Annotated in this window: 49 protein-coding genes (2 of these 49 running past the window's edge); 31 read left to right on the forward strand and 18 right to left on the reverse strand. The window is 70.3% G+C overall.

Features of this window, described 5'->3' with window-relative positions:
• The 5 genes from AB0878_RS06385 to AB0878_RS06405 all read left to right on the forward strand — a co-directional run.
• Positions 1–1,193, forward strand: partial view of a cytochrome ubiquinol oxidase subunit I gene (locus AB0878_RS06385; protein ID WP_366577098.1) — the 3' portion only. The gene continues 304 nt to the left of window position 1, outside the view; the window shows 1,193 of its 1,497 coding nt (coding positions 305–1,497); its start codon lies off the left edge, out of view; it ends in the stop codon at positions 1,191–1,193.
• A 141-nt stretch (positions 1,194–1,334) separates the two neighbouring features.
• Positions 1,335–2,345, forward strand: a complete 1,011-nt coding sequence (cydB, locus tag AB0878_RS06390) for a cytochrome d ubiquinol oxidase subunit II (RefSeq protein ID WP_366577100.1) — start codon at positions 1,335–1,337, stop codon at positions 2,343–2,345.
• Positions 2,346–2,389: 44 nt separating this feature from the next.
• Entirely contained in the window at positions 2,390–6,166 is a 3,777-nt protein-coding gene (cydC, locus tag AB0878_RS06395; protein ID WP_366577887.1) for a thiol reductant ABC exporter subunit CydC, read from the forward strand.
• A gap of 53 nt (positions 6,167–6,219) precedes the next feature.
• Positions 6,220–7,362, forward strand: a complete 1,143-nt coding sequence (locus AB0878_RS06400) for a GAF domain-containing protein (protein ID WP_366577102.1) — start codon at positions 6,220–6,222, stop codon at positions 7,360–7,362.
• Positions 7,363–7,770: 408 nt separating this feature from the next.
• Positions 7,771–9,969, forward strand: coding sequence for a hypothetical protein (locus AB0878_RS06405; protein WP_366577104.1), 2,199 nt, complete (start codon positions 7,771–7,773; stop codon positions 9,967–9,969).
• On the opposite strand, the gene AB0878_RS06410 is transcribed toward AB0878_RS06405, so the two are convergent.
• Complete coding sequence (locus tag AB0878_RS06410) at positions 9,932–11,431, reverse strand: hypothetical protein (protein ID WP_366577106.1); 1,500 nt, start codon at positions 11,429–11,431, stop codon at positions 9,932–9,934. The genes AB0878_RS06405 and AB0878_RS06410 overlap by 38 nt on opposite strands.
• 102 nt (positions 11,432–11,533) lie before the next feature.
• Positions 11,534–12,160 (reverse strand): response regulator transcription factor, encoded by a 627-nt coding sequence (locus AB0878_RS06415; protein ID WP_285971182.1) that lies wholly within the window; start codon positions 12,158–12,160, stop codon positions 11,534–11,536.
• Positions 12,161–12,377: 217 nt separating this feature from the next.
• On the opposite strand from AB0878_RS06415, the gene AB0878_RS06420 reads away from it, so the two are divergent.
• From AB0878_RS06420 to AB0878_RS06435, 4 genes are all read left to right on the forward strand, one after another.
• A complete protein-coding gene (locus tag AB0878_RS06420; RefSeq protein ID WP_366577108.1) occupies positions 12,378–12,599 on the forward strand; it encodes a hypothetical protein in 222 nt (73 codons plus the stop codon).
• A complete protein-coding gene (locus AB0878_RS06425) occupies positions 12,599–12,739 on the forward strand; it encodes a hypothetical protein (RefSeq protein ID WP_366577110.1) in 141 nt (46 codons plus the stop codon). The genes AB0878_RS06420 and AB0878_RS06425 overlap by 1 nt, the downstream gene beginning before the upstream one ends.
• A 246-nt stretch (positions 12,740–12,985) precedes the next feature.
• Positions 12,986–17,020 carry an AAA domain-containing protein gene (locus AB0878_RS06430; RefSeq protein WP_366577112.1) on the forward strand — a complete coding sequence of 1,345 codons (4,035 nt, stop codon included), beginning with the start codon at positions 12,986–12,988 and terminating at the stop codon, positions 17,018–17,020.
• Positions 17,020–17,874 (forward strand): hypothetical protein, encoded by an 855-nt coding sequence (locus AB0878_RS06435; protein WP_366577114.1) that lies wholly within the window; start codon positions 17,020–17,022, stop codon positions 17,872–17,874. The genes AB0878_RS06430 and AB0878_RS06435 overlap by 1 nt, the downstream gene beginning before the upstream one ends.
• 51 nt (positions 17,875–17,925) lie before the next feature.
• Here the strand turns inward: AB0878_RS06435 and AB0878_RS06440 are convergent, their stop codons facing one another.
• Positions 17,926–18,735 (reverse strand): excalibur calcium-binding domain-containing protein, encoded by an 810-nt coding sequence (locus AB0878_RS06440; RefSeq protein ID WP_366577116.1) that lies wholly within the window; start codon positions 18,733–18,735, stop codon positions 17,926–17,928.
• Between the two features lie 220 nt (positions 18,736–18,955).
• On the opposite strand from AB0878_RS06440, the gene AB0878_RS06445 reads away from it, so the two are divergent.
• The gene (locus tag AB0878_RS06445) at positions 18,956–20,521 is read left to right on the forward strand and encodes an exonuclease domain-containing protein (protein ID WP_366577117.1); all 1,566 of its coding nucleotides are present in this window, start codon (positions 18,956–18,958) and stop codon (positions 20,519–20,521) included.
• Here the strand turns inward: AB0878_RS06445 and AB0878_RS06450 are convergent, their stop codons facing one another.
• Positions 20,522–20,842, reverse strand: a complete 321-nt coding sequence (locus tag AB0878_RS06450) for a nucleotide pyrophosphohydrolase (protein WP_366577118.1) — start codon at positions 20,840–20,842, stop codon at positions 20,522–20,524. It abuts the gene before it with no gap.
• Between the two features lie 123 nt (positions 20,843–20,965).
• Between AB0878_RS06450 and AB0878_RS06455 the strand changes: the two genes are divergently transcribed.
• The 3 genes from AB0878_RS06455 (at position 20,966) to AB0878_RS06465 (ending at position 25,080) form a co-directional block, all read left to right on the forward strand.
• Positions 20,966–21,877 (forward strand): nitrate- and nitrite sensing domain-containing protein, encoded by a 912-nt coding sequence (locus AB0878_RS06455; RefSeq protein ID WP_366577120.1) that lies wholly within the window; start codon positions 20,966–20,968, stop codon positions 21,875–21,877.
• 140 nt (positions 21,878–22,017) lie between these two features.
• A complete protein-coding gene (locus AB0878_RS06460; protein ID WP_366577122.1) occupies positions 22,018–23,358 on the forward strand; it encodes a hypothetical protein in 1,341 nt (446 codons plus the stop codon).
• Between the two features lie 150 nt (positions 23,359–23,508).
• Complete coding sequence (locus AB0878_RS06465; protein WP_366577124.1) at positions 23,509–25,080, forward strand: hypothetical protein; 1,572 nt, start codon at positions 23,509–23,511, stop codon at positions 25,078–25,080.
• 265 nt (positions 25,081–25,345) lie between these two features.
• Here AB0878_RS06465 and AB0878_RS06470 read toward each other — a convergent pair whose 3' ends face one another.
• The 3 genes from AB0878_RS06470 to AB0878_RS06480 form a co-directional block, all read right to left on the reverse strand.
• Positions 25,346–25,528: a hypothetical protein gene (locus tag AB0878_RS06470; RefSeq protein ID WP_366577126.1), complete on the reverse strand. Its 183-nt coding sequence runs from the start codon at positions 25,526–25,528 to the stop codon at positions 25,346–25,348.
• Positions 25,529–25,722: 194 nt separating this feature from the next.
• Entirely contained in the window at positions 25,723–26,655 is a 933-nt protein-coding gene (gene coaA / locus AB0878_RS06475) for a type I pantothenate kinase (protein ID WP_366577128.1), read from the reverse strand.
• 139 nt (positions 26,656–26,794) lie between these two features.
• The gene (locus tag AB0878_RS06480) at positions 26,795–27,427 is read right to left on the reverse strand and encodes a macro domain-containing protein (protein WP_366577130.1); all 633 of its coding nucleotides are present in this window, start codon (positions 27,425–27,427) and stop codon (positions 26,795–26,797) included.
• A 98-nt stretch (positions 27,428–27,525) separates the two neighbouring features.
• Between AB0878_RS06480 and pheA the strand changes: the two genes are divergently transcribed.
• Both pheA and AB0878_RS06490 read left to right on the forward strand, forming a co-directional pair.
• Positions 27,526–28,431, forward strand: coding sequence for a prephenate dehydratase (gene pheA / locus AB0878_RS06485; RefSeq protein WP_366577131.1), 906 nt, complete (start codon positions 27,526–27,528; stop codon positions 28,429–28,431).
• Complete coding sequence (locus AB0878_RS06490; protein WP_366577133.1) at positions 28,428–29,042, forward strand: histidine phosphatase family protein; 615 nt, start codon at positions 28,428–28,430, stop codon at positions 29,040–29,042. The genes pheA and AB0878_RS06490 overlap by 4 nt, the downstream gene beginning before the upstream one ends.
• A 117-nt stretch (positions 29,043–29,159) precedes the next feature.
• Here the strand turns inward: AB0878_RS06490 and tenA are convergent, their stop codons facing one another.
• Entirely contained in the window at positions 29,160–30,110 is a 951-nt protein-coding gene (tenA, locus tag AB0878_RS06495; RefSeq protein ID WP_366577135.1) for a thiaminase II, read from the reverse strand.
• 52 nt (positions 30,111–30,162) lie between these two features.
• Here tenA and AB0878_RS06500 point away from each other — a divergent pair, with 52 nt between their 5' ends.
• A complete protein-coding gene (locus AB0878_RS06500; RefSeq protein WP_366577137.1) occupies positions 30,163–30,594 on the forward strand; it encodes a DUF4232 domain-containing protein in 432 nt (143 codons plus the stop codon).
• A gap of 4 nt (positions 30,595–30,598) precedes the next feature.
• Here AB0878_RS06500 and AB0878_RS06505 read toward each other — a convergent pair whose 3' ends face one another.
• From AB0878_RS06505 to AB0878_RS06515, 3 genes are all read right to left on the reverse strand, one after another.
• Positions 30,599–31,093 carry a hypothetical protein gene (locus AB0878_RS06505; RefSeq protein WP_366577139.1) on the reverse strand — a complete coding sequence of 165 codons (495 nt, stop codon included), beginning with the start codon at positions 31,091–31,093 and terminating at the stop codon, positions 30,599–30,601.
• Between the two features lie 694 nt (positions 31,094–31,787).
• On the reverse strand, positions 31,788–32,138 hold the full coding sequence (locus tag AB0878_RS06510; protein WP_366577141.1) for a metallopeptidase family protein: 351 nt from the start codon (positions 32,136–32,138) through the stop codon (positions 31,788–31,790).
• A gap of 1 nt (position 32,139) precedes the next feature.
• The gene (locus AB0878_RS06515) at positions 32,140–33,144 is read right to left on the reverse strand and encodes a septum formation family protein (protein ID WP_366577143.1); all 1,005 of its coding nucleotides are present in this window, start codon (positions 33,142–33,144) and stop codon (positions 32,140–32,142) included.
• A gap of 167 nt (positions 33,145–33,311) precedes the next feature.
• Here AB0878_RS06515 and AB0878_RS06520 point away from each other — a divergent pair, with 167 nt between their 5' ends.
• Genes AB0878_RS06520 through AB0878_RS06535 form a run of 4 tightly spaced genes read left to right on the forward strand, consistent with a single transcriptional unit; the run spans position 33,312 to position 36,491 of the window.
• Positions 33,312–33,872 carry a hypothetical protein gene (locus AB0878_RS06520; RefSeq protein WP_366577145.1) on the forward strand — a complete coding sequence of 187 codons (561 nt, stop codon included), beginning with the start codon at positions 33,312–33,314 and terminating at the stop codon, positions 33,870–33,872.
• Entirely contained in the window at positions 33,873–35,039 is a 1,167-nt protein-coding gene (locus tag AB0878_RS06525) for a glutathionylspermidine synthase family protein (RefSeq protein WP_364043852.1), read from the forward strand.
• Between the two features lie 55 nt (positions 35,040–35,094).
• Positions 35,095–35,547, forward strand: coding sequence for a DUF350 domain-containing protein (locus AB0878_RS06530; RefSeq protein WP_364043855.1), 453 nt, complete (start codon positions 35,095–35,097; stop codon positions 35,545–35,547).
• A gap of 38 nt (positions 35,548–35,585) precedes the next feature.
• Positions 35,586–36,491: a haloalkane dehalogenase gene (locus tag AB0878_RS06535; protein WP_366577148.1), complete on the forward strand. Its 906-nt coding sequence runs from the start codon at positions 35,586–35,588 to the stop codon at positions 36,489–36,491.
• Between the two features lie 96 nt (positions 36,492–36,587).
• On the opposite strand, the gene AB0878_RS06540 is transcribed toward AB0878_RS06535, so the two are convergent.
• Positions 36,588–37,880: an aminotransferase class III-fold pyridoxal phosphate-dependent enzyme gene (locus tag AB0878_RS06540; RefSeq protein ID WP_366577149.1), complete on the reverse strand. Its 1,293-nt coding sequence runs from the start codon at positions 37,878–37,880 to the stop codon at positions 36,588–36,590.
• Positions 37,881–38,046: 166 nt separating this feature from the next.
• Between AB0878_RS06540 and serS the strand changes: the two genes are divergently transcribed.
• Both serS and AB0878_RS06550 read left to right on the forward strand, forming a co-directional pair.
• Positions 38,047–39,318 (forward strand): serine--tRNA ligase, encoded by a 1,272-nt coding sequence (gene serS / locus AB0878_RS06545; protein WP_366577151.1) that lies wholly within the window; start codon positions 38,047–38,049, stop codon positions 39,316–39,318.
• A gap of 115 nt (positions 39,319–39,433) precedes the next feature.
• Entirely contained in the window at positions 39,434–40,441 is a 1,008-nt protein-coding gene (locus AB0878_RS06550; protein ID WP_366577153.1) for a DUF3558 family protein, read from the forward strand.
• 22 nt (positions 40,442–40,463) lie between these two features.
• Here AB0878_RS06550 and AB0878_RS06555 read toward each other — a convergent pair whose 3' ends face one another.
• The 4 genes from AB0878_RS06555 to AB0878_RS06570 all read right to left on the reverse strand — a co-directional run bounded on the left by AB0878_RS06555 (position 40,464) and on the right by AB0878_RS06570 (position 48,364).
• Positions 40,464–42,188: a hypothetical protein gene (locus AB0878_RS06555; protein WP_366577154.1), complete on the reverse strand. Its 1,725-nt coding sequence runs from the start codon at positions 42,186–42,188 to the stop codon at positions 40,464–40,466.
• Between the two features lie 110 nt (positions 42,189–42,298).
• A complete protein-coding gene (gene lhgO / locus AB0878_RS06560) occupies positions 42,299–43,528 on the reverse strand; it encodes an L-2-hydroxyglutarate oxidase (protein ID WP_366577156.1) in 1,230 nt (409 codons plus the stop codon).
• Positions 43,529–43,692: 164 nt separating this feature from the next.
• Positions 43,693–45,147, reverse strand: coding sequence for an MFS transporter (locus tag AB0878_RS06565; RefSeq protein WP_366577158.1), 1,455 nt, complete (start codon positions 45,145–45,147; stop codon positions 43,693–43,695).
• Positions 45,148–45,250: 103 nt separating this feature from the next.
• Positions 45,251–48,364 (reverse strand): BTAD domain-containing putative transcriptional regulator, encoded by a 3,114-nt coding sequence (locus AB0878_RS06570; RefSeq protein ID WP_366577160.1) that lies wholly within the window; start codon positions 48,362–48,364, stop codon positions 45,251–45,253.
• A 134-nt stretch (positions 48,365–48,498) separates the two neighbouring features.
• Here AB0878_RS06570 and AB0878_RS06575 point away from each other — a divergent pair, with 134 nt between their 5' ends.
• The 6 genes from AB0878_RS06575 (at position 48,499) to AB0878_RS06600 (ending at position 53,973) form a co-directional block, all read left to right on the forward strand.
• A complete protein-coding gene (locus AB0878_RS06575) occupies positions 48,499–49,644 on the forward strand; it encodes a DegT/DnrJ/EryC1/StrS family aminotransferase (RefSeq protein ID WP_366577161.1) in 1,146 nt (381 codons plus the stop codon).
• Between the two features lie 54 nt (positions 49,645–49,698).
• A complete protein-coding gene (locus AB0878_RS06580) occupies positions 49,699–50,628 on the forward strand; it encodes an NAD-dependent epimerase/dehydratase family protein (protein ID WP_366577163.1) in 930 nt (309 codons plus the stop codon).
• Positions 50,629–50,660: 32 nt separating this feature from the next.
• A complete protein-coding gene (locus AB0878_RS06585; RefSeq protein ID WP_366577165.1) occupies positions 50,661–51,857 on the forward strand; it encodes a glycosyltransferase family 4 protein in 1,197 nt (398 codons plus the stop codon).
• Positions 51,844–52,458, forward strand: coding sequence for an acyltransferase (locus AB0878_RS06590; protein WP_366577166.1), 615 nt, complete (start codon positions 51,844–51,846; stop codon positions 52,456–52,458). The genes AB0878_RS06585 and AB0878_RS06590 overlap by 14 nt, the downstream gene beginning before the upstream one ends.
• Positions 52,459–52,693: 235 nt before the next feature.
• A complete protein-coding gene (locus AB0878_RS06595; protein ID WP_366577168.1) occupies positions 52,694–53,203 on the forward strand; it encodes a SigE family RNA polymerase sigma factor in 510 nt (169 codons plus the stop codon).
• On the forward strand, positions 53,200–53,973 hold the full coding sequence (locus AB0878_RS06600) for a hypothetical protein (RefSeq protein WP_366577170.1): 774 nt from the start codon (positions 53,200–53,202) through the stop codon (positions 53,971–53,973). Before AB0878_RS06595 ends, AB0878_RS06600 begins: the two co-directional genes overlap by 4 nt.
• A 3-nt stretch (positions 53,974–53,976) precedes the next feature.
• Here the strand turns inward: AB0878_RS06600 and AB0878_RS06605 are convergent, their stop codons facing one another.
• Both AB0878_RS06605 and AB0878_RS06610 read right to left on the reverse strand, forming a co-directional pair.
• A complete protein-coding gene (locus AB0878_RS06605) occupies positions 53,977–54,933 on the reverse strand; it encodes a Gfo/Idh/MocA family oxidoreductase (RefSeq protein WP_366577172.1) in 957 nt (318 codons plus the stop codon).
• Positions 54,930–56,036 (reverse strand): DegT/DnrJ/EryC1/StrS family aminotransferase, encoded by a 1,107-nt coding sequence (locus AB0878_RS06610; protein WP_366577174.1) that lies wholly within the window; start codon positions 56,034–56,036, stop codon positions 54,930–54,932. Before AB0878_RS06610 ends, AB0878_RS06605 begins: the two co-directional genes overlap by 4 nt.
• A gap of 197 nt (positions 56,037–56,233) precedes the next feature.
• Here AB0878_RS06610 and AB0878_RS06615 point away from each other — a divergent pair, with 197 nt between their 5' ends.
• The 3 genes in view from AB0878_RS06615 to AB0878_RS06625 are tightly spaced (at most 11 nt apart) and all read left to right on the forward strand, a layout consistent with a single transcriptional unit that may run on beyond the window.
• Positions 56,234–56,953, forward strand: coding sequence for a UDP-N-acetylglucosamine acyltransferase (locus AB0878_RS06615; RefSeq protein WP_366577176.1), 720 nt, complete (start codon positions 56,234–56,236; stop codon positions 56,951–56,953).
• A gap of 11 nt (positions 56,954–56,964) precedes the next feature.
• Entirely contained in the window at positions 56,965–57,219 is a 255-nt protein-coding gene (locus tag AB0878_RS06620) for an acyl carrier protein (protein WP_366577178.1), read from the forward strand.
• A protein-coding gene (locus AB0878_RS06625) for an SDR family NAD(P)-dependent oxidoreductase (RefSeq protein ID WP_366577180.1) crosses the window boundary here: on the forward strand, positions 57,212–57,671 show its 5' portion. 272 nt of this gene lie beyond the right edge of the window; only the first 460 of its 732 coding nucleotides appear in the window; the start codon lies at positions 57,212–57,214; its stop codon lies beyond the right edge, outside the window. The genes AB0878_RS06620 and AB0878_RS06625 overlap by 8 nt, the downstream gene beginning before the upstream one ends.

Consider the following 57,671-nt stretch of genomic DNA (forward strand, 5'->3'; position numbering starts at 1 on the left):
CGTTCTTCGTGGAGTCGACCTTCCTCGGCCTGTGGATCTTCGGCTGGGACCGGCTGCCGAAACGCGTGCACCTGGCGTGCGCGTGGGCGTTCGCGCTGGCGACGATGGCCTCGGCCTACTTCATCCTGGCCGCGAACTCGTGGATGCAGCACCCGGTGGGTGTGGAGTTCGTGAACGGCAAGCCGACGATGAACTCGATCTTCGCGGTGCTGGCCAACAACACGGCGCTGGCGGCCATCCCGCACACGCTGGCCGGGTCGTTCTCGGTGGCGGCGGCCTTCCTCGTCGGGGTGGCGGGCTGGCACCTTTGGCGGCGGCGTTCGACTTCGGACTCGGACGCCGGCGTGCACCGCGACGTCTGGCGCGCGTCGCTGCGGCTCGGTGCCTGGGTCGGGATCGCCGCGTTCGCGGTGCTGGCCATCACGGGTGACACGCAGGGCAAGCTGATGTTCCAGCAGCAGCCGATGAAGATGGCGTCGGCGGAAGCGTTGTGCCACACGGAGAAGCCGGCGAGCTTCTCGATCCTGGCGATCGGCGACGTCGCGGGGGCCAACTGCGAGGACGTGAAGACGTTCACCGTGCCGGCGCTGCTGTCGTTCCTCGCGCACAACGACTTTTCCACCGAGGTGCCGGGTGTGGAAAACCTGATCGGCCAGTACCAGGCGAAGTACGGCACCAACTACCCGAACGACCCCGACCTGGGGCCGCTGGCGGGCAAGCCGATCGACTACGTGCCCAACCTGCCGGTGACCTACTGGGGATTCCGGGCCATGATCGGCTTCGGCGCGATCGGGGCGGGGATCGGCCTGCTGGCCCTGTGGCTCACGCGCCGCGGCCGGATCCCGGGCGGGCGCTGGTTCCCGTTGCTGCTGGTCGCGGGCATCGCGACGCCGTTCATCGGCAACAGCGCCGGCTGGATCTTCACGGAGATGGGGCGTCAGCCGTTCGTGGTCGCGCCGAACCCGACGGGCGTCGAGGGCATGTGGATGTTCACGGCGCAGGCGGTGTCGCAGCTGACGGTCGGTGAGGTGTGGACGTCGCTGATCTCGCTCACGGTGCTCTACCTGGGGCTGGGCGTGGTGGAGCTGTTCCTGATGCGCAAGTACGTGCGGGGTGGGATCGAAGGGGTTCTGCCGCCGCCGGCGCACGGTGGGGAGGCGGGTTCGGATGACACGTTGTCGTTCGCTTACTGAGCCTCCGGTGGGTGCTTCGTCGGGTTCTTCGGTGGGTTCGACCCAGCGTGGTGGGCCGGTCACCCACGAGAGTTACCCACAGCTGATCTGTGGACAACTCGATGGGTTGTGGATAACTCAGGGCGATCTTGGGGATGAGTCATGACGACACTGCAGCTGGTGTGGTTCGGGATCATCGCGCTGTTCTGGCTCGGGTACCTGTTCCTCGAGGGCTTCGACTTCGGCGTCGGGATGCTGCTGCCCGTGCTCGGGCGCGACAACACCGAGCGGCGCGTCATGGTCAACACCATCGGGCCGGTGTGGGACGGCAACGAGGTGTGGCTGATCGTCGCGGCCGGCGCCACGTTCGCGGCGTTCCCCGACTGGTACGCGACGCTGTTCTCGGGCGCCTACCTGCCGTTGCTGCTCGTGCTCCTGGCGCTGATCGGGCGCGGGGTCGCGTTCGAGTACCGCGGCAAGGTCGACTCCGAGCGCTGGCGGCGCACGTGGGACCGCGCGATCATGGTCGGCTCGTGGATCCCGCCGCTGGGCGTCGGGCTGCTGCTCGCGACGACCGTGCTCGGCCTGCCGCTCGACGCCGCCGGCAACCGCGTCGGCTCGCCGTTCGAGGCGGTGCGGTGGGACACGCTGCTGGGCGCGCTCGCCGTGGTCGGGTTCTCGCTGGTGCACGGGGCGGCGTTCCTGGCGCTGAAGACGTCGGGCTCGCTGCGCGAGCGGGCGCGGGTGCTGGCGTTGCGGCTGCTGCCGGTGGCGTTGCTGCCGATGGTCGCGTTCCTCATCGTCGTGCAGGTGCGCGCGGGGCAGGCGTGGACGTTGGTCGCGCTTGTGGTCAGCGTGGTTGCCGCAATCGTCGCGTGGCTGCGGCTGCGCGCGGACCGCGACGGGCAGGCGTTCGCCGCGCTGGGCGTGGTGATCGCGGCCGCCGCGGTGACGATGTTCGGGGCGCTGTACCCGAACGTGCTGCCGTCGACGGGTGATCCGGCCAATTCGCTGACGATCGCGCAGGCCGCCGCGAGCCCCTACGCGTTGAAGGTGATCACCTGGGTCGCCGCGTTCGGTGCGCCGGCCGTGCTCATCTACCAAGGTTGGACCTACTGGGTTTTCCGCAAGCGCATCGGCGTTCAGCACATCCCGGCGGTGCACGCACCGTGATCACGCTTCCCGGCCGCACCACCCTTTCCGCCCCGAGGTCCACAGTGGACCAGGTGCGGCCGGGCAAGGGGCCGCTCGGCGCGCTCTCGGCTCTCGGGCCGGCCGCGCGCCGGGCGCTGCTCCTCGTGGCGGCGCTCTCGTTCGTCAACGCGGTTTTCCTTGTGGTGCAGGCGTTTCTTCTGGCCGACGTGCTGGCTTCCATCGTCTCCACTGGGATCGGGGGCCGCAACGCCCAGCTGGCCGCTCTGTTCGCGCTCGTCGCGGGCCGGGCGCTCACCGGCTGGGCGGTGCGGGTGGTCTCCGCGCGCGCCGCTGCGACGGCGCAGGGGGACCTGCGCGCTCGCGTCGTCTCCCACAGCCTGCGGCTCGGCCCGGAGTGGCTGGCCCGCCGCGGCGACGGCTCGTTGACGGAGCTGGTCACCCGCGGCTTGGACGCGCTCGACGCGTACTTCCGCGAATACCTGCCCGCCCTGGTGACGGCCGCGGTGGTCCCCCTTGCGGCGGGCGCGGCGATCCTGTGGATGGATTGGCCGTCGGCGGTGATCGTGCTGGTGACGGTGCCGTTGCTGCCGCTTTTCGCGGTGCTGGTCGGCAAGTTCACGGCCGACCGCGTGGCCGGCGCGACGGACGCCGTGCACCGCATGTCGGGGTTGTTGCTGGAACTGGTGCGCGCTCTACCGGTGCTCACGGCGTTCCGCCGCGCGGACGCGCAGGGGACCACCGTGGCGCGCGTCTCGGACCGCCACCGCCGCGCGACGTTGAAGACTTTGCGGGTCGCGTTCTCTTCGGCTTTCGTGCTCGAACTGGTCGCCACTTTGTCCGTGGCCCTGGTCGCCGTCGTGATCGGCGTGCGGCTGGTGTCGGGCTCGCTGCCCCTGGCCATCGGGCTCGGCGTGCTGATCCTGGTCCCCGAGTGCTACCAACCGCTGCGCGCGGTGGGCGCGGCCTTCCACGCCAGCGAAGACGGCGTCGAGGCGGTCCGCCGCGTCACCGACGTCCTCGCCGAACCGGCCCCGCACTTCGGCACCCGCGTCCCGCCCCGTGGACAACTCACTGTGTCCAACCTAAGCATCGCCCGCCGCGGCGGCTTCGCCCCCGACGGCGCCTCGTTCTCCGCCCGCCGCGGCCAAACGACCTGGCTGCGCGCCCCCAGCGGCGGCGGCAAATCCACCACCCTCTCCGCCCTCCTCGGCTTCCTCCCCACCCCCGACGGCACCATCACCCTCGGCGACGTCCCCCTGGCCTCGGTGGACATCAACCTCTGGCGCGCGGACGTGGCGTGGGTGCCGCAGTCACCGGTGTTCAGCGGCGGGACCGTCCGCGAGGAGGTGACGGGCACGGTTGCCGCCGGCTCCGTCGCGGGCTCGGCTCTCGGCTCGGCGCCGGTCGCCGCCGAAGGCGCCGACGTGGACGACGTGGTCGGTCCTCACTCGATTCATTCCGACTCGCCCGAGAGTGGGTCGGCCGCAGTCGGCGCTGGTGGCTCGGACGCGGCTGGCTCTGCGGCCGGTGTTTCCGACCTGGCCTCGGCCGGCTCCGATGGTGTCGATGCGACCGACGTGATCGGGCCCGACTCGGCTGTCTTCGACCTGCCTGCGGGTGACTCCGTTTTGGGCTCGGGAGCAGTCGGCGCGGTGCTTCGCCCGATCCTGGCTTTCGACGTCTCCGACTCGTCCGCGGGCGTCTCGTCGGACGCCGAGGGCGTCGGCTCGGCTGGCGACGGCTCCGCGCTCGGCTCGGGCTCGGTCGTCGCGGATTCGCCGGCGGGTGGCTGCGTTGTCGGCTCGGGGGCGGTTGGCTCGGCGCTGCGTGTGGCGGGTGGTTTCGGAGCGGCCGCGGTTGGCTCTGGCGCCGTTGGCGGGGGCGATGCCGGCGAGGGTGATGTGGTCGAGGAGGTGCTGGCGGAGCTGGGGTTGTCGGGGTTGGGGGAGCGGCCCGTCGGGCAGTTGTCGCTGGGGCAGCGGCAGCGGGTGGCGGTCGCGCGGGCGTTGGTGAGGGTGCGGGCGGGGGCGTGGCTGCTGTTGCTCGACGAGCCGACGGCCCACCTCGACGAGGTCAACGCCCGGCGGGTGATGGGTGCCGTCGAGCGGGCCGTGGCGGGTGGGGCGGCGGCGGTCATCGCGGCGCACGAGCGGTCGGCGGCGGTGGTGGTGGCCGACGAGAAGCCGTTGTCCGGCAATGCTTCTGCCGACACCGTGGGGGCCGGGCGGGCATTGCCGTGGCGGTTTTTGCTTGACCGGCGGCTGTTTTCCGGAGCCGTGCTGGGTGCGGTGGCGTTGTTGGCGGGCGTTGCGCTGACGGCGACGTCGGGGTGGCTGATCGCGAAGGCGTCGTTGCAGCCGCCGATCCTGACGTTGACCGTCGCGGTGGTGGGTGTGCGCGCGTTCGGGCTCGGGCGTGCGGGGCTGCGTTACGCCGAACGTCTCGTCACGCACGACGCCGCGTTCCGCATCGCTGGGCGGCTGCGGGTTCGGCTGTGGGATTCGCTGGTCCGCCTCGGTCCGGCGCGGGCGTTTGCGGCCGGCGAGGGGCAGCGTCGGCTGGTCACCGATGTCGACACCGTCCGCGACCTGCTGCCGCGGGTGGTCTCGCCGCCGGTTGTCGTCGGGCTTGTTGCGGCGGGCGCGATTGCGGTGCAGACGGTTGTGCTTCCGTCGGCCGGCCTGCTTCTTGCCGCCGCCGTGGTGGTCAGTCTCGCGGCGCCCCGGCTTGCCCTTCTGACCGAGCGGCACGCGACGGCTGCCCTTGCCGCCGGGCGCCGTGACGTCGCTGCGCGGGTTCTCGTGCTCTTCGCGTCGGCGGCGGAGTTGATTGCTTACGGAACTGCGGCGTCGCGTCGTCGGTCGCTGCTCGCGACCGATGCTCAGCTGACCGCCGCCACCCGTCGTCAAGCGTTCGGTGCCGGTGCGGCGGATGCCCTGATCGTCCTGGCCACCGGGGCCGCCGCCGTGGGGAGCACGCTTCTCGCTGCACCGGCTGTCGCGTCCGGCCAGTTGGCAGGGGTCATGGCGCCGTTGCTGGCGCTGGTTCCGTTGGCTCTTGCCGAGGTTCTCTCGTTGCTGCCACCAGCGGCTATGCACTGGGACACGCTGCGCGCGGCCCGGGTTCGCCTGGGTGACCTCGACGCCGCGGAGCCTACGTCGACGCCGAGGGCGGACCTCAACGATCCGGCCGAACCGGCACCGAGCGCCGTGCGGCTTCGGGGCGCCGACCTCGGCTGGCCCGGCGGCGAAACCGTGCTCACCGACGTCACGCTCGACATCGAGCCCGGAACCTACGTCGCCGTCGTGGGCCCGAGCGGAGCGGGGAAGTCGACGCTGGTGGCGGCGTTGCTGGGGTTCCTGGAGCCGCGCGCGGGGGAGGTCGCGGTGCCCGAGCGGGTGGCGTGGGCACCGCAGGAGGCGATGCTGGTGTCGACGAGCGTGGCGGAGAACCTGCGCCTCGCGGATCCCCGGGCGACCGACGACGACGTCCGCCGGGTGCTCGACCTCGCGCAGCTGCCGGAGCTCGACGCGGCGACCGTTCTCGACAGCGCCGGCAGCGGGCTTTCCGGTGGTCAGGCCCAGCGCGTCGCACTGGCACGGGCGTTGCTGGCCGCGCCGACGGCCGGCCTCGTGCTGCTCGACGAGCCCACCGCGCACCTCGACGAACGGACCGCTCGGGCCCTGCGCGCCACGCTGCGTACCGAGCTCGCCGGCCGCACGGTCGTGCACGTCACCCACAGCCTCGACGAGCAGCTCGACGCCGACGTCGTGCTGGAGGTCCGCGGCGGCCAGGTACTCGAACGGCAAGCGGTACCGGCCGCGAGGGGTGATTGGTGACGGTCACGATTCCGGGTCCGGGCCGCAAGCACGCGCTAGGGTCGGTGTTGCTCATGGACCCGACACTTGCCGCGCGGGCGTTGTCCGCTGCCACCGAGATCACCAGCACCGCGTTGTCCGGCGACGACCCGGAGGCCGTGCTGGACACCGTCGTGATCCGCGCCGCCGAGCTGGCCGACGCCGACCTCGGGCTGGCCATGGTCAGCGCCGACGACGGGCACGTCGTGGTCGAGGCCGCCGTCGACCTCAGTGGTGCCGACCGCGCGCTGCAGGGCCTGACCTTGCCCGCCCACTCCGCTGCCGGCCGCGTCGCGCGCGGTGGCGAGCCGGTGGTCAGCGACAACTTCGTCGTCGACCCGCGCACCGCCCCCTTCGTGCCCGACGAGCTCCGCGGCTTCGGCCCCTTCGCCGCCGCGCCGTTCGGCTCCGGCGGCCGGGTCCTCGGCGCGCTCACGGTCTACCGCCTGCAGGGCCGCGAGCCGTTCTCCGCGGGGACCGTCGAGATGCTCGTGGCGTTCGCCGCGCAGGCGGGCGTCGTGCTCGCGCTCGCCGAGGGCGCCAACGCCCGCCACCGCGTGACGCTCTACCAAGAGCGCGAACGCATCGCCCGCGAACTGCACGACGTGATCGTGCAGCGCCTCTACGGCGCCGGCATGCAGCTCGACCGCGTGCGCCGCAACATGCGCAAGCGCTTCGCCCAAGCCGACGGCGCGCGGTTGTCCGACGCCATCGACCAGCTCGACCAGACCATCGAGGAAATCCGCGGCACCGTGCGAGCCCTGCGCTCGCCGGAACCACGCCACGACACCGGCACGCCGACCGACCTCGCCGAGTCAGCCCGCGGCGAAGTCCGCATCGCCGGCGAGCTCCTCGGCTACCCGCCGACCCTCGAGCTCTCCGGCGAGTTCGCCGACATCCCCGCCGAACGCGCCGACCACATCCGCGCGGCACTGCGCGAAGCACTGTCCAATGTGGTCCGCCACTCCGGCGCGAGCGAGACACGCGTGTCCCTGACCCGCGACCGCGACGGCGTGAAACTCCGCGTGCGCGACAACGGATCCGGTGTACCCCAAGGCGTCGCCACCCGGGGCCTGCGTCACCTCGCCGAACGCGCCGACGCCGCCGGCGGGAAGTTCTTCATCAACTCCTCACCGAGCCTCGGCACACTCGTCGCCTTCGATCTCCCTCTGGACTAGTCGCACGTTCGCGACCATCACCCACAGCGCGCTGATCCGGCTTCAGCCTTCACGCGTCATGTGAGCCGCTCCTTCCTCTCCGACGGGCACGCAACGCGTGTACGCGCAGCGTGCGACTTCCCGTACGACATCGACCAACACCCCAGCACCGCGAGTCGCGGCTCGCTTTCACCTGTTGGCGAGTCTACCGGGAAATCGAACACCCATTCGACTCACGATGGGGTGAATCCGAAAGGTCCTTGCCGAATCACCCGTGGCCGACCGTGAGCTCACGCGCGCGAGAAACCTCCTAACGGCCTAGCCGCTTTCCGAGCGGCGGTACCGGCCGATCACTCGAAAATCGACGTCACCAGTTCTGTCGGAGATGGCTGTTAGGGTCGCCATGATCAGTTACGAGGGGGTCGCTTCATGTGGGAAGCCGTGGCGGCGGAAGTCGTCAAAGCGATGGCTGTGGCCGCGCTCGGCGGGGTGAAACAGCTGGTGTCACACAAACTCGAACAACGCCGGACCGCCACCGACGTGGTGGCGATCCTGGGCGACAAGGCGCGCGCCGTGACGGCGATCGCCGAGCTGCTCGCGACCGACCGAGAGTTCGCCGACCAGATCGAATCACTGCTGCCCCGGTCGAAGGGAACCGGTAGCAGCAGCGACTTTCCCGCGTCGGCCGCACCGTTTGTCGACCGCGAAACCGAACGCGCGCTCGTCGCCGGCCCCGGTGCCCGCCTCGTCACCGGGCCGCGCGGCGCGGGCAAAACGGCGCTGCTGAGCCGTCTTGCCACCGATCTGCGCCCGCACCTCCCGAAACAGATCTACGTCGACCTCGCCGACTACCGGTCCGGTTCGCTGGTGCGCCGCACCGAGGTGGCCGCGCGAGTGGTGCGAGCGCTCGACGTCGGCAACGATCTGACCGCCACCGGAACGCCACAGCTCTGGGAGCAATACCGCTCGGTCACCGCGCGCCACCGTTTCCTGCTGGCACTCGACAACGCGGAAGCGGCCACCGACCTGCACGGCCTCATCCCGCCGTCGCCGCACAGCGTCGTTCTCGTGACCGCGATCAAGGCCGGCGACGATCTCCGCATGGAGTTCCCGGCGCCGCCGATCGAGGTCGGCCGGCTCGCTCCACAGGACGCGCTCGCCCTGCTGAGCCACCTCTCCCACCCGAACGTGGTAGCGGCCGAACCCATTGCGGCCCAAGAACTCGTGGACCTGTGCGACCACATGCCCTTCGCGGTCCGGCTCGCCGCGGTCCGCGTCGCGCGGCGCATGCAGCGCGGTCCCGGCGCCGTCGCGTCGGTGCTGGAAGGTTTCCGGGCCACGGGCAAGCTCGGCGGCGAAGACGTGATCGCGGCGGCCTTCGAGGAGTCCTTCGCGGAGCTGACTCCCGACGCGGCGGAGCTGTGCCGCCTCCTCGCCGCGCACCCCGGACCTGACTTCACGGCGGCCGGCGCGGCCGCGGTCTTCGGCCGCTCACCGGATGACGCCCTCGACGAGCTGGTCGACGCCGGCTTCGTCGCGCACACAGACACTTCGCGGCAACGGCTGTACAACCTGATCCGCGAAGGTGCCCGCCGCCGCGGCTCGGCCGAGGTGGCGGTCGAACGAGCGCTCGAGTTCCACTGCGACCAAGCCGTGGCCGCGGATCTCCACAACGGCACGGATCGCCTCCGCCTGTACACACCGCGGCCCGGTGCCGAGTCGAGGGCGAACTTCGAAGGCCTCAAGCCGCTCGACTGGGTCGAAGCCGCCCGCGAGACTTATGGCGCTCTCGCCCGGGAGGCCTACCTGCGTGAGCGCGATGTCGAGCTGGGCCAGATCTGCGGGTCGCTCGAAGTGCTCATGCTCAACCGCGGGTACCACCGGCTCTTCGCCGACATCAACAACTGGGGAATCCGCGGCGCGCGCCGCCTCGGCGACCGGCCGTTGCTCACGCGCGTGCTGAGCCAGCAGGGCCGCACCCACCTGCTGATGCACGAGTTCACGACGGCTAAGCCGTTTCTGGACGAGGCGCTGACATTGGCGCGCGAGCTGGCGCTGCCGGGCCTGCTGTCGTCGGTGCTGGAGTTCTGCGGCCGGTTCCGCGAGGAAGAAGCCCGGCAGCACCCGCAGCAAACGCCGGGACTGATGGCCGAGGCGGTGACGCTGCTGGACGAAGCGATCCGCATCGACCGCGCCGCGGGACCGGAAGCCGCGCGAAGTCTCGGCATCCACACCCGGATGCTCGCCAACGTCCTCGTCGGGCTCGGGCGATGGGACCAGGTCTTCGCGCTGCTCGGCGAATCCGAGCAGCACACCGCCGACGACCGCAACCGCTCGCGGATCCTGCTGGTCAAGGCAAAGGCCGAGACCGGACTCGGCTCTTTCGACGCCGCCGCCGACACCCTGGGCCAGGCGTGGCAGCTCGCGAACACCTCGGGCGCGACGCAATACGCGGCCGAGTTCGACGCCGCGTTCGCCACCCTCGCCGAGGCTCGCGGCGACCTGCCGGCCGCGCTCGACGCGTGGCGACGGGCGTGGCAGGTCTACTTCGCCGCCGGGCATCCGCGGCAGGCGGAGTTCGCGGCCAAGTTCAGTGCTGTCGAAGAGCGGATACGGGGGCGCCGTTGAGGTGACCGGTGAACGGCTGGCCCGTCGTCAGCTGCACGTAGGCGAAAGCGGCCAGCAGCACGGGATCCGCATCAGCCGTCAGCTCGTGCGTCGCGCCGGTCGAGTCGCGCACGACGCAGCCGCCGTCGATCGGCGCGGCCGCCAGCTGAGCGGCCGGCCAGTGGGTGAGCAGGCCGGCGAGTCGTCCGGGCTCGTCCGCGTAGACGACAGTGGCGGCGTCGAGTTCCCGCAGCTCGGCGTTGTCGGCGTGGGCGAGCACGTGCCGGTACTCGAGGTCCGGCGACTTCTCCGTGACCAGCGGGAACCGCACGAGTTCACCCGATCCGTCGACGCCGGCCACGAACGCGGCAGCGGGCGAGGTCAGCGGCTCGGGATCGGCGACGGGCGGGAAAACCGGGTCGTCGGGCGGGTTCAGGTCGAGCAGTGAATAGAGCAGGCCGGCGAGCAGCGGCGCGCGGGAGTCTTCGACGGCTTCCTCGATGATCGGCGCGTGCGAGCCGGGCCGATGGCGAGTGATCGCGCCGTCGATCTGATCGCGCAGGCCGAGCCCCGTCACGAGCTTCGGCACGCTCCGCGCGAGGGCGGCGAGTGGCGAATCCGCGACTGTCGTCGGTGATCCCGGTGTCGTGAGCAGCACCGGTTTGTCGACGGCGGCCGCGTACAGCGCGGCGGATCCTTCGTCCGACAACACACAATCCGCGGCGAGCACGGCCGCCTGCCAGCCGTGGTCGGGCGGGACGAGCGCAAGCCCCGCCGCGATGGCCGGCCGCAGCCACGCCCGCACTTGCCACGGCCCGTGCGCCGCCCAGACGCCCGGGTGCAGCGTCAGCGCGACGCGGTAGTCGTCGAACGGCAGACATCCCAGCAGTTCCACGGGCAACTCGGGACGGCGGCCGAACAGGGAGTGCTTGCCCCAGGTCGACGCGAGCGTCACGACCGTGCGGCCGCCCGCGTCGAGCGCCTTGCGGTAGCGGGGAGTGCGGTGCCGGCTCACCAGCATGCGGTCGAGGCAGGGGTCGCCGATGACCGCGGCCCGTTCGGCGGCGGGCGGGCACGACCGGGTCAGCTGCGCGCGCTGGCTTTCGTGCGACAGCGCGATGGCCGCCGGCACCACTTCACCGTCGTGGATCAGCTTTTCCGGGTTGAGGCCGGACGTGACGCGACTGCCGGGGTAGTACTTCTGGTAGCCGATTCCGTGGGGCACCAGCAAAATCGGGGCGTCGAGCTCCGCCAGCACGTCGTTCTCGCTGGCCGCGATCGCGAGGTCGAACCGGGTCGCCTTCGCCTGGTCCCAGCCGATGACGGGCGGCCCGAGACGGCTCAGCGCTTCCGGCACGCCGGCGGCGAGGATTCCCGGCCGGCGCTCGTCGTGGGTGAAGACGAGCTGGATCCGCCGGTCGCCGCCGAACATCGAGACGACGTCGAGCAGGCGCGTGAGCGTGGTCAGGGTGCGGACGACCACGAGCACCTTGCGGTCGAACGCCGTGGTCAGCCAGCGGTCATACGCCGGATCGACCGGGACCTTGGGCCAAAACGACGGGGGGGGGGTATGCGTTTTCGGGCATCACTTGCCGCGGCGGGCGATCCAGGCGGCGGCTTGGGTGCGGCGTTGCATGCCGAGCTTGGCGAGGACCGAGGTGACGTAGTTCTTGACCGTTTTCTCGGCCAGGAAGAGGCGTTCGGCGATTTCGCGGTTGGACATACCCTGGCCGATGAGCTCCAGGACGTCGCGCTCGCGGTCGGTGAGGGCGGCGAGGTCGTCCGTGGGCGGGTGGCGCAGTTTGTCGAGCACGCGGGCCGTGGAGACGGGGTCGAGCAGGGAGTGGCCGGCGGCGACCTCGCGCACGGCGTTGACCACGTCCTGGCCGCGCACCTGCTTGAGCAGGTAGCCCGACGCGCCCGCCATGATCGCGCCGACCATGGCCTCCTCGTCGTCGAACGCGGTCAGCATGAGGCAGGCCGGCGGGTTGGGCTTGGACCGCAGCTCGCGGCACAGGGTGATGCCGTCGCCGTCGCCGAGGCGGACGTCCACCACCGCGACGTCCGGCTCCACGTGCATCGCGACAGCCAGCGCCTCCTCGACGCCCCCGGCCTCGGCGACCACCTCGATGTCCGCCTCGTCGCCCAGCAGGTCGCGCAGGCCGCGGCGGACCAGTTCGTGGTCGTCGACGAGCAGCACCTGGATCGGCATACCCCGAGGTTACGGCGTCGCGCGGTCTGTCGCTGGTGCTGGTGCCGGAGGACACGTCGGTGGCGTGGCGTGGGCTCTGTGAAGGTGTGGCGAAAAATCACCGGATGCACCCGATCAGGTTGCCGCGGGAAATCGCGCGGAATTGATCCGTAACGGTTCCGTCGGCCCGGCGATATGCCCGACAACGCTTCGCCGGACTCTTCGGAAGGTTTTCCTGTTGACTCTCTTTCGCCGTGTCTTCGGTACGTTCGCCCTGGTCGCAGGGATTATCGTGGTCTGGTCAGCCGCAGCACAGGCGGAACCGGAAAATCCGGCCGGCGCAATTCCGGAAACGTCGATATCCCCATTCGGTGATCCGTTCCTGGTGGCGTCGGGCGCTTTGCTCGCGGCCGCCGCATCCGCCGGCATGGTCCTCCACCTGCGCCGCCGGCCGGCCTGATGCGCATCGCCGTGGTCGCGGCCCTGGCGGTGGCCGTCGCGGCTCTGCTGCTGGTCGCGTTCCTGCGCCCACCGGACCCGATGCCGCCCCAACAGGTGGTGACGACGAGCAAGCCGTCGACGAGCAGCGGGTCCACATAACTCGTTGTCCCGCAGGCAAAGTTGCCCGATCGAGACGAAAAGCGGCCGAACGGGTGGTTCAGCGCCGGCACCCGACACGAAATCCCGAGCCGTCGCGATCTTCCTCTCCGGTGACGGACGATGGCGCGCCTACGGGCCTCTTCCGCCGGGCCTGATCTTCTGCCATTCTGTACGGCTCGTCGCAGAACGGCGGGCCCTGTGCCACAACAGGTCCGAAGAACCGTTCTGCCGAGGAGACGAAGCGGTATGACCGCGCAGATCGACCCGCAACGGCTTGAGCTGGTCGCGGCGCAGGCCGACAAGTGGCGAAACCGGCTGATCGACGTCAGCCACAACAACACGATGGTCGTCTTCAAGAACACGAAGACGGGCAGCCTTGACCTGACGAACGCCGAGCCGGACGCCCTCGCCACTGTGACCGGCGGCAGCAAGCTCACGTTGCGGGCGCTGTTCCCCGAACCCGAGCGCCACCGGGCCGCCTGCACCAGCGCCCAGAGCCTGGCCCGCCGGATCCTGCTGTTCGAGGAAGAGCAGGGCGTGGAGGTCGGCCGGATCGCGATGGGCTTCGTGGTCACGGATCCCCAGCAGCACAAGGGGGCCAAGCCCTTGCCGACGCTGCGCGCGCCGCTGTTGTTGCGGCCGATGACGCTGAAGCCACGCACCTCGGCGGAGAGCGACTTCACCGTGGAGCCGGGTGAGGACGTCGAGATCAATCCGGTGCTGCTGTACGTCCTCGACGAGCACTACGGCATCACCATCCCGGAGAACTTCGCGGCGCACGTGGAGAACGTGCTCACCTCGGGTGCCGGGCACGCGGAGCAGGTCGAAGCCGTGTTCGGCGAGCTCGCCGCCGTGGCCGCCGCGCAGAACGTGAAGCTCACGCTGCAGAACGACGTCGTGCTCGGCACGTTCAACTACGTCAAGCTCCCCATGGTCGAGGATCTCGCGAACGCCACCGAGCTGCTGGCGAGCCATGACCTCGTCGCCGCGATCGCCGGTTACCAGCCGGCGGCGGCCGAGCTCGCCGGCGAGGCGTCCGGGTTCGCGCCACAGTCCGTGGACCAGCTCCAGCCCGCCGACGAGTTCCTGGTGCAGGACGCGGACTCGTCGCAGCACCGGGCGATCATGACCGCGCTGGCCGGGCAGCACCTGTTTATCGAAGGCCCGCCTGGCACCGGCAAGAGCCAGACGATCGCCAACATCATCGCCGGGGCGGCAGCGATCGGGAAGAAGGTGCTGTTCGTCGCCGAGAAGCGCGCGGCGATCGAGGCGGTGCTCAACCGCCTGGCCGACGTGCAGCTCGGCGGCCTCGTCCTCGACCTGCACCAGCAGAAGATCAGCAAGCGCGACGTCGCCAAGCAGCTTTCGGACAGCCTCGAAGCCGTCACGAAGCAGCCGCCGGTCGACGCCGAGCCACTGCACGGCCGCCTTTCCGGCGCGCGACAGCGGTTGCTGGACCAGTCGCGCGAACTCCACGCGGTGCGCGAGCCGTGGGGGCTGAGCGCGTACGAGGTCCGCGACCGGCTGCTGTCGCTTCCACCCGGAGACCGGCTGCCCGGCGCGTTTCGCGGCGCTCAGCTGCAGGCCCTGAACGCCACCGTGGTCCGGAAGCTCGAACAGGAGCTGCGCGACTTCGTCGAGCTGGGTGGCCCGCGCCTGGTGCGCAGGGAAACCCCGTGGTGCAACGCCGAAGTCCGGACGACGGACGACGCTCGGCGGGTGCTGGCCGAGCTCGACCAGCTGGCTGACAAGACGCTCAAGCGCGGCCAGGACGGCATGCACGCGCTGCTGAGCCAGACCGGGCTCATGCCGCCACGTGACATCGCGGGCTGGCAGGACGTGCTGGAGCTGCTGGACCAGGTTTCGTCAAGCGTGCACGCCTTCGGTCCGGACATCTTCGGCACCCACCTCGACGCGTTCTGCTACGCGACGGCCGATCGCGCCACCCGTGCCCGCTACCCGCAGCAGCTGCCGTGGAAGCAGCGGCGTGCGCTCGTCAAGCAGATCCGCGCCATGTCCACGCAGCACGTCACGAAGAAGCCCGAGCTGCGCGCGCAGCTCATGCGCATCGCCGGGCAACGCGACCAGTGGCAGGCTCTCGGCGGCCGGCACACGCAGCCCGCGCATGTCACGGGCCTGGACCAGATGATGAAGGACTACGCCGAGCTGCGTCGTCAGCTCGCCGCGGTGGCGCTCTCGGCCCGGCGACCGGACTTGGAGAACGGGCCGGCGCCGCAGATCGAGCAGCGCCTGGGTGAGCTGCGCGCCGACCAGGACACGTTGTTCAGGATGCCGACGTTGATCGCCCTGCAGGACCGGTTCCGACAGCTCGGGCTGGGTCCCCTCGTGGAGGAGATCGCGGCCCGGAAGCTGGACGCCGACGGCGCTTGGGCCGCATTCACCCGCATCTGGTTGGCTTCCATCGAAGACGAGCTCAAGCTGACCGTGCCGGAGCTCGCGCAGTTCGTCGTCGAGCGGCAGACGCGCGCGGCCGAGGAGTTCCGCACCCAGGACGTCGAACACCGCGTGACCTCCGCCGCGCGGGTGCGCCGGGCGGTGGCCCGCCAGGTCAAGGAGGCGAAGGAGCAGCACCCGGAGCAGGCGAGTGTGCTGAAGAAGCAGGCGAGCCTGAAGACCCGGCACATGCCGACCCGCAAGCTGGTGGAGCAGGCGTCGGACGTGTTGCTCGCGCTGCGGCCGTGCTGGGCGATGTCGCCGCTGGTGGTGAGCCGGATGTTGCCGGCCGCGAGGCTGTTCGACCTGGTCGTGTTCGACGAGGCGAGCCAGATCCGCCCGCACGACGCCATCACGTCGATCATGCGCGGCCACCGCCTGGTGGTCGCCGGCGACGAGAAGCAGCTACCGCCGTCTGCGTTCTTCGACCGCGCCGTGACCGACGATGAAGAGGATGAGGACTTCACGGGCGAGCTCTCGGACTTCGAATCCATCCTGACGGCGTTGCGGCCGGTGGTGCCCAACACCGAGATGCTGAGCTGGCACTACCGCAGTGCCGATGAGCGGCTGATCGCGTTCTCCAACCGGGAGATCTACCGCAACGGCCTGGTCACTTTCCCCGGTGCTCACCAGGAAAGCCCGGTGACGCTGGAGGTCGTGCACGGCGAAGCGTCGCCGGGGCAGAACGGCTCCGCGCCGGCCGAGGTCGCCCGCGTTGTCGAGCTGGTGCTGGAGCACGCACGGCTCCGACCCGACGAGAGCCTCGGCGTGATCACGCCCGGCATGAAGCACCAGGCGCGGGTCGAGCGGGCGCTGCGCGAAGCCCGGCGGGACCACCCTGAACTGGAAAAATTCTTCTCCGGCGAGGTCGAGCTCGGCCGGCGGTTCTTCGTGAAGAACCTGGAAAACGTACAGGGCGACGAGCGCGACGCGATCATCCTCAGCGTGGGTGTGGCCCGCGACGCCGCGGGTAAGATCAACTACACGGCGTTCGGCATCCTCAACCAGCAGGGCAGCGAGCGACGGTTGAATGTCGCAGTCACCCGTGCGAAGCGGCGGATGACGGTGGTGGCGTCGTTCACCGCCGCCGATCTGCGGCCGTCCGAACGCGTGACCGGCACGGAGTTGTTGCGCCGCTACCTCGACTTCGCCGAGCGGCGGGGCTCGATCGACGTGGTCGGCCGGCACGTCGCCGGCGAGCTGAACGGCTTCGAGCGAGCCATCGACGTCGCACTGAAGGGCCGCGGCGTGCCTGTGCACGCGCAGTGGGGTTTCTCCGACTACCGGATCGACTTCGCGCTCGCGCATCGCGACGATCCAGGCCGCATGGTGCTCGCCGTCGAGGCCGACGGGCACAAGTACCACAGCTCGCACAGCGCTCGGGACCGCGACCGGCTTCGGCAGACGCACCTCGAGACGCTCGGCTGGCGGTTTCACCGGCTGTGGTCGTCGGCGTGGTTCGCGGACCCCGTCGGGGAAACGGACCGGATCGTGGCGGCGTGGGAGAAGGCGATGGCCGACGCTGATGCCGAGCCCGCGGTTGTGGAGCAGATCGTCCCGGCGGCGCCGGTTGTCGCCGCGGTTCCGGTGGCGCGGGGACCGAGGCCTGATGTGCCCGCCGGGTTGAAGATCCAGGAGTACACCGAACGGCAGCTCATCGGGATCTGCCGCTGGCTGATGAGCGACGGGCTCCTGCTCGATCGCGACGACCGGCTTCAGCAGGTGATGACCGAGCTCGGTTTCCGCCGACGTGGCTCCCTCATCGTCGAGCGCTTGAGCCGGGCGATCGAGATCGCCCAGCAGCTCGCCGACAAGGAGGAGAACTGATGTTCCCGCTGGACTCCAAGACCGTCGAACGGCTCGCCGAGGTGGTCGTGGACATGGGCGGCCCGTACGAACGCAAGGGTTACCAGCTCACCGAGCTGCTGGCTGCCGCGGGCTGGGCCGATCCGCCGGAGTACGACGGCTCGCCGCGCATCCCGTGGCTGACCGAGCAACTCGAGGAGCGTCGGGAGAACCGCGCGGACGTCGAGCGGTTCCTCTGCCGCGTGTGCGACCCGATTGAATACGACGAGGGTGCGGTGATCGCGGACGAGTTCCGCGCGATGGTCAACGAGAAGCTGGCGCCGGAGGGCCTGGTCGTGACGGTGGTGTCCGGCCGTCCCGTGGTCGGGCGCCTGGGCTCCGACGGGAAGCAGCCGACGTTCTCCGAGCCCGCCGACTTCCGCCGCCGGCTGGAGAAGCTGCTGGCCGATCCGGTGACCATCGACATGCTGATGGGTCGGCTGGAGGAGACCCGGATCTGCGAGAGCGGTGGGGCTTACACGATGGCGGTGATCGGGATCGGGAGCATCGTCGAGGGGCTGTTGCTGCAGTTGCTGTTGGAGCGCGATGAGGAGCTGCGGGAGAAGGGGTTCCCGAACCCTCGTGATCCGGGTCGGCGTAACAAACCGGATCGAGTCACGCTGCAGCAGATGATCGACATTGCCCACGGCAAGGACTGGATTCAACTCGACGCGACGAAGTTTGTGCACACCGTCCGCGATTTTCGAAACTTCGTGCACCCGCGTAAGGAATTGGCGGAGCAGCCGAGGTTCGATCAGGACAGTGTCATGTTGTGCTGGGCGCCGGTGCACGCTTTGCTCAATGATCTTGAGGAAAACGTTCCCGCGATTTCATGACCCGCGAACAAGTGCGCGGACGGCCTCAGCCATCCGCGCACTTTGTCGTGTCTATTCGCAGGCGACGCCGTCGCCGTCTCGGTCGAGCTTTCGGCTGTAACCGGGCTGGCCCGCGTAAAGCGGATCGGCGTGGGCCGCACGGACCGCGTCGCAGTTCTTGTAGTAGACCGACGAAGTGTCCGGCTCCTGAACGGGCGGCGGCTCTTCGTGCGTTTGCGGCGGCGCCGGAGCTTCCTTTTTCTTGGTCACCGGCGGTGCCGGCGGGGCGGGAGCTTGCGGCGTCGGGGCGTCGATCGCGCCCTTGCACGGCGCCGCCCACAGTCCCGTGGCTGCTTGGCGCGCGGTCGTTTCCGCTGCTTGCAGGGCTGTTGACGTCGCGTCGACGGCGAACTTGGCGTAGCCGTTCTGCACCGCGGTCGTCGCGTAGTCGGTGCCGTCCGCGAGGGCGAGCGCGACGCCGGTCGTCGTGTCCGTGGTGACCTTCACCGCGGAACCGACGAGCTTGCTGGTCGCCCAGGCCAGCGTTTCCGTTGCGTAGCAGTTGCTCCCGGTCGCCACGGTGACGCCGAGGACGTGCACGGTCCGGTGGGTGCCGTCGCTGCCCGCGAGTTCGACGGTGGCGCCGTCCACGACGTTGTTCACGGTGTACGTGACGGGTGGCGGTGCCGAAGTGGTGGTGGGGGCGGCGGGGGTGGTCGTGGTGGGGGCCGCGGGTGCGGCGACGGGCTGCGTCGGCGTTTCGGGGGCCTTGCCGAAAATGGCACCCAGGACGAACAGAACAACGAAAACGCCGAGCGTGACCATCAGCCACTTCGGAAAACGCTTCCGGGGGCGCGCGGCGGGCGCCGGGGTGGGATGCATTCGGGAATTCCTCGATCCTGGCTGCGATGTGCTGACTGGTTCTCGTCGGAAAACCCGTCGGCGTTACGCCCATGACGCGCAACTGACCATCATCACCTGAACAGCCCCGAGTTGATATTACGAAATTGTCACGGATTCGGGAATTCGGGAAAAGGCTGTCACGATCAACCGCGCGTGAGCGATCCTCCGCGGAACCCTCTCAGAAGAAAGTGCGGACTCGATGGCCGACTTGATCGAATTCCTGCCGCTCACCCGCAGTGGACGGCTGGCCGGTCGCGGGGTCGACTTCACGGCGATCGACGTGAAGAGCACCGGCCTGCGTTCGGGTCGGATCGTTGAGCTGGGAGCGGTGCGAGTGCGGGGTGACGGCGCCGTGCTGGGAGAACTGGCGACGTTGATCGACCCCGGCCGGTCGCTACCGGCGAGTTGGAGCGGTCCGCACCGGATCACCGCCGGAGACCTGGTCGGCGCGCCGTCGTTCGCGGACGTCCTCGGGCCGTTGCTGGACCTGTGCCGTGGCGCGGTGGTGGTGGCGCACGACTTGCCGCTGGTCCAAGGGTTTCTCGCCGAAGAGGTGGCTCGCGTGGGCGTGCGGCTGCCTGCGCTCCCGGGCGTCTCGACGGCGATCGCGGCGCAGGAGGCGCTGCGGCTGCCGAACTATCGGCTGGCCACGATCGCGCGGGCGCTCGGTATCCGTGACTTCCCGCCGCACCTAGCGTCGGCGTCGGCTCGCGCGTGCGCCCAGGTGGTGACGGCGCTCGTCGGCACGCACGGGCTGCGGTTCGCCGCGCCGCCGCGGTATCCCGAGCTCCCGCGCTACGCCCCCGGCGGGCGCATCCTCCGCCGCCCTGACGTCGAGGTGGCCGAGCGCGGCTGGATGTCCGGCGTCGTCGACCGGGTCGTGACCTCGCCGTCGACTGCCGACTCCGCCGGCGCGGCGTACCTGGACTTGCTGGCCGAGGCCGTCGCCGACGAGTACCTGTCCGGCGAAGAAGTCTGGGCGCTCGCCGGGCTGGCCGCCGAAGCGGGCCTGCCGGAGCCTGACGTCCGGCACCTCCACGCCGAGTTCGTCTCTGCGCTGCGCGCCGTCGCGGAGGCCGACGGCGTGGTGACCGCTGACGAGGACCGCGCCCTTCGTCAGGTCGCCGCGGCGCTCGATGTTCCCAACGTCGTCGCCGACCTTCGCCCGACCACCACCGACCGCAAAGCCACGCGCGTGCTGGTACTCGGCACTACCGCTGAGGCCGACCAGCTCCGCGCCCGGGTCCTCGACGAGGGCGTGCAACTCGCCAAGAAGCTCACGGCCACCGTCACCCACCTCGCGTACGACGCGAGCGTCCCGCCGACGGAACCCCGCCTGACCCGAGCGGCGGACCTGGGTGCCGATGTCGTCGACGTCGCCACGGCTCCGGTGGCCCTTGGCTTCGACCTGCCCCCTGCGTCGCCGTCTCCTACTTACGAGCTGCCGGCGCCGCCTCCTGCGCGGTACGAGCCGGTTCCGGACTGGCCTGTCGAGGAAGCCACGGCCGCCGCACCGCCGCAGCCGACTCAGCAGTTCGCGCCGGTTCCAGCACACTCCGCGCCGAAGTCTGCCGGACGCCTGCCCGCCGTCGTCGGCGGCCGCGCAATGATGGCCGTCGGCTTGCTGCTCATGCTCATCACCGTGATCAGCCTGTTCGGCGGCCTCGCCCTGGGCGGCGGGTTCTTCTTCGGCGTGCTCGGCGTTGGCCTTCTTGTGGGTGGCTGGTACGTCAGCGAAACCGGCCGAGCCCCTGCGGCGGGCTGATCAGCGCTGCACGGGTGGGAAGCGGGTCTCGTTGCGGTCGACCTTGGCGTTGCCCACTTCGAGGAGGTCGATGTCCAGGGAGTCGGCCAGTTGGATCAGGTAGAGGAGGACGTCGGCGATTTCGTCGCGGACGTTGGTGGTCAGGGTGGGGTCGGAGCGGTATGCGCGGGCTTCTTCGGGCGTGAGCCACTGGAAGAGGGAGATGAGTTCGCCGACTTCGCCGGAGAGGGCCATGACGAGGTTCTTCGGGTGGTGGAACGGTTCCCAGTCGCGGGCGGCGGCGAAGTCGCGGAGGCGTTGGGTGAGCGCGTCGAGAGTCACGGGAGATTGCGTACCACGGCGGTCACGGTGGGCTAACGGCCGTATGGCGGACTTTCGTTGACCGTCGCTCGGCGGTTTCCCTAGCGTGGTTGGCCGGGTCGGGGAAAAGCGGAAGGAAGGGCCGTGGAGTACCTGCGCAGGCGCGTGGTCCTGATCGCGTTCGTGCCCGGTGCGGCGCTGGTGCTGGTGGCGTTGGTGATCGGGATTTTCCTGGTGCAGCAAGCGAATCACGTGCGCGGGCTGGCGGACGAGACGGCGCGGGCGTCGAACGACGTGACGCGGACCGTGGTCGGGCTGCAGGAGCGGCGGGGCCACGCGCTGCTCGCGGGCGACCGGCTGGCTGAGTACACCGGTTATACGCAGCGTATCGACGACGCCATCGCCGGCTTGCGCGAGCTCGCCCGGGCGGCGCCGGACGCGGAGACGGCCTACCAGCAGAACACGGCCGTGGACCTGCTGGTGGCGACGGAAGGCTTGTACCGCGCGGATTCCCTCGCACTGGCAGGCCTCGACTGGACCACTCGGCGGCTCTTCACGGACGCGGTGGGCGGATACCGGACGACACTGTCGAGCGCCGCGGGCCGGCTCACGCAGAGTGGCCGGGACCGGTACGAAGCGCTCGTTCGCGGCGAGGACTGGAGCACGCTGACGGCGGTCGAAAACGCCTTCGCGGACGCGGCGCCGCTGCCGGTCGCCGCCCCGACGTGGCGGGCGGCTACGGCCGTCGCGGGGCGTGGGCTGGGGGAGCTCTTCGCGCAGCAGAACAACTTCGCGGTGCAGATGACGGTTGACCACGCTCACCGCACCCTCGGGGGCGCTCTCGCCGGCGGCGTCGCGATCGTGGTCTTCGCCGGCGTGGTGATGGCGGTGGCGATCCGGCTCGCCGACCGCCTCACGGACCCGCGGCGGCTGGCTCGAATGGATGCATCGCCGCGGTCGCCCGGGCCGGAGCAGGGGTCTGGAACGGACCTGCGGCAACGCTCAGCACCGCGCCACCGGGCGGGGACAGCACGCAGCGGTTCGGCGACCCGCTGAGCTCGAGGAGTCCTCCAAAGACCGGTCACCACAACCCCAACCGGCCATAACCACAGGTCACCCCGGGTGTGTGGGTGGGACGGAAAGAGCACGCAGTTGGCCCACACGCGCGGCGAACGGCATGGGGCAGACTGGTGCGCGTGAGTGCTCCCCCGGATCTGCGGCCCTACCTGCGTACGTTGGACGCGGAAACGCTGGTGGACCTGCTGTACGCCCAGGCGCGGCGTGACCCTGAGTTACGGCATTCGCTGGAATTGCGGTGCGCCACTCAATCGGGTGAGGTGGCGGAGGCGCATCGGTTGTTGGACACCGCCGTGCAGGATGGCAACGTCGAGTACACGGCCAAGGTGGGTGCGGTGCTGGACACGCTGGAGCGGTTGCTCGATGCGGGCAGCCCGGCGGATCTGGCGCCGCTCGCGCGCCGGACGGTGGACGACATCGGCGAGGTGCTGGAGCAGTCCGGGGATCCGTCCGGGGACCTCGGGGACAAGCTGGATTTCGCGGTCGAGCTGTATGCGCGGGCGTGTGTCGCGCGGCCGCCCGATCCGGAGCAGCTGGCGGAATGGCTGCTGGAAGTGGAGTTCGACGGGCCGGGACGGCCGACGATCGCGCTGGCGGATTTTGCCGAGGCGTTGGGGGAAAAGGGGCTCGAGCGAGTCAAGTCCACTGTGGACGAGATCCTGACGGCCGGGCCGACGGGGTATCGCCGGGACGTCGCGGAGCGGCTGCTGGAGGAGCTCGCCGAGGTCCGCGGAGATGTGGACGCGCTGGTCGCGATCCTGTCCGCCAAGCCGCCGCGGGTGGATGTGAGCCTGAAGATCGTGCGGGTGCTGCGGGCGGCCGGGCGGCACAGCGAGGCCATCGCGCACGCGGCCCGTGCGCTCACGCCGCACAAGACCCAAGCCCCGAGGCCCGAGGCCGAAGACGAGACGGTCGCCTTGCGGCGCAAGGAGTTCGACGAGGCGCCGGGCAACGTCACGTACACGGCGTTGCGCGAGGCGGCCGTCGAAGCGGGCGTGTGGTCGGTGCAGCGCGTCGCGGCGCTTGCGCGGCTGAGGGAGCGCGCGGCCGACAGCGAAGAAGGCGCCGAAGAGCTCGCGCGGGCGCTGCTCGCCGAGGATCGGCCCGACGAGGCGTGGCGCGCGTGCGTGCGGTTCGGTGGGTCGCTGGCGTTGCGCGTGGAGCTGGCGGCGACGCGCGAGGTCGCGCACCCGGCCGAGACGATCCCGGTCTACCGCAGCCAGATCGAGCAGCTCATCGAGCAGAAGGACCCGCAGGCCTACCGTGAAGCGGCGAAGCACCTGAAGAAGCTGCGCACGCTGCACAAACGCGCCGGCACGGCGGAAGAGTTCACCGGGTACCTGGCCGACCTGGTGAGTGTTCACCGGCGCAAGACGCGGCTGATCGCGGAAGTGCGCGCGGCGCGGATCGCGTTGCCGAAACCGCGTAACCTTCCGGCGTCCGGCTCGTTGACCAGCTGAAACACCTCGCACGTAGCTCTTTTCCGCGACGTCGCGGTGGTCCCTCTTCGCAGCCGGCTCCCTGGCCGGCGGCGGATACCGCGCCCGGGGCCACCGCGGCCGCGCGTCCCGCGGATCCGCGCGCGCACCAGCGATGCAACGATGTTCCGCATGAGTCCGGTGAGCCGCGCCCGCAAGAAGACCCCCCAGCCCGCCACGCCGAGCGTGAACGGCCTGTTCAAGGACGTCCTCCGGGACTTCTCCACCGTCGCGGTGGAGCCCGGTCCGTTCGACGTCGAGCTCCTCGCCTCCGAGGTGCTCGGGCAGTGGTGGGACCTCACGATCGAGGGCGAGCCCGAGGGCGGCGAGCAGCTGGGCCTGGAGCTCATCGCGTTCGTGCAGCGCAAGATCACCCCCGGCGCCGCGGCGCTGCTGGCCGCGCTGAAGGTGCTGGCCGAGACCGACGAGGAGCGCACGGCGGCCGCCGACGCCCTCGCCGTCGTGCTCTCGCGCGGCATCCCCGAGCCCGAGTGGGCCGGTGAGGTCGGCCGCGTCACGGTCGGTGAGATCTGGCGGACCGGCGACGTCTACGGCGACGAGTCCTCGCTGCTCTGCACGTTCTCCCGCGGCGACGCGACGCTCGGCCTGCTGGCGCTGCTCGACTTCACCGAGCTCGGCCGCGTCCGCGACCTCGTGGTGATCGACGAGCCGCACGAGGTCCTCGCGGAGATGCGCACGCAGATCGCGGACGACGGTGAGCTCGTGGTCCTCGAGAAGGTCGACCCGGCCGACGCGCACCGCCTGCTGCTCGACGGCATCGCCGCGACGGATGGCATGGACGAGCCCGACGTCGGTGAGGACTACACGCGGTTCCACGCGGTGGCCATGGCGTGGTTGCGGGCGTTGCCGGAGCCGTCGGCTGCTCGTGGTGTGGAGGGATGGCCGGATTCGCGACGCGACGCGGTGGTGGACGAGTTCCTCGGGGAGGTGTCGTTCGCGGACGTCGAGGCGGCGCGGTCGGTGGCGCGGCTGCTGGTGGACCACGGGTGCCGGACGGAGCCGGCGGATCCGTTGCGGGTCGGGCCGGAGAAGCTGGCGCGGTTCCTGGAGTCGTTGCTGGGTGGGGACTACGAGGTCGAGGATGAGGATCTCGTCCCGCCGGTGGTGTTGGCGTGGGCTTCGTGGGCGGCGGCGCGGAATGGGTTGTCGGAGGTTGCTTCGGCTGCTCTCGTGGAGGACGTGAAGGAGTACTTGGCGGAGTATCTGTCCGATGAAGATGAATCCGAAGAGGATGAGGTTTCGGATTATCTGGACGGGACGGAATCCGCTGAAGAGGTTTTGGGGATTGTGGAGCGGCGACGGTTCGCGGTGCCGGAGTTGTCCACGGTGATCGGGGATGAGGAGTTGACGGATTTGGATCCGTCGGATCCGGAGCAGCGGCGGATGCTGGTTATTGGTGGGCATCCGGAGTATCACGAATCGCTGGCCAATGATGAGTTCGATGGCGCGGATGGGTTGAGGCTGGCGTTGGAGACGTCGGTGGTGGATCAGCTTTGGGAGGACTCGCCTGAAGAGGTTTGGGTGGCGGCTCAGAAGCTGATCGAGAAGGGGTTGACGAGGGAAGAGGTTTTGGGGGAGTTGGTGGCTGTGCTGGAGGGGCAACTGGAAGAGGCTGAGGATGATGAGGATCGGTTGGATTATGATCTGGAAGGGTATCGGGAGGCGTTGACTGCGGTGGAGTGATCGCAGGTGGCTCGATCCGCTGGCGCGGATCATTGCGCTGGGAATGGCGGAGCGGAACCCCGATTTTTTAGTGTCACTACGGTCTGGACTATTTGTCAAGGCGGGAAAGCGTGCCTTGACAAATAGTCCAGACCGTGTGGAAGGCGGGAATCGAGGTGCAGGGGTGGGTCTGGGTGCACTGGTGAGTGGGTGAACTGGTGCGGTTGTGTGGGTGGCTAAAAAACAAAAAAGAAAGCCCCGGCCGGTGTGGCTGGGGCTTTGTCGTTTATGCCGTTGGGGTTTGGCCTGGGACTGCGGGGACGGGGACGGCGGCGGCTGCGGTGGCGGCCTTGCGGCGGCGTTCGCGCATGGCTTCGTCCAGGTCGACCAGGAAGGTGCTGGCGGCCATGGCGACGAAGAGGGCCAGTCCGAGTACTGCGCCGACCCACGTGAGGACGATTGAGAACACCGGGGGCCTCCTTCCCAGGTCAGATGCGAATTTCCCTTCTGTTCAGGGTCGCTTTCACGAGGCTCGCCCGGTATCGGCCAACTGGTTACGAAGCCGCCCTCCGAACTGGCCGATCGGCCGAGGTCGGAGGGCGGAGGGTGAGGAAGTGGGGCTGGAGAGGGCTATGTGGGTGACAGAGCGGTCGAACAACGCCGTCAGAGCTTGCGCAGGCGCACGCGGTTGATGGAGTGGTCGGCGTCCTTGCGCAGCACGAGGGTGGCGCGCGGGCGGGTCGGTTTGATGTTCTCCATGAGGTTCGGTTCGTTGATGGTGCTCCACAGGTGGCGCGCTTCCTCGCGGGCCTCGTCGTCGTCCAGGCCGGCGAAGTGGTGGAAGTGCGAAGCCGGGTCGGAGAAGGCGGTGTGGCGGAGCTTGAGGAAGCGCTCGACGTACCAGCGTTCGATGTCGTCGGTGTGCGCGTCGACGTAGATGGAGAAGTCGAAGAGGTCCGAGACGGTCAGGCGGGGGCCGGGCTGCAGGACGTTCAGGCCCTCGATGATGAGGATGTCCGGGCGCTCCACGACCTGTTCCTGGCCGGGCAGGATGTCGTACGCGAGGTGCGAGTACACGGGCGCGGACACGCGTTCGGCGCCGGACTTCACCTCGGTGACGAAGCGCAGCAGGGCGCGCCGGTCGTAGCTCTCCGGGAAGCCCTTGCGGTGCATGATGCCGCGGCGGGTGAGCTCGTCGCGGGAGTACAGGAACCCGTCGGTGGTCACGAGGTCCACGCGCGGGTGGTCGGGCCAGCGGGCGAGCAGCGTGCGCAGGATGCGGGCCGTGGTCGACTTGCCGACCGCGACGCTGCCGGCGACGCCGATCACGTACGGCACCTTCGTGCTCACGCACTCTTCGCCGAGGAACGTGGTCGTGGCCTCGTACAGCTGTTGCCGCGCTTTGACCTGCAGGTTGATGAGCCTCGACAGCGGCAGGTAGACGTCGGCCACCTCGGCCAGGTCGATCTGCTCGCCGAGACCCCGCAGCCGGACCAGCTCGTCGGCGGTGAGGGGCAGTGGGGTCGAGCTGCGCAGCTCCCGCCACTGTTCCCGGTGAAGCTCGACGTAGGGACTGAGTTCACGGACCCGTGGCATCGCACACTCCTCGGCCGTCGCCTGCGCTGGCTCCGTACTGGGCACTACCTTGCGAGTAACGCTCCATCAACGGTAGGGCCTACCGCGCGTGAACGCGCTGTGATGTGCTGCACGCGGTCTGAACCGTTGCCCAGCGCGATCACCGAGGGTTACGGCGGCGGCCGAAAACTTCCTCCCACGCCGCGGTCACCTGGCGCGCGCACGTGGCCGGGTCGACGCCGCCGACGCCGGTGCCCAAGCCGGGCATCGCGATGGTGTCCACGACCTCTCGCACCGGCCCTTCCTCGAGCATCCCGTGCTGCCACTGCAGGAACACCGCGCGCGCCGCGAGGTACGGGTGCACGGTGTCCGCGGGCAGCCGTTCGCCGGGCTCGCGCATGGTCGGCGCGCTGATCAACCACGCCGGCTCGGCCTCGCCCGTGGGCACGATCACGGCCTCGCCGATGGGCAGCTCTCCGCCGTACGAAGCCAAGACCGCGCTGCGCACGCTCTGCTCCACACCCGGAAACGCGCGCGCGTAGACGGCGTCGATCCCGCCGCGCATCCAGCCGTAGGAGTTGGCGGGGCTCACCACGGCCTGGGCGACGACGTCCAGCACCGAACCACGGTGCACCCGGACCGCGGCGGCCTCGGTTTCGAGGCGGCCGAGGGCGTGGGTCCACGCGGCGGCGAGCGGTTCATCGACGGCGCACAACACGAGTTCCGGCGTCCGGGACGAAACCGGCGGGCCGATGTCCTCGCGCCCGGTGTGTGTGCCCGATTCGGCGGTCACGGTTCAAGCATGGCAAAAAAAGCCACCCGGCGTAACCGGTTGGCGTACCGGCTGTCCGAGTGAAAACCGACACGTGTGTTGTAAGTAGCCTGGCGGTCGTGTTGCGGATCGCGTATTTCGGCCCTCAGGGCACGTTCACCGAACAGGCCGCCCGTGCGCTCGCGCCGGGCGAGGACCTGACCCCCTACGAGACCGTCCGGCTGGCGCTCACGGCCGTGCGCGAAGGCGCGGCCGACGCGGCGTGCGTACCGATCGAGAACTCCGTGGAGGGCGTCGTGCCGACGACGCTCGACGGCCTCAGCGACGGAGACCCCCTGGTCGCCGTCGCGGAGACCATCTTGCCCATCCACTTCAGCGTCCTGACGCGTCCTGGCGGCGGCGAGATCCGCACCGTCGCGAGCCACCCGCACGCGCTCGCGCAGGTGCGGGAGTGGCTCGAGGCGAACCTGCCCGGCGCGACCGTGGTGGCGTCCTCGTCCACGGCATCGGCCGCGGTCGGCGTGGTCGAGGGCACCTACGACGCCGCCGTGTCGGCCCCGGTCGCCATCGAGCACTACGCGCTGGAGGAGCTGGCCACGGGCGTCGCCGACGTGCCCGACGCGCAGACGCGCTTCCTGCTGGTCCGCCGCCCCGGCGAGCTGCCCGAGCCGACGGGCGCCGACCGCACGTCGATCGTCGCGGCGGCGGTGAACCGCACCGGGACGCTGGCCGAGCTGCTCGCCGAGCTCGCGAGCCGCGGCATCAACCTCACGCGCCTCGACGCCCGCCCGACCCGCAACAACTTCGGCGAGTACCGCTTCTTCATCGACTTCGAGGGCCACGTCGCCGAGCCGCGGATCGTTTCCGCGATGGCCGCGCTGCGCCGCCGCTGCCACCTGCGGTTCCTCGGCTCGCACCCGCGGGCCGACGACGTCGCCGCCACGGTCGAGCCCGGCGCGGGCAACCAGGACTTCGTCGACGCCCAAGCCTGGGTCGACGCCGTGTTGAAGGGAGAAGGTGCGTGAGACTGTTCCTCGTCCGCCACGGCCAGACCGACGGCAACGTGAGGGGCGCGCTCGACACCGCGCTGCCCGGCCCGCCGCTCACCGAGCTGGGGCAGGAGCAGGCGAAGGCGCTCGCGGGCCGGCTCGCCGCGGAGCCGATCGTGGCCGTGTACGCGTCGCAGGCCACGCGCGCGCAGCAGACGGCCGCGCCGCTGGCCGAGGTGCTCGGCCTCGAGGTGCAGGTGATCGAGGGCGTGAAGGAGGTGGACGCGGGCGACCTCGAAGGCGCCACCGACGCCGAGTCGATCCGGACCTACCTCGAGACGGCCAAGCGCTGGACCGAGGGCGACCTCGACGCCGCCATCCCCGGCGGCGAGTCGGGCGCCCAGGTGCGGGCCCGCATGGTCGGCGCCGCTGACGACCTGCGGGCGAAGCACGAACAGACCGACCCGGACGGCATCGTCGTCCTGGTCAGCCACGGTGGCGCGATCCGGCTCGGCGCGGAGTTCCTGGCGCCGAACGTCCCCGCCGACCTGGCGAGCAGCGCGTTGATCCCGAACACGGGCGTCGTCGAGCTGGAGGCCCAGCCTGACGGCTGGCGCTGCCTGACGTGGGTCGATACGCCCCTATAGCAACCACGAGGCGAGATCGCGCCGATCTCTTCCCTCACGATGTGTCTGGCCCCCCGGGCCGGGCACATTGGGAGGGAAGAGGTTGGCTTGAGGCGATCTCGCGCGCCTAGGCGGAGCCTAGGCAGAAAACACAGGCCAGCCTTCCTGGCGGTAGGCGCTGTCCCAGAACATCCACTCGTACTCACACGCCCGGGTGAAAGCGGCGAGCATTTTTTCGCGCGTCGCCTCGCCCGCGGCGTCGGCGGCGCGGTCGAGGGCGTCGCGGCCCGTGCGGACGGTCGCTTCGAACTCGTCGCCCGCGTACGTGTCGATCCACGGCCGGTACGGATTGTCGGTTTCGGGCGACTGTCGCGCGAGGATCCCGGCGCCCACGCTCTGGTACACCCAGAAGCACGGCAGCAGCGCCGCGAGGAGCTCGCCGTAGCTGCCCGTGTGGGCCGTGGCCAGCAGGAACGACGAGTACGCGACACACGTCGGCGACGTCTCGATGTCGGCCAGATCGGTCTCCGAGAGCCGGAACCACTTGAAGTAGCTCTCGTGCATCTCGCGCTCGATCACGATGGCGTCGCGCGCGGCTCCGGCGAGGAAGGCGACGTCGTCGACCTCCGGTGCCTTGGCCGCCGCGGCCGCCAGCGCGCGGCCGAAGCCGACGAGGTAACGCGCGTCCTGGACCAGGTAGAACTGGAATCGCTCGCGCGACAAAGTGCCGGTCGCGAGCTCTTCGTTGAACGGGTGGACCGACATGGCGTGTTGTAGTTTCACCGTGTGTTGCCATGCCTGGTGAGAAAAGCCCGTCATGATCGCCTTCCGTCTGGTGAAGAGTTCACGATGCCGGCGCAACCCGGTGCGGAGGTCGCACGTCCACTGAACGGTGGTTACCCAGCACGGGGAGGCAAGTGAAATGGTAAGCACGACAAAACCACGGATTCCCTTGGTCTTTCTTGCTGCGTTGGGCGCGTCCGGCGCCCTGCTGTTGTCGGCTTGTGGTAGCGGAACCACGCCGACCGCGAGCAACACGCCGAGTTCCGACACCTCGGCCAGCACGTCCGACACGTCACCGGCGCCCACGGCCAGCTCGTCCGAGTCCTCTTCGGACAGCACGCCGGCGTCCGGCCGACCGGTGGACAACGGCCTGTGCAAGGCCGGCGACGTCACGCTCTCCCTCGGCCAGGGCGACGCGGGCGCGGGCTCGGTCTACCGGCCGATCCTGATCAAGAACTCCAGCGGCAAGTCCTGCACGATCCAGGGCTTCCCCGGCGTCTCCTACGTGACCGGCGACGACGGGCACCAGGTCGGCCTGTCCGCTTTCCGCGAGGGAACGAAGGGTGACGCGATCAAGCTGCAGCCTGGTCAGTCGGCGGCCGCGGACGTGCAGTTCGCGCAGGTCGCGAACTTCGACCCGGCGGTGTGCAAGCCGACGGCGGTGAAGGGCCTGCGGGTGTACCTGCCGCAGGAGACGGCGTCGAAGTTCCTGCCCGACCCGGGGACGGGGTGTGCCGGGGACAAGCTGCCCGGCAACCAGCTCGCGGTGAAGACGGTGCGGCGGGCCTGAGTTCCTAGCCTCTCGCGCAGAGTTGCTGGATGCGGATGATGTCGTCCTGTCCGGATCGGCTGTCGAAGCGGCCGGACAGGACCATTCCGTTGACGCCGGCGAGGCTTTGGGCCAGGGGCTGGTACTGGCCGTCGAAGGCGGCTGCGGCCTGGGCGAGTTCGTAGGCCGCGGTGATGCGGTGGGCGGAGTCGTCGGACAGGCGGGTGAAGGCGGCGGGGTCGTAGCCGCTGGTCGTGTCGGGGAGGTGGCCGGCGCGGGCGAAGGCGTCGCAGGCGGCTGCTGCGTCGACGTTGGCGCCGCCGCGTTGGCCGGAGAGGCCCCAGAGGAGGCCGGTGATCAGGATTCCGATGGTGAATCCTGCGGTGGCGGCCAGGACTAGGGGTCTTCGGGAGTTTCCGGGTGGTGCCGGGGTGTCCTGGGGGTCGGCGGTCTCGGCTTTGTCGACTTGGGGAGTCCGGCGGTCGTCGTCCGGCAGGGGTGGGGTGTCGAGTGCGGTCATTCACGTCCTCCCGCCGGCCGGGTGATGTGCTATTTCAGCACCAAAATCGTCGGTGGGCACTGCTCTCGATGGAGTAGTTCGGGGGTTGAAGCTGATTCGTCATCTGGGGGTGGGTGGCGGGTGCTGGTGGGTTGCTGTCGGGTTGCTGTCGGCTCGGCGCGCGGAGCGCACCATTGCCGGAGGGTGGGGGTGGCGGGAACCCCGATTTTTGATTGTCACGACGGTAGGGATCGGCTTGTCAAGGCGGGAAAGCGTGCCTTGACAAGCCGATCCCTACCGTGTTGTGGGAAAAGAATCGGGGGGCTGGGTGGGGGAAGGGTTCGGGGAGGGGTGTGTGGGGGGGTTGGGTTGGGGTGCCGGGTGCCGGGTGGCGGGTGAGTGGGGGCAAGGGCCGCGTGGGGTGAGTGGTGCGCTCGGTTTGGTAGGCGGCCGGGGGTGAGTGGGGGCAAGGGCCGCCGGAGGTGGGTGGGGCGGCGAGGTCTGTGGGCGGCCGGGGGTGGAGTGGGGGCAAGGGCCGCGTGGGGTGTGTGGGTGGCGAGGTGTGTGGGCGGCTGGCGGGTGAGTGGGGCAAGGGCCGCGTGGGGTGGGTGGTGTGGCCGGTTTGGGTAGGCGGCCGGGGGTGAGTGGGGCAAGGAGCGCCCCAATGTGGCGTTGGGTGCGTTGAGTGCAACGAATGCCGCGTTGGGTGCGGGGGTCAGCCCCAGCCGAGTTCGTGGAGGCGGTCGTCGTCCAGGCCGAAGTAGTGGCCCAGTTCGTGCATGACGGTGATGAGGACCTGGTCGACGACCTCGGCCTCGGTGGAGCACATCCAGAGGATGGGGCGGCGGTAGATGGAGATGCGGTCGGGCAGGACGCCGGCGTAGTTCGTGGTGCGGCGGGTGAGGGCGACGCCGTGGTAGAGGCCCAGGATGGTGGGGGACTCGTCGTTGAACTCCTCGACCAGGACGACCACGTTGTCCACCGCCTCGGCGAACTGGGGTGGGACCTGGTCCAGGGCTTCGGACACGAGCTCCTCGAAGCGCGCGCGGGTCATTTCGACCGGCATGTCAGCGGGACCCGGTGCTGGTGGGTGGGGCGCTGCTCTGGCCGCCGCCGTTGTCGGAGGGTGGGCCGGCGGCGTCGGGCTGGCCGGCGTTGTCCTTGACGCTGCCGGTGACGGCGACGAAGCCGCTGTTGTCGCCGAGGGGGGCGGCGACCTTGCAGTTGACCTTGGTGGAGCCGGCGTCCCAGCTTTCCTGCTCGCGCAGGTCCCAGCCGAGGATGAGTTTCTTGGCGCTGAGGTCGGCCTTGCCGGTGTAGTCGTCGGCGGCCTTGTGGCACTCGGTGTCGAGCCACTTGTCCTGCTTGTCCTGGTCCGGGTAGCCGTCCTTGAACTGGGTGGCCAGGTCGAGCGTCGCGATGATCTCGTACGAGTGGGGGCGGCTGCAGTCGATCGGGTCGCCCACGCCCTTGCCCACGAGAGCGAGGCAGGTGCCGGGCGCCCAGACCGCCGACTGGTCCTGCGTCTTCGCCGGGCCGGTGGTGGGCTGCAGGGCGCCGCCGGGGCCGGCCCACTGCAGGCCGCAGCGGAGCTGGCGGTCGCCGTCGGCCCACTGGTCGGCGCTGGGGCGCAGCAGGTTCGTGGTGAGCTTGCCGTACGGGTCGAGCGGGTGCCCGAGGTACGGCGTCACGTCGGCGTTGCACTTCGTCTGCGCGATCTGCTGCCACTGGTCGAGGTTCGGGAACGGCGCCTCGGCGTTGTACTGCGCGCCGACGTCGGCAAGGCCCGTCACCTCGAACAGGTGCGACTGGGTGCAGGGGACCTTGCGCACGTCGGACGCGTCCGGTGCGCTCCAGGTCAGGCAGCTGCCCGGCGGCGACTGGAAAGCCTCCTGGGCCGCGGCCGACAGCTTGCCTTCACCGCCACCGGCGCCACCCGCGAAGGAGTCCGTCCACGAGAACGCGACGGACAGCCCCAGTGCGATCACGGCACCCAGGAACACCCCGGCCATCACCACGCGGGTGGTCAGGGTCTGCAGTGGCGAGTGGAACCGCTCGGCGTCGGGAGACATCGATACCCATGATGCCCGCGCCGCACGAGCCGTGCGCGTCCCGGGTCGTTAGTGTGGGAAGAGACTTCGCGGTGCCGGGGGATTACGGAGCGCAGATGACGCAGGACGACAGCAACGGGGCCCAGCCACCCCAAGAGCCGCCAACGGAGCCGACTCCGCGCGGATCCATGCGGTTCCAGAACGAGAGCACCACGCCGAGGGAGCCCTCGCTCGCCGAGCAGCGCGCCCGCCGGCAGGCGATCGCGGACCAGGAACGCGAGGAGGCCGAGGCCGCCGAAGCCGCGCGCAAGGCCGACCAGAAGGCCGCGACCAAGCGCAAGATCCTCATCGGCAGCGGTGTCACCGTCGGCCTGGCCGGCCTGGTCGCGACGTTCTACACGGTCGCCAAGCCGACCAACGAGACCGCCGTGTGCACGGACGCCAACGGCGTGATCCAGAACGACCAGTTCTGCGACGAGAGCTACGTCACCAGCCAGCACGGCTACCAGAGCGGCGGCTTCTGGATCATCCCGCTCGTGGGCGGTGGCTTCAACAGCTACCGCTACAACTACGGCGGCACCGGCACCATCGGCCAGCGCGTTGCCGGCGGCACCTTCACCGCGCCGTCGGGGAACACGAACGTCTCGACGAAGTCGGGCAAAACGGTGCAACGCGGTGGTTTCGGCATCAGTGGCAAGACGGGCACGTCCGGCGGCACGGGCGGCACCGGCAAGAGCGGGGGCTCGTAGGTGTATCGGGACCGGAGCGAGCCGCGGCGCGACTGGCAGCGGATCGTCGAGGAACAGGGCCTCGTCTACGGCACCCCGGCGCGCGACGGCGCAGGCAAGGCGCGCCCGTACTGGGACGAGTCGGTGCACTACGTCTTCGACATGGACGAGGTCCTCTCGCTCGAAGCCGACGTCGAGCTGCTGCACTCCATGTGCCTGGAGGCCGTGGACAACGTCGTGACCACCGAGGGCTATCGGCGGTTCGGCATCCCGGAGTGGGTGTGGCCGCACATCGCCGAGTCGTGGAAGCGACAGGACCCGCACGTCTACGGCCGCTTCGACCTGCGCTACGACGGCAAGTCGCCGGCCAAGCTGCTGGAGTACAACGCGGACACGCCCACCACGCTGCTCGAGGCGTCGGTGCTGCAGTGGCACTGGAAGACGACCGTCTTTGAGAACGACGACCAGTGGAACTCCATCCACGAGAAGCTCGTCGAGCGCTGGCGCGAGATCGGCGACAAGCTGCCGTCCAACGAGCTGCACTTCACCTGGTCCTCGGCCGATCCTTCCGGTGAGGACCACGTGACCACCGCGTACCTGCAGGAGACGGCCGCGGAGGCCGGGCTCGACACCGTGGGGCTCTCGATCGAGGAGATCGGCTGGGACCCGGTGCTCAAGCGCTTCGTGGACCTCGAAGAAGCGCAGATGTCCACGGTCGTGAAGCTCTACCCGTGGGAATGGGTGGTCGACGAGGAGTTCGGCCGCTTCGCCGTGGAGACGATGCCGCGCACGCTGTGGGTCGAGCCGCTGTGGAAGATGCTGCTGTCGAACAAGGCGCTGCTGGCCGTGCTGTGGGAGAACTACCCCGGGCACCCGAACCTGCTGCCCGCGTTCACCGACGACCCGGGCCTGCTCACGGAGTACGTGCGCAAGCCGAAGCTGGGCCGCGAGGGCGCCAACGTGCAGATCGTGGCCACCGGCTACGAGACCCAGACCGACGGCGTCTACGGCGCCGAGGGCTACGTCTACCAGGCGTTCGACCCGCTGCCCGAGTTCGACGGCTACCGGCCGGCGCTCGGCGCGTGGATCGTCGGGGACTCGTCCGCCGGGCTGGGGATCCGCGAGACGAGCGGGCTGGTCACCGACGACGGTGCCGCGTTCGTCCCGCACCGCATCCCCGAGTCGTGATACAACCTCCCCGCCTGATCTGCACGGTTAGCACTGATCGTTCTGGGAGACCGCTGTGACCACGACCCTTGCGCTGTCCGACACGTTCGGCTCCGACCTGCTGCGCGGGATCGGCGCGATCCTGTTGTACGGCGTCGTCGGCCTGCTTTTGATGTTCGCCGGCTTCTGGGCGATCGACTGGACGACCCCGGGCAAGCTCTCGCAGCTCGTGCACCGCGGCCTGCCCAACGCGGTGATCGTGACCGCGTCCGGGCTGCTGTCGATGGCGTTCATCGTGGTCGTCGCGATCTTCAACTCGGCGAGCGACCTCACCGAGGGCCTGATCACGTCGCTGGTCTACGGCCTGCTCGGCATCATCGTCCAGGTGATCGCCGTGCGGCTGCTCGAGTGGGCCACTCGCATCGACGTCGGCTCCACGATCGAGAGCGAGAAGTTCGCGCCGGCGAGCATCGTCGTCGCCGCAGCGCACCTGGCGCTGGGCCTCGTGGTCGCGGTCGGCATTTCCTGAGTGCTGCTTTGCGGTCCCGTTCCCACTAGCGTGGAACCGTGCGACTGCTCAGGACGCCGGAAGACCGGTTCGCGGACCTGCCCGAGTTCCCCTACGAGCCGCAGTACGCGGAGCTCGCCGACCCCGACGGCGGCCTGATCAGAGTCGGCTACGTCGAGGCCGGCCCCGCCGACGGACCGCCCGTGCTGCTCCTGCACGGCGAGCCGAGCTGGTCGTACCTGTACCGCAAGATGCTGCCGGTGCTCGCTTCCGCAGGCCTGCGGGCGATCGCGCCGGATCTTGTGGGGTTCGGCCGGTCGGACAAGCCGGGCGACATCGTGGACCACACGTATGCGCGGCACGTGTCGTGGATGCGGGGGTTCGCCTTCGACGCGCTGGACCTGCGTGACGTGACCTTGGTCGGCCAGGACTGGGGCGGGCTGATCGGGCTGCGCCTGGTGGCGGAGAACCCTTCGCGGTTCGCCGGCGTTGTCGCGGCGAACACCGGGCTGCCGACGGGTGATCAGGACATGCCTGAGGTGTGGCACCAGTTCCGTGCGGCCGTGGAGAACGCGCAGGTGCTGGACATCGGGCGGTTCATCCAGTCCGGTTGCCGGTCTGTGTTGTCCTCCGAGGTCCGCGCGGCTTACGACGCGCCGTTCCCGAACGAGATGTACAAGGCCGGCCCGCGGGCCATGCCGGGCCTGGTGCCGTACCGGCCGGACAACCCGGCTTCGGACGCCAACCGGGCGGCGTGGAAGACGTTGTCCTCGCTGGACTTGCCGTTCCTCGTCGCCTTCTCCGACGGCGACCCGATCACGGGCGCGATGGGACCGATCCTGCAGCGCACGATGCCGGGCGCGGCCGGCCGCACGCACCCGGTGATCGCGGGAGCGGGGCACTTCCTGCAGGAAGACGCGGGTGAGGAACTGGCGGAACAGGTCGCGCGCTTCGTGCGCGGCTGAGCCGGAACACCCCAATGCGGCATTGGTTGCGTTGAGCGCACCCAATGCGGCGTTCGGTGCGTTGAGCGCAACGAACGCCACATTGGGGTGCTTGGGTCACGACAAGGCGGCGTGGGTGGCCGCCAGTGCGTCCACCAGGATGCCCAGGCCTTCCTGGGCCTCGGCTTCCGTCAGGGTCATCGGGGGGCCCAGGCGCAGGACGTTGTTGTGCAGGCCGCCCTTGCCGATGAGGAGGCCGCGGGCGCGGGTTTCCTCCAGCATCTGCTTGGCGGCCGCCGGGTGTGGGGTGGTGGTGCCGGGCTCGACGAGTTCGATGCCGACCATCAGGCCCTTGCCGCGGACCTCGCCGATCAGCGGGTTCGAGGTGGCGCGCAGGCCGGACAGCAGCTGGGAGCCGCGGGCCGCGCAGTTGGCCTGCAGGTCGTGGTCCTTGATGTAGTCCAGCACGGCCGTCGCGCCGGCCATGGCGACGGGGTTGCCGCCGAAGGTCGAGATGGACTGGGCGTTGATGGCGTCCACGACGTCGCCGCGGCCGACGACGCCGCCGATGGCCAGGCCGTTGCCGAGGCCCTTCGCGAAGGTCATGAGGTCGGGCACGACGTCGTGGGACTGGATGCCCCAGAAGTGCGAGCCCGTGCGGCCCCAGCCGGTCTGGACCTCGTCGGAGACGAACAGGATCCCGTAGGAATCCAGCACCTCCTTCATGGCCTTGAACAGGCCGTCCGGGGGCAGCGAGAAGCCGCCGACGCCCTGGATCGGCTCGGCGACCAGGCAGGCGACGTCGCCGGAGGTGGCCGTCTCGAGGATGTCGACGAGGTCGGCCACGCAGGCGTCGATGTAGGCCGCGTCCGACAGGTCGCGGAACGGGCTGCGGTAGCGGTAGCCGCCGTGCACGTAGTTGACCTTCACCGGCGAAAGCGACGAAGCGGACCAGCCGCGGTTGCCGGTGATGGCGATCGTGCCGAAGGAGCGGCCGTGGTAGGAGTTGCGCATCGCCAGGACCTGGTTGCTGCCGCGGAACTGCGTGGCGAGCATCAGCGCGGTGTCGTTGGCTTCGCTACCGGAGTTGGTGAAGAAGACCTTCGCGTCCGGGATGCCCGACAGCGCGGCGATCCGCTCGGCGAGCTCCACCTGCGCACGGATCAGGTACAGCGTGGACGTGTGCAGCACGCCGGTGTCGAGCTGCTTGCGCACGGCGTCGCTGATCTCGGCGACGTCGTAGCCCATGGAGTTGGTGAGCACGCCGGCGAAGAAGTCGAGGTACGTGCGCCCGTTGGAGTCGGTCACCCGCCGGTCCTGCGCGTGGACGATCTCGATCGGCTCGTCATAGAACAGCGCCATCCAGGACGGCAACACCGCCCGGTGCCGGGCGAGCAGCTCGTCGGTCATGTCGTTCTCCATCCGTCTCGGCCTCTTCGGAGTATGGGCAGCGCCGGAAACGGGCGACAACGATCAGACTGCTCCGTCCTGCGACGAGGGCCGCACAGTTTGTCCGTGGACGACGAAGGGCAAACCGCGTCGAGGGGCCTGCTGGCCTGCGACTACCCTTTCTTTCGTGATTGACCCCAGGACTCTGCGCGAAGACCCGGAAGCCGTGCGCGCGTCGCAGCGTGCCCGTGGTGAGGACGAAGGAGTGGTCGACAAGCTGCTCGGCTTCGACTCCCGCCGCCGCTCCGCGATCGCCAACGCCGACAAGCTGCGGGCCGAGCAGAAGTCCGTGAGCAAGCTCGTCCCGAAGGCCGCTCCCGAGGAGAAGGCCTCGTTGCTCGCGCGCGCCAAGGAGCTGTCCGCGCAGGTCAAGGCCGCCGAGGTCGAGCAGACGGAGGCGTCGGAGGAGTTCGACCAGCTCTTCCGCACCGTGCCGAACCTCGTGCACCCCGACGCGCCCGTCGGCGGCGAAGACGACTTCACCGTGCTCAAGACCGTCGGCGAACCCACGAAGTTCGACTTCGAGCCGCGCGACCACCTGGACCTCATGGAGGGCCTCGGCGCCGTCGACATGGAGCGCGGCGCCAAGGTGTCGGGCTCGCGGTTCTACTTCCTGTCCGGCGTCGGCGCGCAGCTGCAGCTCGGGCTGCTCAACATGGCCATCGCGCAGGCGCTGGAAAACGGCTTCACGCCGATGATCACGCCCTCGCTCGTGCGTCCGGAGATCATGGCCGGTACCGGTTTCCTCGGCGCCCACGCGTCGGAGGTCTACCGCCTGCGCGACGACGACCTGTACCTGGTGGGCACCTCCGAGGTCCCGCTGGCGGGCTTCCACGCCGACGAGATCCTCGAACTCGGCGACGGCGCGCGCCGCTACGCCGGCTGGTCGTCGTGCTACCGCCGCGAGGCCGGCTCGTACGGCAAGGACACCCGCGGCATCATCCGCGTGCACCAGTTCGACAAGGTCGAGATGTTCGTCTACACGACGCCCGCCGAGGCCGAGGCCGAACACGAGCGCCTGCTCGGCTGGGAAGAGCAGATGCTCGCCAAGATCGAGGTGCCCTACCGCGTCATCGACACGGCCACGGGCGACCTCGGCACGTCCGCCCACCGCAAGTTCGACTGCGAGGCCTGGGTGCCCACGCAGGAGACCTACCGCGAGCTGACGTCCACGTCCAACTGCACCACCTTCCAGGCCCGCCGCCTGTCCGTGCGCTACCGCGACGACAACGGCAAGCCCCAGATCGCCGCCACCCTCAACGGCACGCTGGCCACCACGCGCTGGATCGTCGCGATCATGGAGAACCACCAGCAGGCCGACGGCTCGGTGCGCGTGCCCGAAGCCCTGCGCCCCTTCGTCGGCGGGCGCGAGGTGCTGGAGCCGCTGAAGAAGCGCTGATCGGCGTGTTTTACGCGGCCGGGGCCCTGCGGGGTCCCGGCCGTTGCCGTTTCTCCGGATAGCCGGTGCGAGCCCGGTGCGGCCGCTAGGGTTCGGGCGCGAGGAGGAAACGTCGATGGGGTTCAGGGGAGTCCGGGCGGCCGTGGCCGTGGCCGGGGTGGCCGTGGTGGTGGCCGGGTGCACGGTGCGGGTCGGGGGTGTCGCGGGGCCGGTGCCCGGGCAGGGGCCGGTGCAGCAGGTCGTGGACGCGTGTTCGCTGGTCGACCAGCAGCAGGCCGACGCGCTGGGCTATCGGGGGCCCGGCAAGGGGCAGGCGGCGAGCGAGAAGCTGCGCACGCCCGCGATGTGCCTGTGGAACAGCAAGGACGACAGTGCGGCGCTGACCATCCTCACCGTCGGCTGGTCGGTGGACCAGCCGCTGGACGACTACCTCCAGGGTGCCGTCGTGAAGGCGCCGCCCTTCGCGTCCGGTGGGTTCCAGTGGACGCGCTACGGCTCGTTCATCCCTGGCAGCTGCGACCTCTACACCACGCTCGGCCCGAAGTCGTATGCGTTCGTGAGCGTGTCCAACCCGGACGAGACCAAGGCGTGTGACGCGGCGAAGCAGGCGGTGCCGCAGGTTGCCGCGCACCTGCCGGGCGGGCAGCCCGCGCCGCAGATCACGCCGACGGCGCCGAGCAGTGCGGCGCCGCCGAGTGGGCCGCTGGTGGGCCTGGACCCGTGCACGCTGCTGAAGCCCGACCAGGCCGCGTCGTTGCACGTGGCGCCGCAGGGCGAGAAGCAGAGCTCCAGCGTCGTGCCCAACGCGGTGTTCTGCTTGTGGGACGACACCGACGGCGAACGCGGCCAGAAGGCCTTCGAGGTGTGGCTCGGCCCCGACCTGCCGATGACGCAGTGGCCCGGCATGGACGTGCCGCCGGTCTCGACCATCGACGCCAACGGTCACCACTGGTCGATCTTCGCCAACTTCAACGACTCCGGCGGCGTCAACTGCGGCGCCGGGCTGGCCGTCACTCCGACGTCGTCGATCCAGATCGTGTCCGGGTACCTCGACGACCCCTCGAAGGCGTGCGACGCGGTCAAGGCGGGAGTTCCCCTCGTGTCGGGGAACCTCCCAGCCTGACCGCCCTGAGTAGACTGTCGCGTCAGGACACACCGGCGGGGCGGCGCGGCCCGGCCGGGGCGGTGCGCGCCACCGGGATGTTGCGTGACGCGGGGATGTTGCGCGACGCGGGGATGTTGCGCGACGCGGGGCGGGCCGGCCGCTGGGGCGACGGGGCGCGGCGCGTCGGCTCCGAGGCGTTCGTGTCCGTGGGCGCCACCTCGATGTTCACCGCCACTTCGTCGCCGCCGATCTCGCGGGTGATCCAGGCGCCGGACTCGACCATCACGCCCAGCGTCTTCACGTCGAGCGAGTTGATGCGCGAGCGGTACCAGGCGTCGTCGGCCAGGGCGCCCATGCGGCCCTCCAGCCGGGACTTCACGGCCAGCAGCCGCTTGTACAGCGTGTCGGCCAGCGCCTGGCGGTCTTCCTTGCTGGTCAGGCCGGCGCGGATCCGGTCCTCGATGCCGCGCGGCAGGCCGTTCTCGTCGGGGATCAGCATCGTCGTCCAGGCGCGCGACTTCTCGCGGTACTGCAGCTGCTGCATCAGGCCCTCGTGCGGCGCGAAGTCGGCGGCGCGGAACGCCCGCCCGGCCCAGCGCGACGCGAGGTTCGCGGCGAGCGACTGCACGCTCTTCACGCCGGTGTTGAGGCCGCGGCCCGGCCAGAAGTGCAGCGAGTTGGCCGCGTCGCCGAGCAGGAACGCGTACGTGGACGGTGCGAGCTGCGCGGTGAACTTCGGGTTCTGCTTCATGCCCAGCTTGAACGACGTGATGCCCACGATGTCGGCCATCGTCGCGCCGAAGAACTTCACCCCGTCGGCGATGCGCGGCCACAGGAACGACAGCTTGTCCACCGACGGCTTGAACACCGAGCGGTGGCGGTCGCACACGAACTTGTCGCCGTCCGGGCGCATGGTGCAGCCGAACTTGCCGATGCACGGAACCGGGCCGTCTTCGCCGTAGGCCAGGACTTCCGAGGCCTCCTCGGCGGTGAGGCGCATGTTGATGAAGCCGCCGCCGAGCGAGTTGAACAGGAAGCGGTTCTGGCACACGGTGAGCGGCACGGTGTGCTCGTCGGGCACCTTCCCCTTGATGCGGATGCCGAGCACGGTCTCGTCGAGCGGCTCCCCGCCCACGGAGTAGAGGTCGCGGCTCGACGGGCCGAACGCGTCCTTGAGGTCTTCCCGAGTCTTCGAGCGGGCGCCGTCGCAGATGGCGAGCACGTCGAGGCCGTCCCAGGTCTTCGGCTGCGCGTACGGCTCGGGGATGAGCTCGATGCCGTAGAAGTCCTGCGCCATCTCCAGCAGGCAGTCTTCGATCCAGCGGACCTTGATGTTGCGCGGGCGGCCGCGGTGCGTGGGGGAGTCGGGGCCGAGGGGCCACATCTCCGAGTAGTTGCCGGGGGTGAACAGGCGGCGCCGCACGAGCATCGGCAGCTGGCCCCACACGTTGCTCTGCAGCGTGACGACCTGCTCGCGACGGTTGTTGCCCTCCGCCGTGCCCTGCCAGGCGATGCGGCCGTCACGCCGCATCCAGCGGCGGTCGAACACGCGGATCTTGACCTTGTCGCCCAGCATCGAGCGCAGCGTGCACGCGAAGATCAGCCCGACCGGGCCACCGCCGGCCACGTCGACCCGCAGCGGCCGGGCCGCACCGGGGCGGGCCACCGCCTGAACCACGCGGCCCAGGTCCGCCGGGCCCTGGCCGCTGTTCGGCTTCAGGAACGTCGTGGCCGGCTCACCGAAGTGCGAGGCGTTGTGGTTCATGGCTTCCGGGACCTCCAGCGTGATCTTCCGCGTGCGGCCAACACACGGAACGAGGGGGCCGGACGGTTCACGGAAATCCCAAAAACTTTCCGCGAACTTGTTCGCGCAGCTCAGGCGGCTACCTGGTCGGCGATGTGCTTCGCGATCTCCAGCGCGCTCGTCGCCGCGGGGCTCGGGGCGTTGAGCACGTGAACCTGGTCGCGTGCGGTCTCGATGAGGAAGTCGTCGACGAGCGAGCCGTCGGGACGCAGCGCCTGGGCGCGCACGCCGGAGCCGTGGCGGACGATGTCGTCCTCCGTCACGGCGGGCACGAGCCGGGCGAGGCTGGCGGCGAAGCGCTTCTTGGAGAACGAGCGCAGCACCTCTTCCAGCCCCGTCGGAAACGCGTACTTGCGCGCCAGCCGCCACGCGCCGGGGAAGCGGGCGACGTCGGCGAGGTCCTTCACCGACACGTCGGCCCAGCGGTAGCCCTCGCGGCGCAGCGCGAGTACGGCGTTGGGACCGGCGTGCACGCTGCCGTCGAGCATCCGCGTGAGGTGCACGCCGAGGAACGGCAGCGTCGGGTCGGGCACGGGGTAGATGAGGCCGCGCACGAGGTGGCGGCGCTCGGGCTTGAGCTCGTAGTACTCGCCGCGGAAGGGCACGATGCGCGCGCTCGGGGTGACGCCGGCCAGCTCGGCCACGCGGTCGGACTGCAGGCCCGCGCAGTTCACGAGCGCGTCGGCGTGGATGACCTCCGTGGCGGTGGCGACCTCCACCCCGCCGTGGGCGCCGGGGCGGATGCCGAGGACCTCGGTGTCGAGCCGCAGGTCCGCGTCGGCCTCGTCGAGCAGGCGCACGAGCGCGGCGCAGACGGCCGGGAAGTCGATGATGCCCGTCGACTCCACGCGCAGAGCGCCGACGCACGCCACCTCGGGCTCGTACTCGCGCGCCTCCGCGGGGGTGACCTTCTTGGCCGGCACGCCGTTGGCCTCGGCGCGCTCGGCGAGGGTGTTCAGGGCCGGCAGCTCCGACTCGCTCGTGGCCACCACGAGCTTCCCGCACACCTCCACGGGCACGCCGTACTGCCGGGCGAAGTCCACAATGGACCGATTGCCGGCCACGGACATCTGCGCCTTGAACGAGCCCGGCTTGTAGTAGAGGCCGGCGTGCACCACGTTGGAGTTGTGCCCCGTCTGGTGCGCCGCCCAGCGGCTCTCCTTCTCGAGCACCGTGACGTCCTGCCCCCGCCGGGAGAGCTCCCAGGCCACGGCCAGGCCGACGATTCCGCCACCGATCACCACGACGTTACGCACGGACGGAAAGGCTACGCGACCTGGGCGTCGCTTGCGTAGCCCCAAGTGGTCTGAAGTGCGGTTTTTCACGGATCAGGTGACCCGTTGACGAACTCCGGTCCGAAGTGGACCTCCGCCCACCGCGGACCGGAGCGTGGTCTATTCGGCCTCGTCCAGCACCTTCGGCACCCCGCGCAGCGCGAACCACGCCACGCCCGCGACCAGCACCATCAGGCCCGCGGCGCCGAGCATCGTGACCTGCAGGCCGCCGATGAATGCGTGCTGCGCTGTGTGCAGCAGCTGCGCCCCGGGACCGGCCGGGAGCTGCGCGGACACCTGCGCCGCGCCGGCCAGCGTCTCGCGGGCCGGCGCCGGGACGTCCGCGGGCAGGCCCTGGCGGTACAGCGAGCCGAGCACGCTGCCGAGCACCGCGATGCCCAGCGCGCCGCCGAGCTCCGTGGCCGTCTCGGAGATGGCCGAGCGGCGCCGGCGCGGTGCTTCGGGACGACACCGAGCACGGTGTCCGTCGCGACGGTGAGGATCAGCGCGAGACCGATGCCGAAGACCACCATCGTCACCACGAGGTACGGATACGCCGTGCCGACGTCCGTGCGGCTGTAGAGGGCGAACCCGATCGCGGAGGCCAGGCAGCCGAGCGTGACCGTGCCGGCCCGGCCGAGCGACTTGATCAGCACGGCGCCGAGCGTGCCGCCGATCAGCGCACCGCCCATGCCCGGCAGGCCCGCCAGCCCCGACTTCAGGGGCGACCACCCGTTGACGAGCTGGAAGTACTGCGTGGAGATCACGCTCACCGCCAGCTGCGCGAACATGGCGAGCACGGTGGTCACGACCGTCGCGGAGAAGGCGCGGTTGCGGAACAGCCGCAGGTCCATCAGCGGCTCGGGCAGCCGCGGCTGGCGCAGCACGAACACGAGCAGGCTGCCGACGCCGAGGATCGCCGCCGCGTAGACGTCCCAGTGGTTCAGGCCTTCGTACGCGATCTCCTTGATGGTGTAGACCACGCCGAGGATGCCGACGAGCGACAGCGCGACACTGACGCCGTCCAGCCGCCCGGGCGCGGGGTTGCGCGACTCCGGCAGCACGAAGATCCCGACCGCGATCAGCACGATCACCACCGGCACGTTGATCAGGAACACCGAACCCCACCAGAAGTGGCTCAGCAGCGCGCCGCCGATGAGCGGGCCGAGGCCGAACCCGAGGATCGTCAGCCCGCTCGACACACCGATCGCCGCCGTGCGTTCCTTGCCGGTGAAGGTGTTGCGAAGGATCGACAGCGTCGACGGCATCAGCGTCGCCGCGCTCGCGCCGAGCAGAATCCGCAGCCCGATCAGCAACTCGGCACTAGGCGCGTACGCGGTGGCCACCGACACCAGCCCGAACACGGCCGCGCCGGCGAGCAACAGCTTCTTCCGCCCGATGCGGTCCCCGACGTTGCCCGCCGTGATCAGCAGCCCGGCCAACGCGAACCCGTACCCGTCGGCGATCCAGAGCGCCTGCGTGGTCGTCGGCCGCAGCGACTCGGACAACGCCGGGATCGCCAGGTGCAGCACCGTCAGGTCGACGGCCGTGAGTATCTGCACGAGCACGCAGACACCGATGATGGCGGCTTTGCGCATTGGCGTCAGCGTTCTCGCCGGCGCGGTCGATGCGGCGGTGATGGTCATGGTGGGCCTCCGTGGTTCGCTCCTGGCCCTCACGCTGCCGAGCCCCACTGACGACTCACGCACGAACGACGCACCATGGCTGACAGTGCAGGTCAGCAAGGGGTTAAGGAGCGATCCCCGCCGCCGTCAATGCTTTCTGCACCGGAAGCTCCCGGCCGCTGGCGTAGTACCGGTCGTAGTCCGTGCCCAGCAATGCGCGGGCCCGGTCGGCCACTTCGGCGACGTCCGGTTGGCCCGCGACTTCCGTGCCGCGGGCGGCGACGGCGGCGCCGAGCAGCAGGGCGGCTTCCTCGGCGTGGCCGTCCAGCAACGCCGCGCCCGCGACGCACTCCAGGGCCGAGGCCAGCACGGTGCTGTCCTGCCACTGGTGCGCCGCCTCCACGGCTTCGCGCATGAGGGCGCGGGCTTCCGAGGCGTGGCCCGACGCGACGGAGACCCAGCCCAGCGCGATGGTTGCCGCGCCGCGGACGGCGGCGACCGAGAAGGAGCCGCTGGTGCACTCGGCCAACGCGCGCTCCGCCAGCGAACGGGCCCCCGCCAAGTCCCCGTCGCGGCGGGCCAGAGCCGCCAGGCCGACGTAGCCCGAAGCGCGCGTCTCCGGCATGCCCGAGCGCCGGGCCAGCGAGATCACGCGCGAGTAGTCCTCGCGGGCGCCGGTGACGTCGCCGCGGAGGGCGCGGCTGTCGGCGCGGCGGCAGAGCAGGTCGGCGTAGTCGTCGGCCGCGCCGAGTTGCTGCATGAGGTCCATGGACTCGGTCATGGCGGCCATGGCCTCGTCCCAGCGGCCGCGCCAGGTGAGCAGCTGCGACAGGTGGTCGAGCGACATCGACAGGCCCCAGCGTTCGCCGAGGGCACGGTAGCGGGACTCGCCCTCGCGCAGCTTCGTCTCGGCCTCGTCGAGGTCGCCGGTCAGCATCGCGCGCAGGCCGGAGCCCATCGGCACGAGTGCGCTGCTCCACGGGTCGCCGCCGGCCATGATGCTGCTGCGGGTGAAGAGCGTCTCCTCGTCGGCGGGCGGGCCGATCACCACGCCCAGTAGCAGGCTCAGTGTCGGATGCCTTGGCGCCCAGGCGACATCGAGCGCATAACGCTCCACTGTGGACTGATACGGCAGCGTCGCGTCGTGGCCCGGGGCGCCGGACATCGCGTTGAGCACGCACATGAGGAACTGCTCCTCGTACCCCTCGGGAGCCACCGGGCCGCAGCGCTTCACGACCTCCAGCGACAGCATCGCGCCCTCGTAGCGCCGGCCGCGCATCCACCAGTACGTGGCCAGCGCGGCCGTCAGCCGCAACGCCGTGGGCAGGTCCGCGTCCGTCGACCACCGCAGCGCGGCGACGAGGTTGTCGTACTCCGCGTCGAGCCGGTCGAGCCAGCGCAGCTGGTCGGCGGTGCGCAGCAACGGGTCGGCTTCCTCGGCCAGCCGCAGGAAGGCCGACGCGTGTGCCGCCTCGAACCGCGCCGTTTCGCCCGCGCCCGCGAGCTTCTCCGCGCAGAACGCGCGGATCGTCTCCAGCATGCGATAGCGGTCGCCTGTGGTCTCGACCAGTGACTTGTCCGCCAGTCCCGGCAACAGGTCGACGGTGTCCGGCACATCGCAGACGAGCTCGGCCGCCGCCAGCGTCGCCCCGCCGGAGAACACGGTGAGCCGGCGCGCGAGCCGGCGTTCGTCGTCGTCCAGCAGCTCCCAGCTCCACTCGACGACGCCGCGCAGCGAACGGTGCCGCGTCTCGGCCGTGCGGCTGCCGCGCGCGAGCAGGTGGAATCGGTTGTCCAGCCGGGCGGCGATCTCGCCGACGGGCAGCGTCCGCACGCGCGCCGCCGCCAGCTCCAGTGCGAGCGGCAGGCCGTCGAGCGCCGCGCAGATGTGCTGGACGTCGCCGATCGTGTCCTCGTCCACGCGGAACGCCGGGTCGCTCGCGGCGGCGCGATCGGCGAACAGCCGTACGGCCGGGAACCCCAGCGCCTCGGCCGCGGGCGTGCCCGGCGGCGGCACCGCGAGCCGCGGTACGGGTGCCAGCTGCTCACCGGTGATGCCGAGTGGCTCCCGGCTCGTCGCGAGCACGCGCAGGCCGGGGCACGCGGGCAGCAGGCGCGCGAGCAGCCGCGCGGCCGCGTCGACCACGTGCTCGCAGTTGTCCAGCACCAGCAACGTCGATTGGTCGCGCAACGCCGACACCAGCCGGTCCACCGGGTCCTGCCCGCCCGAACCCCGCAGCGGCGACGCACCTTCGCGCAGGCCCAGCGCACTCAGCACGGCCTGCCCCACGTCGTCCGCGACGTGCGGCGCCAGCTCCACGAACGCCGCCGACCCGGCGTGCGCCGTCGCGACCTCCACGGCCAGCCGTGTCTTCCCGGTGCCGCCCGGCCCCAGCAACGTCACCAGCCGCGCGTGCCGCAGCAGCTCGCCGACCTGCCGCAGCTCGCCGTCGCGGCCCACGAAGCTGGTCAGCTGCGCGGGCAATGGCGAAGACGCGGCTGGCGGCTCGCTGCGCAACGCGGCCAGGTGCGCCTCGGCCAGCTCGGGTCCGGGATCGGCGCCGAGCTCGTCGGCCAGGGTGCGGCGCGCGTTCTCGAACGCCGCCAGCGCCTCGGCCGAACGGCCCGCCGCGTGCAGCGCCCGCACGAGCTGGGTGCGCGAACGCTCGCGCAGCGGCGCGGCGACGACGGCCGCCCGCAGCTCGTCGAGCACCTCTGCCGCGCGGCCCAGCGTGATCTCGGCGTCGACGCGGTCGCTCGCCGCGTCCGCTCGCAGCTCTTCCAGACGCGTTGTCTGCGTTGCCGCGAAGGGCGCTTCGGTCACGTCGGCGAACGCCGGCCCGCGCCACAACGCCAACGCTTCACCGAGCAGGTCGCTCGCGCGCGTGGCGTCGGCTGCCGCCAGCTCGCGCCGCCCGTCGCCGGCCAACCGCTCGAACCGGTGGACGTCGACCTCGTCGGGTTCCACCACGAGCCGGTAGCCCGCGCCCGTGAACTCCACCGGCGCCACCGTCTTCAACGCGCTGCGCAGCCGTGACACCTGGGACTGCAGCGCGTTGGCCGCGCCGTCCGGCGGTTCTTCGCCGTAGAGGCCGTCGATGAGCCGCTCCGCCGGCACGAACCGGCCCGCCTCCAGCGCGAGCTGCGCCAGCAGCGCCCGCACCCGGGGACCCCCGACGACGACCGGCTCGCCCGCGGCGTCCCACGCCGTGACCGCCCCCAGAACCCCGATCCGCATGCGGCAAGACTAGGCGCTCGCGCGCCCGTTACCGGCAGGTTTCGTCCCCACGCCCGGCTCGGCGGAGCGCGTCTCTACACTTCGGGGCGAGCTTGCGCAACGCGTGGTGGCGCGAGGAACAAACTGGAGTGGGGATGTCTGGACAACCGGCCGACCAACAGGTGCTGCTCGGACGGCCGACGGTCGGCGAGGAGGAGCTGGCGGCGGTCGCCGAGGTGTTCCGCTCGGGCTGGCTCGCCGGCGCCGGTCCCGCGTGCCGCCGCTTCGAGGAGCGGTTCGCGCAGGTCACGGGCACCACGCACGCCCTGACCACCAGCAGCTGCGGCGCCGCGCTGTTCCTCGGCCTCAAGGTGCTGGGCGTGCAGCCGGGCGACGAGGTCATCGTCGGCGACTACACGTTCCCCGCCACCGGCCACGCCGTGCTGCAGGCGGGCGGCAAGCCCGTGTTCGCCGACATCCGGCCCGACATTTTCAGCGCCGACCCGGCCGCGATCGAAGCCCTGATCACACCGCGCACGGTCGGCATCCTCGCCGTGGACGTCGCCGGTCTGCCGGGCGACTTCGACGAGTACCGGGCCATCGCCGACAAACACGGCCTGTGGCTGTTCGAGGACGCCGCCTGCTCGGCCGGCGCCACCTACAAGACGCGCCCGGCCGGCAGCCTCGCCGACCTCGCCGCGTTCTCCTTCCACGGCCGCAAGGGCATCACCGCGGGCGAGGGCGGCGCGCTCGTGTCGAACCGCGAAGACCTCATCGCCCACGCGCGCAAGATGCACACCTACGGCATCGAGCCGGCCATCAGCCGCGAGGGCTCGGGCACGCTGCCGGTCCCCGAGTTCCACGAGCTGGGCTGGAACTTCCGCCTGTCGGACATCCAGGCCGCCATCATGGGCGTGCAGCTCGACCGGCTGCCCGACCTGCTCGCTGCCCGCCGGTCCGTGGCGAAGCGCTACCACGAGGCGTTCGCCGACGTCGACGCGCTGACCGCGCCCGCCGAGCTGCCCGACCGAGAGCACCCGTGGCAGGCCTACCTGCTCACCGTCGCGCCCGAGGTCAGCCGCGACGCGCTGGCGCTGCGCATCCGGGAGCAGGGCGTGCAGTGCAACTTCGGGACGTACGCTTCACACCTTCAGCCGGTATACGGCGAGCAGCAGCCGCTGCCTGTCTCGGCTGACGCGTTCCGCCGGCAGCTGGCGATCCCGATGCACGCGGAGCTGACCGAAGCCGAGGTGGATCGCGTGGTGACGACCGTGCGCGAAGCCGTCAACGCCCTCAGCTGAAGCCCGAAGACCGTGACCGCCGAAGACACCGCCGACCGAGGAGAGACCGCGACCATGTCCGAGAAGAAGGTGTTCTTCACCGGCGGCGGTGGGTTCATCGCCGCGCACGTCATCCCGCTGCTGCTGGACGGCGGGTACACCGTCCGCATCTTCGACAACATGACCCGCGGTGACCGGGCTCGCGTGAACGACTTCGTGGCCACCGGCAAGGTCGAGCTGGTCGAGAAGGACGTGCGGTACGGCGGCGCGGTGCGCGAGGCCATCCGCGGCTGCTCGCACGTGATCCACTTCGCCACGGTCTCGATCAACAAGTCGATCGCCGACCCGCACGAGTCGATCGACATCAACATGACCGGCAACCACAACGTCTTCGCCGCGGCCGCCGACGAGGGTGTCGAGCGTCTGGTCTTCGCGTCCACCGCCTCGGTCTACGGCGAGCCCAAGCGCCTGCCGATGCACGAGGACGACGAGCTGCGCCCGCTCACGCCGTACTGCATCTCCAAGCGCGCCGGCGAGGACCTGCTGGGCTTCTACGAGCGCACCAAGGGCCTGTCCTGGAACGCGCTGCGCTTTTTCAACGTGTACGGCCCGGGCCAGAAGATCGAGGCCTACTACACGTCGGTGATCAACCACTTCATCCAGCGCCTGCGCGCCGGCCAGCCGCCGATCATCGACGGCCGCGGCGACCAGTCGATGGACTTCGTGCACGTGAGCGACCTGGCCCGCTCGGTCGTCGCCGCGCTGGAGTCGGAGCGGTCGAACCTGCCGATCAACATCGGCACCGGCGTCGACACCTCCATCGCCACGCTGGCGAAGATCCTCATCGAGGCCGTGGGCGTCGACGTGCAGCCGCAGTTCAACGAGCGCGACGTGCTCGTGTCCCGCCGCGCCGCGGACATCACGCGGGCGCGCGAAATGCTCGGCTGGGAGCCGACCATCACCGTCGAAGAGGGCATGCGGGCTTTGGTCAGGGATTCCGAGTGAATGCCACCGCGGGCCCGGCCCGAGGACGTGCGATGCGCATCGCGGTGGTGAACAACTTCTTCCCGCCCCGCGTGGGCGGCAGCGCCCACATGTCGGCGTCGCTGGCGGGCGAGTACGCGGCGGCCGGCCACGAGGTCCTTGCGATCACGGCGGCCTACGGCGACGCGCCGGCCGACGAGCAGCGCGACGGCTACCGCATCGTGCGGCTGCCCGCGGCAAAGATGCCGCAGCTCGGCCTGTCGATCGACTTCGACATGAGCTTCGCGTCGTTGAAGCCGGGCAACTGGCGGCGGCTGCGGAAGCTGCTCGACGAGTTCAAGCCCGACGCGGTGCACCTGCACGGCCAGTTCTTCGACCTGTCCTGGCTGGCCGGGTTCTACGCGCGGCGGCACAAGCTGCCGGTGCTGCTGACCATCCACACGCTCCTGATCAGCGACAACAAGCTGTACTCGCGCGTGTTCCGGATGCTCGACGCGGTGCTGGTCAAGCCGGTGCTGAAGTACATCCGGCCGCGCTACGTCATCCTCGACAAGCTCGGCGTGGACTACTGCGTCGAGCGCTACGGCACGAGCGACGCGAACTCCGAGTACTTCCCGATCGCCGTGGACACGGGCAACTTCGCCAAGCCGGTGACGAAGGACGTGCGCGCCGAGCTGGAGCTGGGTGACGGGCCGGTGATCGTGTCGCTCGGCCACGTGATCCCGCTGCGCAACCGGCTGCCGCTGATCGAGGCCCTGCCCGCGGTCCTCGAACGGCACCCGGGTGTGCGCGTGGTGATCGTCGGGCGCGTCTACCACGACGCGTTCCTCAAGCGCGCCGAAGAGCTCGGCGTGGCCGAAGCCCTGGTCGTGACAGGTGCGGTGCCGAAGGAAGACGTGCCGGCGTACTTCGCGGCGGCCGACATCGTGACCCACGACCTCAACGGCGGCTGCGGCACCGCGTCGCTCGAAGCGATGCTGTCCGGCACGGCCACCATCGCGTCGGTCACGGAGGACAACTACCCGGGCATCGAGCTGCGCAACGGCGAGAACATCCTGCTGGTGCGCCCGGACGACGCCGAGGCGGTGGCGGAGACCGTGCTGTCGCTGCTGGACGACCCGGAGCTCCGCTCGCGGATCGCGCAGCGCGAAAGCGCCATGGTCCAGGCCAACTTCGGCCTCGACGTCGTGGCCGAGGAGCACCTGCGCGTCTTCACGAAACTGGTGGCGGACCACGATGTTCTTCGATGACGACCGCAGCAACCGCCTGCGGCCGATGATCCTGAACGACCTCGTCGCGCAGTACATGAACGATGCCGAACGGGCTCGTTTCTTCGGGCTGCCCGAGTCGTGCCGCGTGCGCGAGCGCGTGAAGATCGTGAGCCCCGAGAACCTCACCATGGGCGAGCACTGCTGGATCGGCGAAGGCGCGACCCTCGACGCCAGCGGCGGCCTGGAGATCGGCGAGCACACCAGCATCGGCCTCAACACCCTCATCTTCACGCACTCGAGCTGGCTCGCGAACATGACGCTGCAGAACCACTCCGGCAGCGACCTCATCGAGCGCAAACCCGTGAAGATCGGCAAGGGCTGCTTCATCGGCGGCCTCGTCGTCATCATGGCGGGCGTGACGATCGGCGACTTCGCCACCGTGCAGCCCAACTCGGTGGTCGCCAAGGACGTCCCACCGCGCACCCTCGTGGCCGGCAACCCCGCGCGCGTCTTCCAGCGCTACGACGAGGAGTACATCCAGTCCGAAGTGGACCGCGTCCGGGCGGAGAACGCCCGCCGCCGCGCACTGTCGGACGACGCCGGCGGCTGGGGCTCCCCGGCGGGCGACTTCAGCGGGTAGCGTTGAGGTGACCGGTGAACGCGGACGGTAGTTTTGATCACTGTCCGAGGGCACCAAGCGCACCGACCAGGTCACCAAGCAGCGAACACTCCGGCAAAGTCGAGCTCGATGTCGCGGGTGTGCCCGTCGTGCTGGACCTGGACGCGCTCATCGCGGGTCGCGTGCAAAAGCTCTGGCGGCGGCAACCTCGCGTGCACCCAGCCGTCCCGTAGACGTGGAGATCGGGGGTACGCGGGTGGCGCGCAGTGACGACGAGTTCGTCGAGTTCGTGCGGGCCTCGTCGAGCCGGCTCACGCATGCCGCGTTCCTGCTGACCGGGGATCGCCACCAGGCCGAAGATGCCGCGCAGACCGCGTTCACCCGCACGTACGCCGCGTGGGCGCGGGTGCGCCGCAAGGACGCGTACGCGTATGCCCGGACGGTGCTGGTCAACCACGTGATCGACGGCTGGCGCCGCCCGCTGCGGGAATACGCCTCGGAGGAGGTGCCGGAGCGGCCGACGGGCCAGGACGTCGCGCAGGCGGTGACGCAGCGGGAGTGGCTCACGTCCGCGCTGGCGCGGCTGACGGGTCGCGAGCGGGCCGTGGTGGTGCTCCGGCACTTCTTCGACCTGCCGGAACAGGCGGTCGCCGATGAACTGGGCGTGTCGGTGGGTACCGTCAAGAGCACGAACTCGCGGGCGCTCGCGAAGCTGCGGGTGGACGCCGGGCCGGAAGACGTGCTGATCGGAGGGAGTGGGCGGTGAACGACCTCGACAAGCTGCGCGCCGCCTTGCGCGAACAGCCCGACCAGCCGTTCGCCGCGCCCGACCTGGGCCGGATCATCACCGAGGGCCGGCGCATCCGTCGTCGCCGCAGGATCGCCACGGGTGCGGGAGCGGCCGCCGCGGTGGCGGCCGTCGTCGGGATCGTGTTCGGAGCCGTCGCCCTGCGGACGCCGGCCGAGCCGGCGAAGGTGCCCGTCGCCGCGCCGCCGGCTCCGACGACCAGCGGCCCGCTCGCGTCTGACGGTGCTCGGCCGACCAACGCGCCACCGCCGAGCTCGGCGATCGACCAGCCGCCGACGTCAGCGATCCAGCCCTACGGCGACGTCATCCACACCGGCATCAAGACCGCCAGTGGCGAGCTCGTCTTCTACGCGACCAAGATCGACGACAACGCGGCCCTGACCGACGTCCACTTCGGCATCATGGCCGCGGTCCAGACCAACGGTGGCTACCGGTCGCTCTACGCCAGCAACGAGATCCGCGGCGCCGACCGCTCGTTCGGCTTCCACGCCACCGCGGGCGGCATGGAAGCCGGCGGCACCTGGGTGCCCGTGTACGGCTACTTCTCCGGCCCCGCGGTGAAGATCGTCAGCACCGTGCACGGCAAGCCGGTACTGGCGAAGACCGCTTCGTGGAGCGTCGACCCCAACGTGGTCGTGTTCTGGTTCGACCAGCGCGAAGTGCCCGACCCCGCCGTACTGACCCCGCTGGTCGCGTACGGCAAGGACGGCACCCGCCTCACCAAATGACTGCTAAGCCGCGGCCTGCGTCAGCACCTGCGCCACCACGTGGTGCGACGGCAGGATCAGGTCACGCTCCACGTCGGCGTCGATCTTGCCCTCGAGCAGGTCGAGGAAGCGCTCCAGCTGCGTGGCCAGCGGCTCGCGTGCGGTGACCAGCTCGGGGATCTCGATCACGGTCTGCTGCCGGTAGCCGAGGCCGTCCGGCGTCACGGAGTCGTGCGACACGTGCCGGTAGATCGTGACGTCGCGGCGCAGCAGGTCGATCTCGATCAGCCGGTCCAGTTCGGACACGACCAGTGACCGCACCTTGCGCTGGCCCAGCCGCGACGCGGACACCGTGGCCAGGCCGGTCGGGAACGACAGCACCGTCTCGATGGTGTCCTCCGCGCCCTCCACCGAGTTCGGGTGGAAGTAACCCGCGCCCGACGTGACGCGCGCCGGCGTGGCGCCGCCGAAGAACTGGATCGCCAGGTCGACGTCGTGCACCAGCAGGTCCCACGCGACGCCGGTCTTGATGCGCGGCGCGTACGGGCCGTGGCGGCGCGCCATCAGGTGCACCGGCTCGTTGACCAGCGCCCGGGCCGTCATCACGGCCGGGTTGTAGCGCTCGAGCAGGCCGCACATCAGCGGCACGTCCTTCTGCTCCGAGAGCGCCACGATGTCCTGCGACAGCTCGAGGCTGTTGCACACGGGCTTCTCGACGAGCATCGGCTTGCCCTGGCCGAGGATCTCCTGCGCGAGGTCGTAGTGCGCCTCCGTGGCCGACGCGAGCACCACGGCGTCCACATCGGACAGTGACCCGATCTCGGGCGTCCACTGGGTTTCGTAGCGCTCGGCGACGGTGCGGCCGGCTTCCTCGCGCGGGTCGATCACGCGGACGAGTTCCACGCGCTCGTTGGCCGCCAGCACGCGCGCGTGCAGCGAACCCATGTTGCCCGTGCCGATGAGGGCGATGCGGTGGGTCATGCGCCGAGCACCTCGCGAACCGTCTCGATGATCTTGTCGAGCTGCCCGTCGGTCAGGTGCGGGTGCACCGGCAGCGAAAGCGCCTGCGCCGCGACGGCCGAGGCGACCGGGAAGTCGCTCACGTCGGCGCCCGGGATCAGCGGGTGGCCGCGGTAGCAGTCGTAGTCGAACACGATCTTGGGGTAGTAGATCCCGTTGCCGATGCCGCGCTCGGTGAGCGCGGCGGCCAGCTCGTCGCGCGAGAGCATCGCGTGGGGGCCCACCAGCACGGTGTACTGGTGCCACACGTGCTCGCGGCCGGGCAGGACCTGCGGGATGTCGAGGCCCGGCGTGCCCGCCAGCCCCTCCGACAGCCGCTTCGCGTTGGCCTGGCGGGCCGCGGTGAGCTGGTCGAGCTTCTCCAGCTGCGGGATGCCCACGGCCGCGTGCAGGTCCGTCATCCGGTAGTTGTGGCCGGCCATCTCGTACTGGTAGCGGGCGCGCATGCCCTGGTTGCGCAGCACGCGCAGCTTGTCGGCCAGCACGTCGTCGTCCGTGGTGATCACGCCGCCCTCGGCGGTGGTCACGTTCTTCGTGGCGTACAGCGAGAAGCAGCCGATGCCGTACGAGCCGGCGGCGCGGCCCTCGAACGACGCGCCGACCGCCTGGGCCGAGTCCTCGATGATCCGCAGCTCGCGTTCCGCGGCGAGCGGGGCGAGCTTGCCCATGTCCGCCGTCTGGCCGTACAGGTGCACCGGCATCAGGACCTTGGTGCGGTCGGTGATGGCCGCGCCCACGGCGTCGGGGTCGATCGCGAAGTCGTCGCGCCGGATGTCGGCGAACCGGACGGTGGCGCCGGCCTCCAGGATCGCGTTCAGCGTCGCGACGAACGTGAACGGAGAGGTGATCACCTCGTCACCCGGTGCCAGGTCCAGCGTCTGCAGTGAGGCGACCAACGCGGTGGTGCCGTTGTTCACGGCGATGGCGTGCTTCGTGCCCGCGACGTGCGCGAAGGCGTCCTCGAAGCGCTTGACCATCGGCCCCTGTGCGATGGCGCCGGATCGCAGCACCTCGACGACGAGGTCTTCCGCGTCACGGACGTCGACCACGGTAATGGGGATCATCGGCAGTCTCTCTCGGCAGGCGATTTCGATGCGTCCGGTACAGTGCAGTGCGCTCAGGCCGCGAGGCCGGAGAGCCGCCGGTTCTGCGCCCGGCCGCCCTGCGTGAACGCGGGCCACACGTTACCGGGCGCCGCCGCCTGCCCCAGACCCCAGGCCGCTCGGACCCGACAGCGGCCACGAAACGGAACGGACGACCAGTGGCCAACCGGATCCACCCCACCGCGGTGATCGGCGAAGGTGTCGAGCTCGGCGACGACAACGTCATCGGACCGTACACGGTGATCGTCGGGCCGACCAGGATCGGCGACGGCAACTGGATCGGTCCGCACGTGACCATCGGCACGCCGGGCGAGGACCGCGGCGGCCCGCACCCCGTCGCGTGGGAGACGGCGCCGGCCGGTGATCCCGCGCTCGACGGCCACGGCGTGGTCGTCGGCAGCCGCAACCGCGTGCGCGAGTACACGAGCATCCAGCAGGGCACCTGGCGCGCCACGACCCTCGGCGACGAGTGCTACGTGCTGCGCGGCAGCCACATCGGCCACGACGTGCTGGTCGACGACCAGGTCACGCTCGCGTGCAACGTGCTGCTCGGCGGCCACACGCACGTGTGGTCGTTCGCGAACATCGGCATGAGCACGGTGGTCCACCAGGGCGGCAGCATCGGCCCCGGGGCGATGGTCGGCATGGGTTCGGCGGTCCGCCGCGAAGTGGGTGCGTTCACGATCACGGTGGGCAACCCGGCGCGCGCGACGGGCGTCAACGTCGTGGGCCTGTCCCGGCGTGGCCTGGACGAGGCCACCGTCGAAGCCCTCTCGCCGTGGGTGAAGGGCAAGGGCGACCTCCCGGCCGCCGGCCTGCCCGACGACCTCTCTACCTTGGTCAAGGCGTGGGACGCTCGCCCGCGCGACGAACACTAGGAGCTGTGAAGATGTCGGAAATCGCCCCCAAGCTTCGCGAGGTCTTCGTCGAGGCGCTGGACCTCGACGGCGACAGTGCCGAACTCGACGTCGAGAACCTGAAGTACCGCGACATCGAGGCGTGGGACTCCGTCGGCCACATGGCGCTCGTCGCGGCCATCGAGGACGAGTTCGACGTCGAGTTCGACACCGACCAGGTCATCGACATGTCGAGCTTCAAGGTCGCCGTGGACATGGTCACCGACCTGCGGTCGAAGAATGACTGACCTGACCGGTCGCGTCGCGCTCGTCACGGGTGGCACGCGGGGGATCGGGCTGGCCACCGTGCGCGCGCTCGTCGAAGCCGGCGCGACGGTGGTGCTGACCGGCCGCGACGAGGCCCGGGCGAAGGAGATCGCCGCCGAGGCCGGCGCCGCCGCCGGCCTGGCGCTCGACGTCACCGACGCCAAGGCGGTCTCGTCGCTGGTGCGCGGGGTGGCGAAGGAGCACGGCGCGCTCGACGTCGTGGTCGCCAACGCCGGGATCCTCGAAGACGCGCTGCTCGGCATGATCAGCGAGGACCTGGTCGACCGCATGCTGCGCACGAACGTCGGCGGCACGATCAACACCGTGCAGGCCGCGTCGCGGGTGATGAGCCGGCGCAAGTCCGGTGCGATCGTCGTGCTGGCCTCGATCGTCGGCGAGAACGGCAGCGCGGGCCAGACCGCGTACGCCGCTT

The sequence above is a fragment of the Amycolatopsis sp. NPDC047767 genome, assembly GCF_040704195.1.
GTDB lineage: Bacteria > Actinomycetota > Actinomycetes > Mycobacteriales > Pseudonocardiaceae > Amycolatopsis.

Excerpts from the sequence above, each read along its gene's own strand:
- AB0878_RS06580 (WP_366577163.1), top strand. The coding sequence starts at position 49,699 with ATGTCCGAGAAGAAGGTGTTCTTCACCGGCGGCGGTGGGTTCATCGCC.
- AB0878_RS06610 (WP_366577174.1), bottom strand. The coding sequence starts at position 56,036 with ATGATCCCCATTACCGTGGTCGACGTCCGTGACGCGGAAGACCTCGTC.
- AB0878_RS06415 (WP_285971182.1), bottom strand. The coding sequence starts at position 12,160 with ATGCCGATCCAGGTGCTGCTCGTCGACGACCACGAACTGGTCCGCCGC.
- AB0878_RS06465 (WP_366577124.1), top strand. The coding sequence starts at position 23,509 with ATGAGTCCGGTGAGCCGCGCCCGCAAGAAGACCCCCCAGCCCGCCACG.
- AB0878_RS06440 (WP_366577116.1), bottom strand. The coding sequence starts at position 18,735 with ATGCATCCCACCCCGGCGCCCGCCGCGCGCCCCCGGAAGCGTTTTCCG.
- AB0878_RS06405 (WP_366577104.1), top strand. The coding sequence starts at position 7,771 with ATGTGGGAAGCCGTGGCGGCGGAAGTCGTCAAAGCGATGGCTGTGGCC.
- AB0878_RS06585 (WP_366577165.1), top strand. The coding sequence starts at position 50,661 with ATGCGCATCGCGGTGGTGAACAACTTCTTCCCGCCCCGCGTGGGCGGC.
- cydB (WP_366577100.1), top strand. The coding sequence starts at position 1,335 with ATGACGACACTGCAGCTGGTGTGGTTCGGGATCATCGCGCTGTTCTGG.
- AB0878_RS06590 (WP_366577166.1), top strand. The coding sequence starts at position 51,844 with ATGTTCTTCGATGACGACCGCAGCAACCGCCTGCGGCCGATGATCCTG.
- AB0878_RS06435 (WP_366577114.1), top strand. The coding sequence starts at position 17,020 with ATGTTCCCGCTGGACTCCAAGACCGTCGAACGGCTCGCCGAGGTGGTC.
- AB0878_RS06445 (WP_366577117.1), top strand. The coding sequence starts at position 18,956 with ATGGCCGACTTGATCGAATTCCTGCCGCTCACCCGCAGTGGACGGCTG.
- AB0878_RS06540 (WP_366577149.1), bottom strand. The coding sequence starts at position 37,880 with ATGACCGACGAGCTGCTCGCCCGGCACCGGGCGGTGTTGCCGTCCTGG.
- AB0878_RS06430 (WP_366577112.1), top strand. The coding sequence starts at position 12,986 with ATGACCGCGCAGATCGACCCGCAACGGCTTGAGCTGGTCGCGGCGCAG.
- AB0878_RS06565 (WP_366577158.1), bottom strand. The coding sequence starts at position 45,147 with ATGACCATCACCGCCGCATCGACCGCGCCGGCGAGAACGCTGACGCCA.
- AB0878_RS06620 (WP_366577178.1), top strand. The coding sequence starts at position 56,965 with ATGTCGGAAATCGCCCCCAAGCTTCGCGAGGTCTTCGTCGAGGCGCTG.
- AB0878_RS06570 (WP_366577160.1), bottom strand. The coding sequence starts at position 48,364 with ATGCGGATCGGGGTTCTGGGGGCGGTCACGGCGTGGGACGCCGCGGGC.
- coaA (WP_366577128.1), bottom strand. The coding sequence starts at position 26,655 with ATGCCACGGGTCCGTGAACTCAGTCCCTACGTCGAGCTTCACCGGGAA.
- AB0878_RS06520 (WP_366577145.1), top strand. The coding sequence starts at position 33,312 with ATGCGGTTCCAGAACGAGAGCACCACGCCGAGGGAGCCCTCGCTCGCC.
- AB0878_RS06400 (WP_366577102.1), top strand. The coding sequence starts at position 6,220 with ATGGACCCGACACTTGCCGCGCGGGCGTTGTCCGCTGCCACCGAGATC.
- AB0878_RS06605 (WP_366577172.1), bottom strand. The coding sequence starts at position 54,933 with ATGACCCACCGCATCGCCCTCATCGGCACGGGCAACATGGGTTCGCTG.
- AB0878_RS06555 (WP_366577154.1), bottom strand. The coding sequence starts at position 42,188 with ATGAACCACAACGCCTCGCACTTCGGTGAGCCGGCCACGACGTTCCTG.
- AB0878_RS06505 (WP_366577139.1), bottom strand. The coding sequence starts at position 31,093 with ATGACCGCACTCGACACCCCACCCCTGCCGGACGACGACCGCCGGACT.
- AB0878_RS06425 (WP_366577110.1), top strand. The coding sequence starts at position 12,599 with ATGCGCATCGCCGTGGTCGCGGCCCTGGCGGTGGCCGTCGCGGCTCTG.
- AB0878_RS06575 (WP_366577161.1), top strand. The coding sequence starts at position 48,499 with ATGTCTGGACAACCGGCCGACCAACAGGTGCTGCTCGGACGGCCGACG.
- AB0878_RS06550 (WP_366577153.1), top strand. The coding sequence starts at position 39,434 with ATGGGGTTCAGGGGAGTCCGGGCGGCCGTGGCCGTGGCCGGGGTGGCC.
- AB0878_RS06515 (WP_366577143.1), bottom strand. The coding sequence starts at position 33,144 with ATGTCTCCCGACGCCGAGCGGTTCCACTCGCCACTGCAGACCCTGACC.
- AB0878_RS06510 (WP_366577141.1), bottom strand. The coding sequence starts at position 32,138 with ATGCCGGTCGAAATGACCCGCGCGCGCTTCGAGGAGCTCGTGTCCGAA.